The following is a 56,368-nucleotide window of genomic DNA, read 5'->3' as shown; positions in this document are numbered from 1 at the left end:
ACGCCAGGACGTCGGCGCGATCATGCAGGCGCTCAAGCTGTACCGGCTCGACAACGGCGAGTACCCCAGTGCCTCCCAGGGCATCCGCGCGCTGGTGGAGAAGCCGAGCTCGGGCAAGATCCCGGCCAACTGGCGCAACTACCTGGAGCGCCTTCCCAGCGATCCCTGGGGCAAGCCCTACCAGTACCTGAACCCCGGCACCAACGGCGAGATCGACGTGTTCTCGCTCGGCGCCGACGGTGAGCCGGGTGGAGAGAAGGCCAACGCCGACATCGGTTCCTGGCAACTCTAGGGCCCGGACATGGATGGCGTCCGGGAGCGGCCCGCGGGCCTGCGAAGGCAGGCTCGCGAAAGACAAGCGTGCGCCCGGCTGGCGCATGGGCAGCGCGGCATGGCCGTCGTTGCCGCGCTGCTCGTCGTCGCGGTGATCGCGGTGCTGGCGGGCGCGCTGCTCGAGCGGCAGACCGCGGCCATCCGCGCGGCCCAGTCGGCGCAGACGCGGGCGCAGGCGCAGTGGCTGCTGCGCGGCGAGGTCGGCCGCGCGCAGACCGTGCTGCGCGCCGCGGCGCAGCGCGCGCCCTACACCCGCCTCGACGGCACCTGGAGCCAGCCGGTCGACGGCCAGGTCCTCGGCCGGATCGAGGGCGAGCCGGCGCTGGCCTTCACCGAGATCGTCGACGAGCAGTCCAAGTTCAACCTGCGCAACCTCGTGAACGCCGGGCAGTTCGATCCGGTGGAGGGCGGCGTCTTCCTGCGGCTGTGCGCGATGGTCGGCGTGCCGCCGGACCAGGCCGGCCGCATCGCGCGCCGCGTGGCCGTGAGCCTGGTGGAGGCAGAGCGGCGGCCGGCCGGTGCCACGCAGGTGGTGGAGGGCGAAGCCGCCGAGGAGACCGCCCGGCAGCTCGGCCTCGAGAGCCTGCCCGCGCGCGAACAGGCGCCGCGGCTGCGCACCGTCGACGACCTGCTCGCGGTGCCCGGCGTCGATGCCGGCAGCGTGGCGCGTCTGCGGCCCTATCTCACGGTGCTGCCGCAGCGCACCTGGATCAATGCCAACACGGCGCGTGCCGAGGTGCTGGCCGCGTGGGTGCCGGGCCTGTCGCTCGATCGCGCGCGCGCCGTGCTGCAGGCGCGCGACAACGGCCAGTGGTTCATCAACCGCGGTGATTTCGTGAACCGGCTGCAGATGCCCGGGCTCGACGAGAGCGCGGTCCTCATCGGCATCACCAGCCGCTGGTTCCGCCTCTCGAGCGCGCTGCAGACCTCGCGCACCACGCTGCTGATGCAGGCCCTGCTGTACGACGACAAGGAAGTGCTGCCCCAGGTGATGTGGCTGCGGGAGGGGGCTTGATGGAACGCGTGGACCTGCTGCGCCTGATGCTGCCGCCCGCGCGCGCCGTCGAGGCCGCGCCCGTGCGCTGCGCATGGCGCACGGCGCAGGGCTGGCAGGGCGCGACGCTGGAGAACCTGGCGGCGCTCGCCGCGCTGTCCACCCCTTCCCGGCCGCGGCGCGTCGAGGTCTGCCCGCATCCGGGCGACGTGTCGATGACCACGCTCGAGCTGCCGCCGCTGCCCGCCGCGCGCCTGCGCGTCGCGGTGCTCGGCGCGATCGAGCTGCTGGCGCTGGCCGCGCCGGCCGACCTGGCGGTGGGCATCGGTGCGCGCGATGGCACGGGCCGCGTCCCGGTGGCCTGGATGAGCGCCGAGGCGCTGTCGGCCTGCCTGCGGGCGCTGCGCCAGCACGGCCTCGCGGTGCAGGCGGTGCTGGCGCCGCCGGCCTTCCTGCCGGCACCCGACCAGGGGCTCGCCGCGCTGCGCGTCGATGGCTGGGCGATCGTGCGCTCCGGTGCCGGCAGCGGCCTCGTGCATCCGCTGGCCGCGGCGCAGGCCGACCCGGTGCAGCTCGAAGCCCGGCTGCGGCCGTTGCTGCCTGGCGCGCTGCCGCTGCACTGGCTGGCCGAATCCGAGGCGTCGTCGTTCGCCGGCAGCGCATGGGCGTGGACGCTGCCGATGGCCGCGAGCGGCGGCGAGGGCGCGGACCGCCGCTGGCTGCGCCCGGCCATCGGCTGGAGCGTGGCGACCGCCGCCGCGTGCCTGCTCGGCCTGCAGCTCCAGGCCGCGCGCGTCGCCGCCGAAGGCCAGGCCCTGACGCGCCAGATGGCGACGCAGGTCAAGGCCGCGTTTCCCGAGCTGCCGGTGGTGCTCAACCCGCTGCAGCAGGCGCGGCAGTTGCGCGATGCGCGGCGCGCGGGCACGACCATGGGCAGCATCGAATCGGCGGACTTCACCGCGCTCGTGCGCGCCTCCACGGCAGTGCTCGCGCAGGCCGAGGGGCAGGTACAGGGCCTGGACTTCCGCGACGGCCAGTTGCGCGTGCGCTGGCGCGCGGGCGTGGTGCTCGGTGCCGACGAATTGAAGGCGCTGCAGGCGAGCGCGCAGCAGCGCGGCCTGCAGCTCCTGCCCGAAGAGGGCGGCCTGCGCGTGGCGCTCGCCGAGACCAAGCAGGGCGGCGATGGCGGCGTGGCGCCGGCCGCCGCTTCGAAGACCGCCGCGCAGAACGGAGCCGCACCATGAAGCGCGGGGCCGCCGCATCCTGGCAGCGCTGGACGTCGCCGCTGCACGCGCGCCTGCAGCCGCTGCGGGCCCAGCTGCAGGGCCGCTGGCGGGCCCTGTCGCGGCGCGAGCGCGGGCAGGTCCTCGCGATGCTCTGCGTGGTGACGGTGGCCGCCGTCTGGCTGCTGGGCATCAAGCCGGCGCTGGACACGCTGCGCTACTGGGACGGCGAGCTGCCGCGCCTGCGCTCGCAGGCCGCGGCGCTCAAGGACGTGCTGGCCGACGTGGGCGGCCCCGCCGTGGTGGCGGGCGATCCCGCACGCGACCCGGCCGGCCGCGTGCGCGCCAGCCTCGATGCGGCGGGCCTGGCCGGCGCCTACCGCTTGAGCGAGGCGGGCGCCGAGCTGCAGATCGAGATCGAACGCGCCGCGGATGCGTCGCGCGTCGCGGCCTGGCTGCTCGCCGCGCCCGGCGCGCTGGGCATGACGGTGAACAAGGCCATGTTGCAACGGTCCGAGGACGCCGGCCCCGATGGCCGGAACGACGTCCGGGCCACGGTCGCGCTGACGGCGCGGCCTCAATCAGGGAATCGAAGATGATGCGAGCGGTGGCGGGAAGAACGGGAAGATGCTGGGCACTGGCGTGCCTGGCCCTGGCGGGGTGCGCTTCGACCGCCTCCACCGAGGCGCCGCTGTTCCGCGAGGGGAACTACGTCCCGAGCTCGGGCGCCGGGGCCGAGGGCGCGGCGCAGGCGCAGCCCGTGGCGTCGCCGGCCACTTCGGCCGCGCCGCCCGCGCGCGTGGTGCGCCCGACCGGGCAGGACCGGCGTGCCGCCGCGGCCACGCCGGCACGCACGGCTGCCACCGCGACGACGCTGGCGGGCGCCACCGGCAGCGACGACCGCTCGGTGCTGAACTTCGTCGATGCCGACATCCAGTCGGTGGTCTCCGCGCTGTCGCGCTTCCTGGGTCGCAACTTCGTGATGGACCCGCGCGTCAAGGGCCAGATCACGCTGGTCTCCGACGGCGAGGTGCCCTCGAAGACCGCCTACGACATGCTGGGCTCGGCCCTGCGCATGCGCGGCTTCACGATCGTCGACGTCGGCAACGTCAGCCGCGTGGTGCCGGTGGCCGACGCCAAGCTGCAGGGCGGCGCGGTCAATGCGCGCACGCCGGGCGGCGGCATCGCCACGCGCACCTTCAGGCTGGCCTACGAGAACGCCGAGGCGCTGGTGCCGGTGCTCAAGCCGATGATCGCGGCCGAGAGCAACATCGCGGCCTACGCGGCCAACAACACGCTGGTCATCACCGACTACATCGACAACCTCGAGCGCATCGCGCGCATCGTCGAGAGCATCGACACGCCGACCTCGCTCGACACCGACGTGGTCAAGGTGCACAACGGCGTGGCGGTGGACATCGCGGCGCTCGCCAACGAGCTGCTGCAGGGCGCGGGCAACGAGACCCGGCGCGACATCGTGGTGCTGGCCGATCCGCGTTCCAACAGCGTGATCGTGCGTTCGAGCAGCCCGGCGCGCACGGCGCTGGCGCGCGACCTCATCGTCAAGCTCGACAACTCGCAGGACGACCCCGGCAACCTGCACGTGGTGTACCTGCGCAATGCGCAGGCGACCTACCTGTCGGGCGTGTTGCGCGGGCTGCTGACCGGCGACTCGGGCAGCACGGCGCTCGGCAGCGGCGATGCCGCGCGCGCCACGCTCGGCGCCGGCGGCATGTCGGGCGGTGCCGGGGCGCCGGGCGGCGCGGGCCGCACGACGACGGGCACTTCTTCCACCTCCTCGTCTTCTTCGTCGTCCTCCTCGTCCGCGCAGGGCGGCGGCACGCGCGGCAGCACCGGCGGCAGCCGCTTCGGCGGCGGCGGCGCGCAGCAGGGCGGCTCGGGCAGCGGCAGCACGGGCACGGCCTTCTCGGCCAACGGCGTGACGGTGCAGGCCGATGCCACCACCAACACGCTGATCATCGCGGCGCCCGAGCCCATGTATCGCAGCGTGCGGCGCGTGATCGACCTGCTCGACCAGCGGCGCGCGCAGGTGCTGGTCGAAAGCCTGATCGTGGAGGTCACCGAGCAGGACGCGGCGCAGCTGGGCATCCAGTGGATGCGCAACAACGGCCGCTTCATCGGCGGCACCAACCTCGGCGGCGGCGCGGGCCTGAACACCAGCGCCACCAACACCATCGACCTGCTGCCCAAGGGCCTGAACCTCGGCGTGCTCGACGGCACGGTGAAACTGCCCGGCGTGGGCGAGATCGCCAACCTCAACCTGCTGGCGCGCGCGCTTCAGACCAAGGGCGGCGTCAACATCCTCTCGACGCCGAACATCATGACGCTCGACAACGAGGCGGCCTCGATCATCGTGGGCAAGACCGTGCCCTTCGTCAGCGGCCAGTACATCACGCCGGGCGGCGGCGGCTCGGACAACCCGTTCCAGACCGTGACGCGCGAGGACATCGGGCTGCAGCTCAAGATCCGGCCGCAGATCTCCGAGGGCGGCACGGTCAAGCTCGACATCTACCAGGAGGTCTCGAGCATCGACGACCAGAACTCCGGCATCGCGGGCATCGTGACCAACAAGCGCGCGCTCGACACCAGCGTGCTGCTCGACGACGGCCAGATCATGGTGCTGGGCGGCCTGCTCGAGGACAGCGTCACCAGCACCACCGAGACGGTGCCGGGCCTGGGCACGATCCCGGTGCTCGGCAACCTGTTCCGCTACGACAAGCGGCAGCGCGCGAAGACGAACCTGATGATCTTCCTGCGGCCCTACGTGATCCGCGATGCCAATGCCGGCCGCGGCCTGACCCAGGACCGCTACAACTTCATGCGCACGCAGCAAAGCCGCGTGCAGCCGGGCCGGCACCTCGTGCTGCCCGACATGCCGGCACCGATCCTGCCGCCGCCCGACCTGCCGGTTGCCGGCGCGGCCCCCAAGCTGGACCTGCGGCCCGAGCAGTGGAGCAGCACGCGCGAGCAGGGCCCGCCGCCCACCCGGAGCGAGCGCGAGGTGCACCAGCCGCTCGCGCCGAACGCGCCGCGCGAGCCCGAGATGCGCTCGCAACTGCCCGCCAACGTCGGCGTGACCGGCGATCCGGCCGTGCTGTACGCCACGCCCGAGAACAACCGCAGCGTGCTGCAGGTGGCGGACCTCGCGCAGGAGCCCGACGCGGTGCGCATCGCCAAGCGCGTGCGCATCAGCGGCCTGCCCGCGTACATCGTGGCCGGCCCGGGCGGCATCGGCTATGCGGTGCGCGTGGACCTGCCGCGCGATGCGCGCGCGGTCGACACCGCGGCGGGCGTGCTGCGCGAGCTGGGCTACCGGCCCGAGATCGTGGTGGCGCCATGAATGCCGCGGCGCAGCCGACCTTGCCGCACGGCTGGGCGCGTGCGCAGCGCCTCGTGGTGCAGGGCGACAGCGAGGCCATGGCGCTGGTCCTGAGCCCGAGCACGCCGGGCTGGGCGCTGGCCGAGGCGCAGCGCCAGACCGGCCTGCAGGCCTGGCACGAGGTGTCCGAGGCGGAGATGGACGTGTTGCTGTCGACGCGCTATGCCGAGGCCGGCAGCGCCGCCGCCGTGGTCGGCGCGGCCGAGTCCGAGGTCGACCTGGAGCGGCTGATGCAGGACATCCCGGCCGTGACCGACCTGCTCGATGCGCAGGACGACGCGCCCGTCATCCGCATGATCAACGCACTGCTCGCGCAGGCCGCGCGCGACGGCGCCAGCGACGTGCACTTCGAGGCCTTCGAGACCCACTCGGTGGTGCGCTACCGCGTCGACGGCGCGCTGCGCGACGTGGTCTCGCCGCGCAAGGAACTGCATGCCGCGCTGATCTCGCGCATCAAGATCATGTCGCAGCTCGACATCGCAGAGAAGCGCGTGCCGCAGGACGGCCGCATCACCCTGCGCGTGGGCGGGCGGCCGATCGACGTGCGCGTGTCGACCGTGCCGACCGTGCATGGCGAACGCGCCGTGCTGCGCCTGCTCGAGAAGGACGCGGGCCGGCTGCAGCTCGAGCGGCTGGGCCTGGCGGGCGACACGCTGGAAGCGCTGACGCGGCTGATCCGCCAGCCGCACGGCATCGTGCTCGTGACCGGGCCGACCGGCAGCGGCAAGACCACCACGCTCTACGCCGCGCTGGGCCAGCTCGACAAGAGCGTGAGCAACATCCTCTCGGTGGAGGACCCGGTCGAGTACGACCTGCCGGGCGTCAACCAGATCCCGGTGCACGCCAAGATCGGCATGAGCTTCGGCGCCGCGCTGCGGGCCGCGCTGCGCCAGGACCCCGACAACATCATGATCGGCGAGATCCGCGACCTGGAGACCGCGCAGATCGCGGTGCAGTCCTCGCTCACGGGCCACGGCGTGCTCGCCTCGCTGCACACCAACGATTCGATCTCGGCGGTCACGCGGCTGACCGACATGGGCATCGAGCCCTTCCTGCTGTCCTCGTCGCTGCTGGGCGTGCTCGCGCAGCGGCTGGTGCGCTGCCTGTGCGTGCGCTGCAAGCGCGCCGAGACGCAGGCCGACGGCAGCACCCGCTGGGTGCCGGTGGGCTGCGGCCATTGCAACCACACCGGCTTCAAGGGCCGCACCGGCATCCACGAGCTGTTCGTCATCGACGACGAGATCCGCCGCATCATCCACGACGGCGGCAACGAGCACGCCATGCGCGAGGTGGCGCGCCGCCGCGGCATGCGCACCATGCGCGAGGACGGCCAGCGCTGGGTCGCCGCGGGCATCAGCACGCCCGAGGAGATTCTGCGCGTGACGCGCGACGACAGCTAGCGCCGCACCCCATGCCACGCTTTCATTTCGAGGCCGCCAACGCGGGCGGACAGATCCAGGCCGGCACGATGGAGGCCGAGTCGCAGCGTGCCGTGCGGCTGCAGTTGCGCGAACGCGGGCTGACCGCGCTGGGCGTGCACGAGGTGGCGGGCGGCGGCGGCTCGTGGTTCGGGCCGCGATTGAGCGCCACCGACCTGCTGTGGGCCACGCGCGAACTCGCGAGCCTGCTGGGCGCGCGCCTGCCCCTGGAGTCGGCCCTGATGGCCACCATCGAGCAGGCCGAGCAGAAGGTGGTGGCCGAGGCGCTGAGCGCGGTGTGCAACCACGTGCGCGGCGGCATGCGGCTGGCCGATGCGCTGGGCGAGCGGCCGCGCGACTTTCCCGCGATCTACCGCGCGCTGATCGGCGCCGGCGAGGACTCGGGCGAGCTGGCGCGCGTGATGGAGCGGCTGGCCGACTACCTCGAGGGCCGCGACAACCTGCGCAGCAAGATGCTCACCGCCTTCATCTATCCCGGCGTGGTGGCCTTCGTCTCGGTGTGCATTGTGATCTTCCTGCTCGGCTACGTGGTGCCGCAGGTGGTCAGCGCGTTCTCGCAGGCGCGGCAGGAGCTGCCGCTGCTGACACGCGTGATGCTGGGCGCGAGCGGCTACGTGCGCGAATGGGGATGGCTCACGGCGCTGGTGCTGGGCGCCGCTTTCGCGCTGTGGCGCTGGTCGCTGCGCGACGACGCGGCGCGGCTTCGCTGGCACGGTTTTCTGCTGCGCGTGCCGATGGTGGGCAAGTACGTGCTGGGCGTGAACACCGCGCGCTTCGCCTCGACCCTGGCGATCCTGATGGACGCGGGCGTGCCCCTGCTGCGCTCGCTCGATGCCGCGCGCGAGACCATGGGCAACGACCGGCTCAAGCAGTGCGCGGCCGACACCGCCGCGCGCGTGCGCGAGGGCGCGCCGCTGGCCTCGGCGCTGCGTGTGCAGAAGGTGTTTCCCTCCAACCTGATCCACCTGGTGGCGAGCGGCGAGAAGACCGGTGCGCTCGCGCCCATGCTCGAGCGCGCGGCCGCCAATCTCTCGCGCGACCTCGAGCGCCGCGCCACGCGGCTGACGGCGCTGCTCGAGCCGCTGATGATCCTCGGCATGGGCGCGGTGGTGATGCTGATCGTGCTCGCGGTGATGCTGCCGATCATGGAGATCAACCAGATGGTGAAGTAGGGCGCGGCAGGCGCTCAGTCCAGCGCGATGACGCGGCGGTAGCGCAGCGCCGGCCCCGTGTCGGCGCGGACGCCCAGCGTGACCTCGAGCCCGGACGCCGCCGTGCGCGCCGCACCGCTGGCCGGCAGCGGGCGCCAGCCCTGCTCGGGCTCCCACGCGCGCATCTCGAAGAAGGCGATGCCCTCGAGCACCGCGACGCGGTCGGCCGCCTGCGGCGCGGGCAGCGGATAGCCATCGGCCGCCACGCCGGCCGCGCGGTAGAGCGTGCCCGCCTGCAGCCACCACTGCACGCGCTGCCAGCGCCCCGGCGCGGCGGGCGCGGCGCGCACCAGCTCGAGCAGGAACGGCCCCTGGCCCGAGCGCCGAGCTTCCATGCCGGGGGGCAGCAAAGGCAGCGGCAAGGGCGGCGGCGCGCCGCCGGCGGCCGCGGGCGCATCGTCGGGAGGCGGCGCGGCGTCGGCCGGCGAGGGCAGCTCGGTGGTGGTGCGCCACGTGAGATCGCGCTCGATCTGCTGCAGCGCGCGCGCAAGCCGCGCGGCATCTTCCGCGCGCTCGCGCAACTGGGTGTCGGCGCGGCTCATGCTGTCGAGGCCGCGCCATGCGATCAGGCTCAGCACCGCCATGATCGCGATCGCGATCATGGCTTCGATCAGTGTGAAGCCCGCGGTACGCGGCGTCGCCCGGGACCGGCGCGCGGCTCTCATCGGCGGCTCTCGGGCAGCTGCGACTGCAGGCTGGCCAGGCTGCGGTCGCTGTCGCGGCCCAGGTAGACGTCGACCGCGACGGCGCGCATGCCGTCTCGCGACGGCGCGATCTGCACCCGGCAGACGAAGGCCAGCTCGCCCTGCGGGCAATCGACCTGGCGCAGGCCGGGCGGCGGCAGCGATCCGATGCGCAGTTCGGCCAGGCTGTTCTGCGCCGACAGCAGCGCGAGCGACTGCCGCTCGAGATGGCCCTGGTTGCCGACGGTCTGGCTGGTGATGCGCACGAAGGCCGCGAGCGCGATGCTGATGATCGCCAGCGCGACCAGCACCTCGATCAGCGTGAAGCCGCGGCCGGGCCGCCCTGCGCGAAGCCGAGGCGAAGGCCGGTGCGAAGCTCGGTGCGCGCCCATGCCTCACTGCACCCGGAAGCCGCCGGTGGCGTCGCGCACGATGGCGACGCGGTAGCGGCCGCTGCGCAGCTCGAGCGACCAGGGCGTGCCGATCCACTCGGAGGTCAGCAGCACCGGCGCCGCCGGCGAGACCTCGACGATGCCGGCGCGCCACCGGCGCGGACGCAGCGCGTCGTCGCGCACGAAGCGGTCGAGCTCGCCGCCGGTCGTGACGCCGGGCACCACGCTGCCCGGCGCGCTGGCCCAGGTGCCACGCACGAACTGGTAGCCGTCGCCGCGCGCTTCCCAGGCGATCACGCGGCCGTCCACGTGCACCTCGTGCTGTGCGGTCGCGAGCCGCACTGCCAGTTCGCGCGCATCGAGGCGCAGGGGTTCGGCGGGATCGGGCGCGGCGCTCAGCGAGATCGCGGCCATCGCGATGCCGATGATGACCAGCACCACCATCACCTCGATCAGCGAGAAGCCCAGATGGCGGCGAAGCGGTTTCATACGAGGCGAAAACGCCATGGCTTGGGGCATGAAGGGACGCGCGGAGCGCGCGGTTCGCGGCGATGGTAGGCATCGAATGTGGCGTTGACATGAATTGCCAACATGCATCTGTTAAGACCGGTGGTTCCGCTGCGACCGCGCAGCGCCCGCACACGGAGGAATTGCACCGATGACCCGAACATGGCCAACGTGGAATGGGCCGGCCTGGGCCGCGTCGCCGCGCACCGCGCATGCGCTGGGCGCGGCGCTCTTCGTCGCCTGCGTGTGCCTCTGGGCCTATGCGCTGCATGTGCCCGACGCGCCGCCGCCGCAGGCCCCGGCTACCGCGGCGACGGCGGCGGGCGATCCCGCGGCCGAAGCGGTGGCCGGCTGGCTGCGTCCGGGGCCGCTGCGCCTGAACGTCACGGTGGTCGGGCTGATGCGCCGGCACGATCGCGCGGTGGCGGTGCTGACCGTCAACGGCGCGCCGCCCAAGGCCTTCATGACCGGCGAGCGGCTGCTGCCCGACGTGCGGCTGGTGGCGATAGACGCCGACGCGGTGACCATCGAACGCGCGGGCGCCACCACGCGCATCGTGGCGCCCGTGCTCCCCGACCCCGGCCCGCCGGGGATCGTCCGGGTCCGCTGAGGGGCCGCGCCTTTTTCCTGCGGGTTTGCCGATCGGCGCTCGTCTAGAGGAATCGGTGGGTGTCTCCCGGCCGGGAGGCGCCGATCGCCGCGCGCGGATCGTCCGCGTGCGATGTGGCGGTGTGGACGAGGAGTCTGGATGAAGAAAAAGAACCCAAGGGAAAAGTTCTCTTCTGGCCTTGCCAGGAGCGTATCGATGCAGACCCTGGACAAGGAGCTGTCCAGGCACGTGGAGGTCGCTCGAACCGAGCCGGTGCCGGTGGAGCGGTACGGCGTACCCTGGGTGTGGATCGTGTCGCACCCGCTGTGGGTGGAGGTCGACCGCCTGCAGTCCTTCGTGCCCGACGACCATGCGCTGGTCGCACTGCGCGAGGCCATCGACAGCACGCTGGCCTACGAGGGCACCGTCCTGAACGAACTCACGCGCGAATGCACGAGCGGCGTGGACGCGCGCATGATCATGCGCGCCTGGCTGCTGCAGATCGTCTATTCGCTGGCCGACCCCAAGCGCGTGCGCGAGGGCCTGGGCTACAACATGCTGTGGCGCTGGTTCGTGGGCTTCCTGCTGCGCTCGGAGCCGCTGCCCGAGGCGCGGGCCTTCATCCACGACATCCGCATGGTCAGCGCGCATCCGCAGGCGATCGACATCGTGCACCGCTGCCTCACGCACGGCGCGCTGGCGGACGTGGACACCGAGGAGTTCAGCATCAACTACGGGCTGCTGCACACGCTGCGCGCCCACCACCATCTCGAGGCGCGGCGCATGGAGGTGCCCGATCCCGTGCTGCGGACCCGGCGCGAGCACGGCGGCCAGGCGGTGGCGGGGTAGCGGCGCCCGCGCGCCCCGCAGTCCACCGCGTGCCGCCGCTGTCACATCGGTGCAACCTCGCGCGCCGATGCTGTGCGTTTTGCATAGGGTTCTCGTGCCGTGCTGACGCCAACCTCTGTTTCCCTGTCCGGTGCCCAGCATGCAGAACGCGGATCGCAGGGCGCCTGCGGTCGGGCATGGCGGGAGGGTGGACCGTGGGACGCGCCGTTGCGTGCGACCTGACGGACCGGTTGGCGGCTTGCGCTTGCGTACTGTGGATGGCGATGGCACCCGCCCTGGCGTCGACGACCGCTGATCCCGTGGCCGCCGCCGTGCCGGCGCCCGTGCAACCGCAGCCACTGGCATTCGACATTCCCGCGCAGCCGCTGGCCTCCGCGCTGGAGCGTTACGCGGTGATCGCGGACCAGACCGTGCTGTTCAGCGATGCGCTGGTCGCGGGCCGCGTGTCGGCCCCGGTCCAGGGCCTGCACCTGCCGCGCGTGGCCCTGGCGGCGCTGCTCGAGGGCACCGGCCTGACGGCCGAGAATCCCGGCGGCAAGCTCCGCGACGCCTTCGTGCTGCGGCCGGTGCCGGTGGAGATCGGCGCCGTGCCGGCCATCGTGCCGGGGCTGGACCGGCGCTACGACGGCCTGGTCCAGACCCGGGTCTGGGAAGCGCTGTGCGCCGATGCGCGCACCGCGCCCGGCAACTACCGGGCCTCGCTGCGCCTCAACGTCGACGCCGAGGGCCGGCTCGAGGCGCCGCGCCTGATCGGCGCGACCGGCAATGCCGCGCGCGACCGGGCCATCGTCGCCGCGCTGAGCGGCCTGCGCATGGACCATCCGCCGCCGCCCGAGCTGCGCCAGCCGCTGCTGCTGGTCATCCTGCCGCGCGAGCGCGTGGCGGGGCGCGCCTGCGAAGCCGGAGCCGCGTCATGACCGGCAACGTGCTGCCGATCCTGCGCAGCGTGCTGGTGCAGCGCTACACGCAGATCAAGCAGAGCCTCTCGATCCAGCTCGGCAGCCCCGACCTGGCGGGCGACACCCTGCACGAGATCTGGCTGCGCCTGCAGCGCGACAGCCACCTCTCCGGCCCGGTGCTCAATCCGCAGGCCTACCTGGTGCGCATGGGCGTCAACCTCGCCATCGACATCCGGCGCAGCCAGAGCCGCATGCTGTCGGCTGAGGACGTGCAGGAGCTGATGGCCGTCATGCCCGACCCCGCGCCGGGCCCGGCCCAGGTGGCCGAGGCGCGCTCCGAACTCGAGGCGCTGAAGGCCGCGCTCGACGAGATGCCGGCGCGCCGGCGCGAGATCCTGCTGCTGGTGCGCTGGGAGCACTGGCCGCAGCGCGACGTGGCCAAGCGCCTCGGGATCTCGCTGCGCACCGTCGAAAGCGAGCTCAAGGCGGCCCAGGAGTATTGCGCGGCGCGGCTGCTGCGGCAGCCGTAGCAGGCCGGCATGACGGCCGTGCGATTTTTTTCAGCGGTTTTGCGGTCCGCCAATCGTCTGGTACTGAAGGACGGCCGCGGCAATGGCGCGCGGCCCTTCGCCCGGCCCGAGGTGGCCGCTTGAAAATCGATGCAATGACCACACCCGACGATCGCGGCAAGCTGCCTGATGTGCTCAAGGATGCGCAGGCCTGGGTGCGCAAGCTGGGTTCGGGCCGCGTCAGCGAATGGGAGGCGCAGGCGTTCCGGCACTGGCGCGATGCTGATCCCGCGCACCTCGCGGCCTTCCAGCAGGCCGCGCGCCAGTGGCAGCTGCTCGAGCGGGCCGCGAGCAGCGTGCTGAGCACCAACGCGGAGGCCGCGCGCCACCATCGCAGGACGCTCAACCGCACGCCGCTCGGCCGGCGCGCCTTCCTGGGCACGGCGCTCGGCGGAGCGGCGGTCGCGGGCATCGTCGCCTATTCGCCGCTGGGCATGTGGCCCGCCGCCGAACAGTGGGGCGCCGACTACCACACGGCCGTGGGCGAGCAGCGCGAGCTGTCGCTCGAGGAGCGCGTGAGGGTGACGATGAACACCCGCACCAGCCTGCGCCGGGTCAGCGACCAGGGCGAGAGCGTGGGCCTCGAGCTGCTCGACGGCGAGGCGGCGATCGAGGTCTCGGACGCGGCCAGGAGCTTCCGCGTGGAGGCCGGCGCGGGCCGCGCCGTCGCCACCGGCGCGGCGGGCTTCGAGGTCCGGTACCTCGACGGGCGCACCTGCGTCACCTGCCTGCACGGCCAGGTCGGCGTGGAGCATCCCGCGGGCCGGCGCCTGCTGCAGGCGCGGCAGCTGGCGCTGTACGACGGCCGCATGATCAGCGAGATCGCCAACGTCGATCCCGAGGGCGTCTCGGCCTGGCGCCGCGGCGAGATGGTGTTCCGGCAGACGCCGCTGCCCGTGGTGCTCGACGAGATCAACCGCTACCGCCCGGGGCGCGTGCTGCTGGTGGGCGAAACCCTGCGCGCGAAGACCGTCACCGCGCGCATCAAGGTGGCGGACATCGAGACCGCGCTGCTGCAGATCCAGCACAGCTTCGACCTGGTCGCGCGGACCTTTCCCGCGGGCGTGCTGGTGCTGAGCTGAGGGGCGGCGCATCACGCGCCGCGGGACACGCCGCGCTCAAGCGAAGGGCGAGCTGGCCACCTCGTCCATGAGCCACTGCGTGAACGACTGCAGCGCCGCGCTCGGCGCGCGGTCCGCGGGACGCACGAGGTAGTAGGCGCTTCCCGGATCGACGGTGTGCGCGAACGGCGCCACCAGCAGTCCGGCATCGAGGTCCTCGCGCACCAGCGCCGTGAAGAACAGCGCGAAGCCATGGCCGTCGAGCGCGGTGCGGCGCAGTGCGTGGGAGTCGTCGATGCGGGTGGTGTCGAGCGGGCCCGTGTCCACGCCCGTGTCCACGCCCGCTGTTGCGAACCAGGCGCTCCAGTGCGCGGCATCGAACTCGTGGAACAGGCGGCGGCCGCGCAGGTCGCGCGGCCTGGGCTTGCGCGGCAGCGTGGCCAGGCAGGCCGGGCTGCACACGGGCGTGAGCATGCCCGGCACGACCAGCCGGGCCTCGACGCCGGGCCAGCGCCCGTCGCCCCAGCCGATGCCGGCATCGACCGGATCGCGCAGGAAATCGGCGGGCTGGTAGGCATGGTGCAACTGCAGGTGCAGCCGCGGATGCCGCGCCCAGAGCCGCCCGAGGCGCGGCGTGAGCCAGCGCGCCGAGAAGTACGGGGCGACGCTCAAGGTCAGCGTGTCGGGCCGCGCGGCGCGGCGCAGCCGGTCGATCGCCGCCTCGAGGCCCTGGAAGCCCTGGGCGCAATCGGCGCAGAGCTGGCGTCCCTCGGCCGTGAGCTCGATGCGACGGTGCGAGCGCAGCACCAGCGGCATGCCGAGCTCGGTCTCGAGATGGCGCACATGGTGGCTCAGGGCCGACTGGGTGACGTGCAGTTCCTCGGCCGCGCGCTTGAAACTGCCGTGGCGGGCCACCGACTCGAAGGCGCGCAGCTTCGTGAGCAGGAACAGGGGCAGCGGCATCTCGGCGATGCTAGGAGTGAGTTTGCTTCACGTCAACGCAGAACGAATCAATTGAGCGAAGAGAGGCGGCTTCGCAGAATTCCCCTTCACATCAATGAAGGAGATTCACATGAGCAACCACCCTGCCGCGTTCGAGATCGCGAAGGGACCGCGCCGCGTCATGACGCTGAGCGAAGCCGAGGTGGCGCGCCTGCTCGATCCGCGCGCACTGCTCGACGGCCTGGAGGATGGCTTTCGCGCACTCGCGCGCGGCGAGGTGCAGTCGCCGGCGCGGCCCGAGCTCACGGTGCCGGGCCAGGGCTTCTCGCTCGCGATGCCGGCATGGCGCCCGGGCATGCAGCTCGCGATCAAGGTGGTCAACGTCTTCGACGGCAACCTCGCGCTCGGGCTGCCGAGCCACCTCGCGATGATCCTGCTGTTCGAGCCCGAGACGGGCATGGCCTCGTGCGTGATGGACGGCACCTTCATCACCGGCATCCGCACGGCCGCTTCGGCGGTGCTGTCGGCGCGGCTGCTGGCGCGCCCGGACGCTCGCGTCGCGACCATTGTGGGCGCGGGCGTGCAGGCGCGCGAGCATCTGCGGCTGCTGCCGCTGGTCCGCGACCTCGAGCGCATCCATGTCTGCGCGCTGCATCCCGAGGAGGCGCGGCGGCTCGCGGCGCGGCATCCGCTCGCGCAGGCCGGCGAGGACATCGAGGCGGCCGTGCGCGGCTCGGACATCGTCTGCCTCGCGAGCCACAGCGCCCAGCCCGTGATCCGGCCCGAGTGGCTCAAGCCCGGCGCCCACGTGACCTCGGTCGGCTACCACCCGCCGGCGGGCGAGCTGCCGGTGGCGCTCGCGCGCGAGGCGCGCCTGTTCGTGGAGACGCTCGATGCCTTCGAGCCCGTGCCCGTGGGTTGCGCCGAGCTCGCGGGCTGCGACCGCCGGCGCGCGACCACGCTCGGCGAGGTCGTGCTCGGCAGCGCACCGGGCCGGCGCGATGCGCGCGAGATCACGGTCTACAAGGCCATGGGCATCGCGATGGAGGACATGGTGGCGGCCAACCTGGCCCATGCGGCCGCGCTGCGCGAAGGCGGCGGTGCGGCGATGGCGTGGTGAGGAAGCTCATCCGACAGCGAGGCTCTGTAAAGTCGCGGGCAGTCTTCGCAACGCCATGAGCCCTTCTTCCTTGAACTCCATCGATTTCGACCTCACCCGCTTCGACGCCGCCATCGTCGACCTCGACGGCACCACCATCGACACGCTCGGCGATTTCGCCGTGGCCCTGAACCGCATGCTCGAGGACCTCGGCCTCGCCGCGCTGCCGCGCGAGCGCATCGAACTGATGATCGGCAAGGGCTCGGAGCATCTGATCCTGTCGGCACTGCAGTACGTGGCCGCGGCGGACGGTGCCGACGCATCCGCCGCCCTGACGCGCGCGCAGGCGCAGTTCGACCGCGGCTGGGAGCGCTACCAGCACCACTACCTCGCGATCAACGGCCAGCATGCGGCGGTGTATCCGGGCGTGGTCGAGGGGCTGCAGGCGCTGCGCGACCGGGGGCTGAAGCTGGCCTGCCTCACGAACAAGCCGACGGCCTTCGCGCAGCCGCTGCTGGCCCAGAAGGGGCTCGATGGCTTCTTCGACCTCGTGTTCGGCGGCGATGCCTTCGAGCGCAAGAAGCCCGATCCGCTGCCGTTGCTCAAGACCTGCGAGGCGCTGGGCACGCAGCCCGCGCGCACGCTGATGATCGGCGACTCGAGCAACGATGCGCGCGCCGCGCGCGCGGCCGGCTGCCCGGTGGTGCTGGTCAGCTACGGCTACAACCACGGCGAGCCGGTGCGCGCGGTCGATGCCGACGGCTTCGTCGATTCGCTGGCCGAACTGGCGGCGCCGCGCGCCTGAGGCGCTGGCGGCCGCTCAGGACGGCTTGCCGAGCAGCGCGTCCTTGAGCTTCCAGTCGGCCGGGCTCGGGCCGAGCCAGATGCGCAGCAGCGCATTGAAGAAGGCGGGTTCCTTCACGGGATCGGGCTGCGGCACGCCGCGCACCGTGATCAGCGTGCCGGTGCCGGGCAGCCAGTCGATGGTGAAGGTGTCGCCGGCCTTGAGCTGCTTCTGGTCGGCGAACATCTGGCCCATGCGCAAGAGGCCCGGGATCAGCTGGCCCATCTCGCTCTTGGGCGAGTTGTCCTCCACGCCCTTGATGAAGAGCTTGCCGAGCTCGTTGGCATCGATGTCGCGCAGCATGGTGATCGCCACGCGCTTCGGGCCGGGCACGGCCAGCGCCTCCTCGGGGGTCGAGGCCTTGCGGCCCATGTAGAGGCCGGCCGTGTAGACCTTGAGGATGGCCTTGTAGCGCACGCCGGCGCCATTGAGCTGCAGCGGCGTGCCGCGCAGCTCGAGGCTGTCCTCGAGCTTGACGCCCGCGACCTCGACCGGGGCGGCGCGCACCGGCGCGGCGATGGCCAGCGCCGCCGCGAGACCGGCCAGCAGGAACAGGCGCGCGAGCGCCGGTGACACGAGCGGAAGTGCGGTCGAGCGTGCGGACAAGGCGGCCTCCTCTGGAATTTGCGAACGGTCGTGCGAATGTATCTTTTCGTTTTATCGCCCCGGCTCCGGACGAACCCTGAAGCGCGGGTTTGCGCGCGGCCCCGTTCTCGTGGGCTAAACTCCGGCCCTCATGTTCGTTCATTACATCCATCAAACAGGTGAAGGCAGCCGGGGAGCCTGGCCCTGGCGTACGCCATCGACGCTGCCTGTTTGATTGCACGGCGCACGCCGTGCGCCCGAGGTTCCGGATCGCCCCGACGCCGAACCAACCCCCTCTGTTTGTGAATGAGACCGCTCCCGGCCGATGAAAGCGCGCCGGGCCGGCTTTCCGGAGAACGACACGTGATCACCGAACTCGAATTCAAGAGCCTCAGCGCCCAGGGCTACAACCGCATCCCGCTGATGGCCGAGGCCTTCGCCGACCTCGAAACCCCCCTGTCCCTGTACCTCAAGCTGGCCCATTCGCAAGGCGGCGGCAAGCACAGCTTCCTGCTCGAATCGGTCGTGGGCGGCGAGCGCTTCGGCCGCTACAGCTTCATCGGCCTGCCGGCGCGCACCCTGCTGCGCGCCAGCGGCTTCGGTGCCGAGGCCGTCACCGAGGTCGTGACCGACGGCCAGGTGGTCGAGACCGCCGCGGGCAATCCGCTCGACTTCGTGGCGCAGTACCAGAAGCGCTTCAAGGTCGCGCTGCGGCCCGGGCTGCCGCGCTTCTGCGGCGGGCTGGCCGGCTACTTCGGCTACGACACCGTGCGCCACATCGAGCGCAAGCTCGAGAAGAGCTGCCCGCCCGACACGCTGGGCTGTCCCGACATCCTGTTGCTGCAGTGCGAGGAACTGGCGGTCATCGACAACCTCTCGGGCAAGCTCTACCTGATCGTCTACGCCGATCCGAAGCAGCCCGAGGCCTATGCCAACGCCAAGCGCCGGCTGCGCGAACTGAAGGAAAAGCTCAAGTACTCGGTGAGCGCGCCGATCGTGAAGCCCACGCAGCCGCATCCGGCCGAGCGCAGCTTCGCCAAGGCCGACTACCTCGCGGCGGTGGAGCGCGCCAAGGAGATGATCGCCGCCGGCGACTTCATGCAGGTGCAGGTGGGCCAGCGCATCAGCAAGCGCTACACCGAGTCGCCGCTGTCGCTGTACCGCGCGCTGCGCTCGCTCAATCCCTCGCCCTACATGTACTACTACCACCTGGGCGACTTCCACGTGGTGGGCGCTTCGCCCGAGATCCTGGTGCGCCAGGAGCACACGGGCGAGGGCGAGCAGAAGATCACCATCCGCCCGCTGGCCGGCACGCGCCCGCGCGGTGCCTCGCTCGAGCTCGACAAGGCGGCCGAGGTCGAGCTGATCAACGACCCGAAGGAACGCGCCGAGCACGTGATGCTGATCGACCTCGCGCGCAACGACATCGGCCGCATCGCCAAGACCGGCACGGTGAAGGTGACGGAAGCCTTCGCGGTGGAGCGCTACAGCCACGTGATGCACATCGTGAGCAACGTCGAGGGCACGCTGAAGGACGGCATGACCGCCATCGACGTGCTCAAGGCCACCTTCCCGGCCGGCACGCTGACCGGCGCGCCCAAGGTGCATGCGATGGAACTGATCGACCAGCTCGAGCCCACCAAGCGCGGCCTGTACGGCGGCGCCTGCGGCTACATCAGCTACGCGGGCGACATGGACGTCGCGATCGCGATCCGCACCGGCATCGTGAAGGACCAGGTGCTGCACGTGCAGGCCGCGGCCGGCGTGGTGGCCGATTCGGTGCCCGAGCTCGAGTGGAAGGAAACCGAAGCCAAGGCGCGCGCGCTGCTGCGTGCCGCCGAACTGGTCGAGGAAGGCCTGGAATGAGCAACGCACCCGATATCCAGAACGATTTCTCGCACGAGATCATCGGCGCCGCCGTCGAGGTGCAGCGCGTGCTCGGCACGGGGCTCGACGAACGCGCCTATGCCGCGGCGCTGGCCATCGAACTCGCCGAGCGCGAGATCGGCTTCGCGCGCGACGTGCCGCTGTCGGCCAGCTACAAGGGCCGCTCGCTCGGCGAGGTCTATCGCGCAGGCTTCGTGATCGAGCAGTCGGTCATCGTCGAACTCAAGGCGGTCGATGCGCTGACCGACCTGCATCGCGCGCAGGTGCTGGCCGCGCTGCGCCTGTCGGGCCTCAAGCTGGGCCTCCTGATCAACTTCAACGTGTTCCCCGTCGTCAAGGGCGTGCACCGGATTGTGAGCAAGCCATGAAACTGCTGATGATCGACAACTACGATTCGTTCACCTACAACATCGTCCAGTACTTCGGCGAGCTGGGTGCCGACGTGCAGGTGCATCGCAACGACGAGATCACGGTCGCGCAGATCGGCGAGCTGATCGCCTCGGGCGTGACGCGGCTGGTGGTGTCGCCCGGGCCGTGCTCGCCGGCGGAGGCGGGCGTGTCGGTGGCGGCCATCGAGGCCTTCGCGGGCAAGCTGCCCATTCTCGGCGTGTGCCTCGGCCACCAGGCCATCGGCGCGGCCTTCGGCGGCAGGATCGTGCGCGCGCAGCAGCTCATGCACGGCAAGACCAGCGAGATCACGACCACGCAGGAGGGCGTGTTCGCGGGGCTGCCGAAGACCTTCGTCGTCAACCGCTACCACTCGCTGTCGATCGAGCGCGCGAGCTGCCCCGAGGCGCTGGCCGTCACGGCCTGGACCGACGACGGCGAGATCATGGGCGTGCGGCACACCGGGTATGCGCACGACGTGCGCATCGAAGGCGTGCAGTTCCACCCCGAATCGATACTCACCGAGCACGGCCACGCCATGCTCAAGAACTTCCTGGATTGAAGCCATGACCGACCGCACCGCCATCGTCGACCTGCGCAGCGACACCGTCACGCAACCCACGCCGGCGATGCGCGAGGCCATGATGGCGGCGCCGCTGGGCGACGACGTCTTCGGCACCGACCCGAGCGTGAATGCGCTGCAGGAAAAGATCGCCGCGTTGCTGGGCTTCGAGGCGGCGCTGTTCGTGCCGACCGGCACGCAGAGCAACCTCAGCGCGATCCTCGCGCACTGCGGCCGCGGCGACGAGTACATCGTCGGCCAGATGGCGCACTGCTACCGCTGGGAAGGCGGCGGAGCGGCGGTGTTCGGCAGCGTGCAGCCGCAGCCGCTGGACCATGCGGCCGACGGCACGCTGCCGCTCGCGCAGATCGAGGCGGCGATCAAGCCCGACGACGCGCACTTCGCGCGCACCCGGCTGCTGGCGCTCGAGAACACGCTGGGCGGCAAGCTGCTGCCCTTCGACTACGTGCAGGCGGCGACTGAACTCGCCGCACGCCACGGGCTGCAGCGGCACCTGGACGGCGCGCGCCTTTTCAACGCGGCGACCGCGCAGGCGGCGAAGAACGGAAGCACCGACGTGCGCGCCGAGGCGCGCCGCATCGCGCAGTGCTTCGACAGCGTGTCGGTGTGCTTCAGCAAGGGCCTGGGCGCGCCGATCGGCTCGGCGCTGGTCGGTTCGCGCGACTTCATCGCGCGCGCCCACCGCATCCGCAAGATGGCGGGCGGCGGCATGCGCCAGGCCGGGCTGCTCGCGGCCGCGGCCGCGCATGCGCTCGAGCACCATGTCGACCGGCTGGCCGACGACCATGCGCTGGCGTTGCGCCTCGCGCAGGGGCTCACGGGCATCGAAGGGCTGAAGCTCGAGATGCCGCACACCAACATCGTCTTCGTCGACCTGGAGGGCGAGGCCAAGGCGCGCTCGGCGGGGCTGATCGAAAGCCTCGAACGCCAGGGCATCCTGGCCACGGGCCTGTACCGCTTGCGCTTCGTGACGCACCTCGATGTCGATGCCGCCGGTGTCGACCGCGCGGTGGCCGCGATCCGGGCCTACTTCGCCGCCTGATCCGTCGTTCGAGGAGAGGAGAACGCCATGCCCGATCTTCCCCATCTGCTGGCCTTCATCGCCGCCGGCTGGCTGCTGAACCTGACGCCGGGGCCCGACGTGCTCTACGTGGTCACTAACTCGCTGCGCTCGGGCGTGCGCGCCGGCGTCGTCGCCGGGCTCGGCATCACCGCCGGCTGCTTCGTCCACATCTTCGCGGCGGCCATCGGCGTCGGCACGCTGATGGCGACCTCGGCCGCGGCCTTCACGGTGCTCAAGTACATCGGCGCGGCCTACCTGCTGTACCTGGGCGTGCGCATGCTGCTGTCGCGCGCCGCGCCGCCGACCGACCTGGCGCAGGCCGCGGCGGCCACCGGGGCACGCAGCCTCAAGGCGATCTTCCTCGGCGGCTTCTGGACCAACGTGCTCAACCCCAAGGTGGCACTGTTCTTCCTGGCCTTCGTGCCGCAGTTCATCGCGCCCGGGGCGGACCACAAGGCGCTGTATTTCGTGCTGCTCGGCGTGCTGTTCAACCTCAACGCGATCCCCGTCAACGTGGGCTGGGCGCTGGCGGCGGGCTGGATGGCGCGCCGCGGCGCCGTGCAGAAGGGCATGCACTGGCTCGACCGCGCCGCCGGCGTTCTTTTCATCGGCTTCGGCCTCAAGCTCGCGTTCACCGACGCCCCCGCGGCGCGCATCGGCCGCTGATTCATCCCGAGGAGACTTTCCATGATCACCCCCCAGGAAGCGCTGCAGCGCACCATCGAGCACCGCGAAGTCTTCCACGACGAGATGCTGCACATCGTGCGGCTCATCATGAGCGGCGAGTGTTCGCCCGTGATGATGGCCGCGCTGATCACCGGGCTGCGCGTGAAGAAGGAAACCATCGGCGAGATCACCGCCGCCGCGCAGGTGATGCGCGAGGTGTCGACCAAGGTGGCGGTGGCCGACACCACGAACCTGGTCGACATCGTGGGCACCGGCGGCGACGGTTCGCACACCTTCAACATCTCGACCTGCTCGATGTTCGTCGCGGCCGCGGCCGGCGCCAAGGTCAGCAAGCACGGCGGGCGCAGCGTGTCGAGCAAGTCGGGCAGCGCCGACGTGCTGGAGTCGCTGGGCGTCAACATCAACCTCAAGCCCGAGCAGATTGCGCGCTCGATCGAGCAGTCGGGCATCGGCTTCATGTTCGCGCCGAACCACCATCCGGCCATGAAGAACGTGGCGCCGGTGCGCAAGGAGCTCGGCATCAAGACCATCTTCAACATCCTGGGCCCGCTGACCAACCCGGCCGGCGCGCCCAACATCCTGATGGGCGTGTTCCATCCCGACCTGGTGGGCATCCAGGTGCGCGCGCTGCAGCGCCTGGGCACCGAGCATGCGATGGTGGTCTACGGCCGCGACGGCATGGACGAGATCTCGCTGGGCGCGGCCACGCTGGTGGGCGAGCTCAAGAACGGCGAGATCAGCGAGTACGAGCTGCATCCCGAGGACTTCGGCTTCCAGATGTCGAGCAACCGCGCGCTGCGCGTGGAGACGCCCGAGCAGTCGAAGGCGATGCTGCTCGGCGTGCTCGACAATCAGGCCGGCCCGGCGCTCGACATCGTGCTGCTCAACGCCGGTGCGGCGCTGTACGCGGCCAACGTGGTCGATTCGGTGGCCGCGGGCGTGACACGCTCGCGCGAGGCCATCGCCTCGGGCGCCGCCAAGGCCAAGCTCGCCGAGCTGGTGCGGGTCACCACCTCGGTCTGAGCCAGGAATCCAGGAGCAAGAGAGAAGCCATGTCCGACATCCTCGACAAGATCGTTGCCGTCAAGCACCAGGAAGTGGCCGCCGCGAAGCAGCGCAGCCCGCTGGAGGCGGTTCGCTTCGACGCCGAAAGCCGCGTGCTGACGCGCGATTTCGAAGGCGCGCTGCGCGCCAAGATCGCGGCCGGCCAGGCCGCCGTGATCGCCGAAGTCAAGAAGGCCAGCCCGAGCAAGGGCGTGCTGCGCGCCGATTTCATTCCGGCCGACATCGCGCAGAGCTATGCCGAAGGCGACGGGAAGATCAGCGCGGCCTGCCTCTCGGTGCTGACCGACAAGCAGTTCTTCCAGGGCGGCATCGACTACCTGAAGCAGGCGCGTGCCTCGTGCGAGCTGCCGGTGCTGCGCAAGGACTTCATCGTCGATGCCTACCAGGTGTACGAATCGCGCGCGATCGGCGCCGACGCGATCCTGCTGATCGCCGCCTGCCTCGACGACGCGCAGATGAAGGATTTCGAAGCCATCGCGCACGGGCTGGGCATGGCGGTGCTGGTCGAGGTGCATGACGCGGCCGAGCTCGAGCGCGCGCTGCGCCTCAAGACCCCGCTGGTGGGCGTCAACAACCGCAACCTGCGCAATTTCGAGGTCTCGATCCAGGCCACCATCGGCCTGCTGCCGAGCCTGCCGAAGGAGCGCCTCGCGGTGACCGAATCGGGCATCGCCACGCGCGAGGACGTTGCCACGCTGCGCGCCGCGGGCGTGCATGCCTTCCTGGTCGGCGAGGCCTTCATGCGCGCCGAGGAACCTGGCGAAGCCCTCGCGGCGTTGTTCCAATGAGCCGGGCGGATCAGTTGGTCAGCAGCGATCCGGCCGACTGGCCGGTAGCGCCGGGCTGGCAGCCGCTGGTCGATGGCTTCTTCGGTGGTGCCGTGGGGCAGAAGCTGCAGGCCTTCCTGCGCGAACGGCTCGACGCGGGCACGGTGATCTTTCCGCCGCAGCCGCTGCGCGCGCTGGAGCTCACGCCGCCCGAGGACGTGCGCGTCGTGATCCTGGGCCAGGACCCGTACCACGGGCGTGGTCAGGCCGAGGGGCTGGCCTTCTCCGTGGCGCCCGGCGTGGCGCTGCCGCCCTCGCTGCGCAACATCTTCAAGGAGCTCCAGCGCGACCTCGGCACGCCGCCGCCGCCGTTCCCGAACCCGGGCGGCAGCCTGGTGAAGTGGGCGACGCATGGCGTGCTGCTGCTCAACACCTGCCTCACGGTCGAGGAGGCCCAGCCGGCCAGCCATTCGGGGCGCGGCTGGGAGGTGCTGACGGACGCCGTGATCCGGCATGTTTCTGATGGCGCGAAGCCTGTTGTTTTCATGCTATGGGGCTCGCACGCCCAGAGTAAGCGTGCGTTGATCGACGTTGGCCGCCATAAGGTGCTGATGTCGAATCATCCCTCGCCACTTTCGGCGTTGCGCCCGCCCGTGCCGTTCATCGGATGCGGACATTTCGGCGAAGCACGTGCCTGGCGTGAGGAGCACCAGAAGGGGGCCTGAAAATTCGCGGATAATCGCCCGCAGTTCATTCCTCGAACGGTTTCCCTCGCTCCTTTTGGTGCTCGGGTTTCTGCATAGTCACAAAACCGTGCTATATTTCGAGGTTCGCCGGAGAGGTGGCCGAGTGGTTAATGGCAGCAGACTGTAAATCTGCCCTCTAACGAGTACGCTGGTTCGAATCCAGCCCTCTCCACCAGCGATGAATTTGGTTTCTAAGAGCGATTGGATCTAGCGCTTTGGGTGCCTTGAAGTGCCCCCGATGCGGGAGTAGTTCAATGGTAGAACCCCAGCCTTCCAAGCTGATGACGCGGGTTCGATTCCCGTCTCCCGCTCCAGAGACCGAGTTTGATGCAGGTTAGGCAAAAGCCCTTTTGGCTCAGTGGTAGAGCACTCCCTTGGTAAGGGAGAGGTCGCGGGTCCGATTCCCGCAAAGGGCACCAGTTTTTCCCAGGGGTTGCAAGAGCAGCGTTGCGACCTTATCTGCGTACGTTGATATCGTTTTTTTTCGGAGTCGAAAAATGGCAAAAGGTAAATTCACCCGCACGAAGCCGCACGTGAACGTGGGCACGATCGGTCACGTTGACCATGGCAAGACGACGCTGACGGCTGCGATCGCGACGGTGCTGTCGTCGAAGTTCGGCGGCGAAGCGAAGGCCTACGACCAGATCGACGCTGCGCCCGAAGAAAAGGCCCGCGGCATCACGATCAACACCGCGCACGTCGAGTACGAAACGGCCAACCGCCACTACGCACACGTCGACTGCCCCGGCCACGCCGACTACGTGAAGAACATGATCACCGGCGCCGCCCAGATGGACGGCGCGATCCTGGTGTGCTCGGCCGCCGACGGCCCGATGCCCCAGACGCGTGAGCACATCCTGCTGGCTCGCCAGGTGGGCGTGGGCTACATCATCGTGTTCCTGAACAAGTGCGACATGGTCGACGACAAGGAACTGCTCGAGCTGGTCGAAATGGAAGTTCGCGAACTCCTCGACAAGTACGAATTCCCGGGCGACGACACCCCGATCATCCACGGCTCGGCGAAGCTGGCCCTGGAAGGCGACAAGGGCGAGCTCGGCGAAGGCGCGATCATGAAGCTGGCCGAAGCCCTGGACACGTACATCCCGACGCCCGAGCGCGCCGTGGACGGCACGTTCCTGATGCCCGTGGAAGACGTGTTCTCGATCTCGGGTCGCGGCACGGTGGTGACCGGCGCTGTCGAGCGCGGCGTGATCAAGGTCGGTGAAGAAATCGAAATCGTGGGCATCCGCCCGACGGTCAAGACCACCTGCACCGGCGTGGAAATGTTCCGCAAGCTGCTGGACCAAGGTCAAGCCGGCGACAACGTGGGCGTGCTGCTGCGCGGCACGAAGCGCGAAGAAGTCGAGCGCGGCCAAGTGCTGTGCAAGCCCGGTTCGATCAAGCCGCACACGCACTTCACCGCCGAGGTGTACGTTCTGTCGAAGGACGAAGGCGGCCGTCACACGCCGTTCTTCAACAACTACCGTCCGCAGTTCTACTTCCGCACGACGGACGTGACCGGCGCGATCGAGCTGCCGAAGGACAAGGAAATGGTCATGCCTGGCGACAACGTCAGCATCACCGTGAAGCTGATCAACCCGATCGCGATGGAAGAAGGCCTGCGCTTCGCCATCCGCGAAGGCGGCCGTACCGTGGGTTCGGGCGTCGTGGCCAAGATCCTCGACATCTAAGTCGGGCAAGAGTACCGGAGGGGTATAGCTCAATTGGCAGAGCGTCGGTCTCCAAAACCGAAGGTTGTAGGTTCGATTCCTACTGCCCCTGCCACCTAGGGTGGCCTCCGAAAACGACCCGCCGGACTCCGGCGGGAAGGCAAAAAAGCCCGTCGAGACCCGACGGGCTTCGCCGTCTCAAAACGGCGGCATGAATTGAGGCCGAAAGGCCGCAGGAAATCAGCCGAACATGGCCACTTCTCAAATCGAAACCGTGAGCACCGGTGCCGACAAGGCCAAGCTGGCCGTGGCAGCACTGCTGGCAGTGGGCGCCATCGTGGCGTTCTATCTGCTGTCGCGCCAGGGCTCGCTGGTTCAGTGGGCCGCGTTGCTCGTGGGCTTGGCCGCCGCCGTGGCGACCTTCGGCAGTTCCGAGAACGGCCGCCAGCTCTGGGCTTTCGGCCGCGATTCGTGGCGCGAGGTCAAGAAGGTCGTCTGGCCGACCCGCAAGGAAGCGATGCAGATGACGGCTTATGTGTTCGCCTTCGTAGCGATCATGTCCGTCTTCCTCTGGCTCACCGACAAAACGCTCGAATGGGTGTTTTTTGACCTCATTCTGGGCTGGAAAAAGTAAGAACCAATGACCGACGACGCTGTTGAAACCACGCCGCCGGAGGAAAACGCCTCCGTCCTTGCGCCTGCTGCCAATCCCGATCTGCGTTGGTATGTGGTGCATGCCTATTCGGGCATGGAGAAGGCCGTCGAGCGGAACATCACCGAGCGCATCAACCGCGCCGGCATGCAGGACAAGTTCGGCCGCATCCTGGTTCCGACCGAGGAAGTGGTCGAGATCAAGAACGGCCAGAAGCGCACCACCGAGCGCCGCTTCTTCCCGGGCTACGTGCTGGTCGAAATGATCATGGACGACGAGAGCTGGCACTTGGTGAAGCACACCAACAAGGTGACGGGCTTCGTGGGCGGCGCCAAGAACCGTCCGGCTCCGATCTCGCAGAAAGAGGTCGAGGACATCGTCAGCCAGATGCAGCAGGGCACCGAGAAGCCGCGCCACAAGGTCGAGTTCACCGTGGGCGAACTCGTGCGCGTCAAGGAAGGCCCGTTCACCGACTTCAACGGCTCGGTCGAGGAAGTCAACTACGAGAAGAGCAAGGTGCGCGTCTCGGTCATGATCTTCGGCCGCGCCACCCCGGTGGAACTCGAATTCAGCCAGGTCGAGAAGACCTGACGCCCGCCCGGTCTTCGGATCGGGCCCCATTCCGGCAGCGCGCTATCCGACTCGGTGCGCGGCCTTGATCGAAGAGTCGTTCACCCCGGGGAGCCCAGGCCACAGGCCTTGGCGATATCACCCGCAAGGAGTAAAGCATGGCGAAAAAAATCGTCGGCTTCATCAAGCTGCAAGTGCCAGCTGGTAAGGCCAACCCGTCCCCGCCGATCGGTCCCGCACTCGGTCAGCGCGGTCTGAACATCATGGAATTCTGCAAGGCGTTCAACGCCCAGACGCAGAGCTACGAGCCGGGTCTGGCGCTGCCGGTGGTCATCACCGCCTTCGCCGACAAGAGCTTCACCTTCATCATCAAGTCGCCGCCCGCTGGCGTCCTGATCAAGAAGGCCATCAAGCTCGAGAAGGGCTCCGCGCGCCCGCACACCGACAAGGTCGGCAAGATCACGCGCGCCCAGCTCGAAGAGATCGCAAAGACCAAGATGAAGGACCTGACCGCTGCCGACATGGACGCAGCAGTTCGCACCATCGCTGGTACGGCCCGTTCCATGGGCGTGAATGTGGAGGGCGTGTAAATGGCCAAGATCACCAAGAAGCAGAAGTCGCTCGAAGGCAAGGTCGACAGCACCAAGCTGTACCCGCTGACTGACGCGATCACCATCGTCAAGGAAGCCGCCACCGCCAAGTTCGACGAATCGATCGACGTGGCCGTGCAGCTCGGCATCGATGCGAAGAAGTCGGACCAGGTCGTGCGTGGCGCCGTCGTGCTGCCCAACGGCACCGGCAAGACCAAGCGCGTGGCCGTGTTCGCCCAAGGCGCCAAGGCTGAAGAAGCCAAGGCCGCCGGCGCCGACATCGTCGGCATGGACGACCTGGCTGCCATGGTCAAGGCGGGCGACATGCCCTTCGACATCGTGATCGCCGCACCCGACGCCATGCGCGTGGTCGGTACGCTCGGCCAGATCCTCGGCCCGCGCGGCCTGATGCCGAACCCGAAGGTCGGCACCGTGACGCCCGACGTCGCGACCGCCGTGAAGAACGCCAAGGCTGGCCAGGTTCAGTTCCGCGTCGACAAGGCCGGCATCGTGCACGGCACGATCGGCCGTCGTTCGTTCGACACCGACAAGCTGCAAGGCAACCTCGCCGCGCTGATCGATGCCCTGGTCAAGGCCAAGCCGGCCTCGAGCAAGGGTATCTACCTGCGCAAGGTCGCCGTGTCGTCGACGATGGGCGTGGGTGTCCGCGTGGACACGCAGACCATCGCCGCTGCCTGATCGGGCGGAAGCGAAGGCAAATGTAGATTGGCCCGGCTCCGGCTCCGCAAGGATTCGGAACCGGGCGAATGTGGTGGGTCGCGGCGGCTTCGGTTGCCGCGGGCCATCCAAGACCGCTGGTGTGCAGGTCGCCTGCACTTAATCACCCGGCCCCCGCCGGGCAGCCAGCGCAGATGGCGATCCCGCTGCAAGGAATTCGAGTTTTCTGACGAATGGGTTCCGAAACAGTTGGTCGCTGCATGAGGCGCGGTCCGAGGTTCATGAAACAACCGAAGACCGCATTGAAAAGGAGTAGACCTTGAGTCTGAATCGCAGTGAGAAAGAAGCGGTCATCAATGAAGTGACCAGCCTCGCCGCAAAAGCTCAAACGCTCGTGATGGCGGAATACCGTGGCATCACGGTGGCCGACATGACCAAACTGCGCGCCGAAGCTCGCAGCAAGGGTGTGAGCCTGAGTGTTCTGAAGAACACCCTGGCCCGCCGTGCTGTGGCTGGCAGCTCGTTTGAGATCGTCGGCGACCAGATGACCGGTCCGCTGATCTATGGCTTCTCCGAAGACGCTGTGGCCGCCGCGAAGGTGGTGGCCGATTTCGCGAAAACCAACGACAAGCTGGTGATTCGCGGTGGCGCATTCGGTGGCAAGGCCCTGGACGTCGACGGCGTGAAGCAACTGGCCAACATCCCTTCCAAGGAAGTGCTGCTGGCGCAACTGCTGGGCTTGATGCAATCGCCGATCTCTCGTACCGCCCGCGTGCTCGCGGCGCTGGCCGAGAAGCGCGGTGGTGGCGAAGCTGCACCCGCCGATGCACCGGCAGAAGCGCAGGCGGCTTGATAGCCAAGCCTTGCGTTTGAAAAATTCAACCCAATTGTTAGGAAACCAAAATGGCATTCGATAAAGACGCATTTCTGACCGCGCTGGACAGCATGACGGTCCTCGAGCTCAACGACCTGGTCAAGGCCATCGAAGAGAAGTTCGGCGTGAGCGCCGCTGCAATGTCGGCTCCGGCCCAAGGTGGTGGCGCAGCCGCTGCCGTGGTCGAAGAAAAGACCGAATTCAACGTCGTGCTGGCCGATGTCGGCGCGAACAAGGTGTCGGTCATCAAGGCCGTGCGCGAAATCACCGGCCTGGGCCTCAAGGAAGCCAAGGATCTGGTGGAAGCCGCTCCCAAGGCCGTCAAGGAAGGCCTGTCGAAGGCTGACGCCGACGCTGCCAAGAAGAAGCTGGAAGAAGCCGGCGCCAAGGTGGAACTGAAGTAATTCAGACCCCCTCGAGGGCTGGAGGTGCCTGAAAAAGGCCCTCCAGCCTTTGCCGCTTTCAGAGCGCACTCAAAAGTCGGCTTGATGCCGGCTTTCCCGGAGACCCGAAGGTCGACGGAAAAGCCAAATCAAGACGTTTTTTGAGTGTCTTCTGACCCCGACTGCAGAAGACCCCTTGGTTCGGGCGATGTGCAACGCATCGCTGTCCGCCAACGGCTGGTAGTGGCCAGCCGCCAAGCAGTGGTGCCGTTCGTCCCGGCATTGCTGACAAGTCGCTGAAGATCTCAAGCACCGGAGCTCTCATGGCCCAATCGTCCGCGTACAGTTACACCGAACGCAAGCGCATCCGAAAAAGTTTCGGCAGCCGCGACAGCGTCGTCGAAATTCCCTACCTGCTGCAGATGCAGAAGGACGCCTACACGGCGTTCCTGCAAGCGGGCATCGCTCCGCAAAAACGCACCGTCGAAGGCCTGCAGGCCGCGTTCGACGCCGCCTTCCCGATCGTCTCGCACAACGGTTTCGTCGAGATGAAGTTCCTCGAGTACAACCTGGCGAAGCCGGCGTTCGATGTGCGCGAGTGCCAGACCCGTGGTCTGACCTTCGCCTCGGCGGTGCGCGCCAAGGTCCAGCTCATCATCTATGACCGCGAATCGTCGACCTCGCAGTCGAAGGTGGTCAAGGAAGTGAAGGAGCAAGAGGTCTACATGGGCGAAGTGCCGCTCATGACCGAGAAGGGCTCGTTCATCATCAACGGCACGGAACGCGTGATCGTTTCGCAGCTGCACCGTTCGCCGGGCGTGTTCTTCGAACACGACAAGGGCAAGACGCACAGCTCGGGCAAGCTGCTGTTCTCGGCCCGCGTGATTCCCTACCGCGGTTCGTGGCTCGACTTCGAGTTCGACCCGAAGGACATGCTGTACTTCCGCGTCGACCGTCGCCGCAAGATGCCGGTCACGATCCTGCTGAAGGCCATCGGCCTGAACCCGGAATCGATCCTCGCGAACTTCTTCGTCAACGACAACTTCCGCCTGATGGACAGCGGCGCGCAGATGGAGTTCGTCTCCGAGCGCCTGCGCGGCGAAGTCGCGCGCTTCGACATCACCGACAAGTCGGGCAAGGTCGTGGTCGCCAAGGACAAGCGGGTCACCGCGCGCCACACGCGCGAACTCGAGCAGGGCGGCACCACGCACATCAGCGTGCCGGAAGACTTCCTGATCGGCCGCGTGATCGCACGCAACATCGTCGATGCCGATTCGGGCGAGATCCTGTCCAAGGCCAACGACGAGCTGACCGAAGCGCTGCTGAAGAAGCTGCGCGGCGCCGGCGTGCAGGACATCCAGGTCATCTACACCAACGAACTCGACCAGGGTGCGTACATCTCGCAGACCCTGCGCATCGACGAAACGGTGGACGAGTTCGCCGCGCGCGTGGCGATCTACCGCATGATGCGCCCCGGCGAGCCGCCGACGGAAGACGCGGTGCAGGCCCTGTTCCAGCGCCTGTTCTACAACCCGGACACGTACGACCTGTCGCGCGTCGGCCGCATGAAGTTCAACGCCAAGGTCGGCCGCGACGAATCGACCGGCCCGATGGTGCTGACCAACGAGGACATCCTGGCCGTCGTCAAGATCCTCGTCGACCTGCGCAACGGCAACGGCGAAGTCGACGACATCGACCACCTCGGCAACCGCCGCGTGCGTTGCGTCGGCGAACTGGCCGAGAACCAGTACCGCACCGGCCTGGCCCGTATCGAGAAGGCCGTGAAGGAACGTCTGGGTCAGGCGGAGCAAGAGCCGCTGATGCCGCACGACCTGATCAACAGCAAGCCGATCTCGGCCGCGCTGAAGGAATTCTTCGGCGCCTCGCAGCTGTCGCAGTTCATGGACCAGACGAACCCGCTGTCCGAAATCACCCACAAGCGCCGCGTGTCAGCCCTTGGCCCGGGCGGTCTGACGCGCGAACGTGCCGGCTTCGAAGTGCGCGACGTGCACGTGACCCACTACGGCCGCGTGTGCCCGATCGAAACGCCCGAAGGCCCGAACATCGGCCTGATCAACTCGCTGGCCCTGTACGCCCGCCTGAACGAATACGGCTTCATCGAGACGCCGTACCGCCGCGTGGTCGACAGCAAGGTCACGAACGAGATCGACTACCTGTCGGCCATCGAGGAAGGCAAGTACGTCATCGCCCAGGCCAACGCGGCCCTGGACAAGGACGGCGTGCTGACCGGCGACCTGGTCTCGGCGCGTGAAGCCGGCGAATCGATCCTGGTCGGTGCCGAGCGCATCCAGTACATGGACGTGTCGCCCGCACAGATCGTGTCGGTGGCCGCCTCGCTGGTGCCGTTCCTCGAGCACGACGACGCGAACCGCGCGCTGATGGGCGCCAACATGCAGCGTCAGGCCGTGCCCGTGCTGCGCCCCGAGAAGCCGATGGTCGGCACCGGCATCGAGCGCGTCTCCGCGGTCGACTCCGGCACCGTGGTCACGGCCACCCGTGGCGGTATCGTCGACTACGTCGACGCGACCCGTGTCGTGGTGCGCGTGAACGACGACGAGGCCGCGGCCGGCGAAGTCGGCGTGGACATCTACAACCTGATCAAGTATCAGCGTTCGAACCAGAACACCAACATCCACCAGCGTCCGATCGTCAAGCGCGGCGACAAGATCGCCAAGGGCGACGTGGTGGCCGACGGTGCATCGACCGACCTCGGCGAACTGGCCCTGGGCCAGAACATGCTGATCGCGTTCATGCCCTGGAACGGCTACAACTTCGAAGACTCGATCCTGATCTCCGAACGCATCGTGGCCGACGACCGCTACACCTCGATCCACATCGAGGAACTGGTGGTGATGGCCCGCGACACCAAGCTCGGTGCCGAGGAAATCACGCGCGACATCCCGAACCTGGCCGAACAGCAGCTCAACCGCCTCGACGAGTCCGGCATCATCTACGTGGGTGCCGAAGTCATGCCCGGCGACACGCTGGTGGGCAAGGTCACGCCGAAGGGCGAGACCACGCTGACGCCGGAAGAGAAGCTGCTGCGCGCCATCTTCGGCGAGAAGGCTTCGGACGTGAAGGACACCTCGCTGCGCGTGGACCAGGGCTCGCAAGGCACCGTGATCGACGTGCAGGTGTTCACCCGCGAAGGCATCCAGCGCGACAAGCGCGCCCAGCAGATCATCGACGACGAGCTCAAGCGCTTCCGTCTCGACCTGAACGACCAGCTTCGCATCGTCGAGGCCGACGCGTTCGACCGGATCGAGAAGCTGCTGATCGGCAAGGCCGCCAACGGCGGCCCGAACAAGCTCGCCAAGGGCACCAAGCTCGACAAGGCCTACCTGTCGTCGGTCGAGAAGTTCCACTGGTTCGACATCCGTCCGGCCGACGAGGAAGTGGCCTCGCAGCTGGAATCGATCAAGAACTCGCTCGAGCAGACGCGCCACAGCTTCGACCTCGCGTTCGAAGAAAAGCGCAAGAAGCTCACGCAGGGCGACGAGCTGCCCGCGGGCGTGCTCAAGATGGTCAAGGTCTACCTGGCCGTCAAGCGCCGCCTGCAACCCGGCGACAAGATGGCCGGCCGCCACGGCAACAAGGGCGTGGTGTCGAAGATCGTTCCGATCGAAGACATGCCGCACATGGCCGACGGCACGCCGTGCGACATCTGCCTGAACCCGCTGGGCGTGCCCTCGCGGATGAACGTGGGGCAGGTGCTCGAGGTGCATCTGGGCTGGGCCGGCAAGGGCATCGGCCAGCGCATCGGCGACCTGCTGCAGCAGGAGGCCAAGGCGGCCGAGCTGCGCAAGTTCATGGAGCAGCTGTACAACGGCTCGGGCCGCGAAGAGAACATCGCCTCGCTGAGCGACGGCGAAGTGCTCGAGATGGCATCGAACCTGCAAAACGGCGCGACCTTCGCGACGCCCGTGTTCGACGGCGCCTCGGAAGAGGAAATCCGCGGCATGCTGAAGCTGGCCTACCCGGACGACATCGCGAAGGCCAAGGGCCTGACCGAGACGCGCACGCAGGCCTACCTGTTCGACGGCCGCACCGGCGACCAGTTCGAGCGTCCCGTCACCGTCGGCTACATGCACTTCCTGAAGCTGCATCACCTGGTGGACGACAAGATGCACGCCCGCTCGACCGGCCCGTACTCGCTGGTCACGCAGCAGCCGCTGGGCGGCAAGGCGCAATTCGGCGGCCAGCGTTTCGGGGAAATGGAAGTGTGGGCGCTCGAAGCGTACGGCGCTGCCTACGTCCTGCAGGAAATGCTGACCGTGAAGTCCGACGACGTGCAGGGCCGTACCAAGGTCTACGAAAGCATCGTCAAGGGCGAGCATTCGATCGAAGCCGGCATGCCGGAATCGTTCAACGTGCTGGTCAAGGAAATCCGTTCGCTGGGTCTCGACATCGAGCTCGAGCGTTCGTAAACGAAGGGGATAGAGTCTTATGAAATCGCTACTCGACCTGTTCAAGCAGTTCACCCCGGATGAGCATTTCGATGCCATCAAGATCGGCATGGCTTCGCCCGAAAAGATCCGCTCGTGGTCTTTCGGCGAGGTGAAGAAGCCCGAGACGATCAACTACCGCACGTTCAAGCCCGAACGCGACGGCCTGTTCTGCGCCAAGATCTTCGGCCCGATCAAGGACTACGAGTGCCTGTGCGGCAAGTACAAGCGCCTCAAGCACCGCGGCGTGATCTGCGAGAAGTGCGGCGTCGAAGTCACGCAGACCAAGGTCCGCCGCGAGCGCATGGGTCACATCGACCTGGCCGCTCCCTGCGCGCACATCTGGTTCCTGAAGTCGCTGCCGTCGCGCCTGGGCCTCGTGCTCGACATGACGCTGCGCGACATCGAACGCGTGCTGTACTTCGAAGCCTACGTGGTGACCGACCCCGGCATGACCCCGCTGAAGAAGTTCAGCATCATGTCCGAGGACGACTACGACACGAAGCGCAAGGAATACGGTGACGAGTTCATCGCCAAGATGGGCGCCGAAGGCATCAAGGACCTGCTGGAAGGCATCGAGCTCGACAGCGAGATCGAGAAGCTGCGCGGCGACCTGACCGGCTCCGAAGTCAAGGTCAAGAAGAACTCCAAGCGCCTGAAGGTGCTCGAGGCCTTCCGCAAGTCGGGCATCAAGCCCAACTGGATGGTGCTCGACGTGCTGCCCGTGCTGCCGCCGGACCTGCGTCCGCTGGTGCCGCTGGACGGCGGCCGCTTCGCGACCTCCGACCTGAACGACCTGTACCGCCGCGTCATCAACCGCAACTCGCGTCTGCGCCGCCTGCTGGAGCTCAAGGCCCCGGAAATCATCGCGCGCAACGAGAAGCGGATGCTGCAGGAAGCCGTCGACTCGCTGCTGGACAACGGCCGCCGCGGCAAGGCCATGACGGGCGCCAACAAGCGCGCGCTCAAGTCGCTGGCCGACATGATCAAGGGCAAGAGCGGTCGCTTCCGCCAGAACCTGCTGGGCAAGCGCGTCGACTACTCGGGCCGTTCGGTCATCGTGGTGGGCCCGACGCTCAAGCTGCACCAGTGCGGCCTGCCGAAGCTGATGGCGCTCGAGCTGTTCAAGCCCTTCATCTTCTCGCGCCTCGAAGCCATGGGCATCGCGACCACGATCAAGGCTGCCAAGAAGGAAGTCGAATCGGGCACGCCGGTGGTCTGGGACATCCTGGAAGAGGTGATCAAGGAACACCCGGTGATGCTGAACCGTGCGCCTACGCTGCACCGTCTGGGCATCCAGGCCTTCGAGCCGATCTTGATCGAAGGCAAGGCGATCCAGCTGCATCCGCTGGTGTGCGCGGCCTTCAACGCCGACTTCGACGGCGACCAGATGGCCGTCCACGTGCCGCTGTCGGTGGAAGCGCAGATGGAAGCCCGCACGCTGATGCTGGCCTCCAACAACGTGCTGTTCCCGGCTTCGGGCGAACCGTCGATCGTTCCCTCGCAGGACGTGGTGCTGGGTCTGTACTACACGACCCGCGACCGCATCAACGGCAAGGGCGAAGGCCTGATCTTCTCGGACATCGGTGAAGTGCAGCGCGCGCTCGACGCCAACGTGGTCGAGCTGACCGCCAAGGTCGCCGTGCGCATCACGGAGTACACCAAGAACAAGGAAAGCGGCGAATTCGAGCCGTCGACCTCGCTCGTGGATACCACCGTGGGCCGTGCCCTGCTGTCCGAGATCCTGCCGAAGGGCCTGCCGTTCTCGAACATCAACAAGGCGCTGAAGAAGAAGGAAATCTCCAAGCTCATCAACGTGAGCTTCCGCAAGTGCGGCCTGAAGGAGACCGTGGTCTTCGCCGACAAGCTGCTGCAGAACGGTTTCCGTCTCGCGACCAAGGCCGGCATCTCGATCGCCATCGACGACATGCTGGTGCCGGCCGAGAAGCACGGCATCATCGACCGCTCGGCCAAGGAAGTGAAGGAGATCGAACAGCAGTACGTCTCCGGTCTCGTGACCTCCGGCGAGCGCTACAACAAGGTGGTGGACATCTGGGGCAAGGCCGGCGACGAAGTGTCGAAGGTCATGATGGCCAAGCTGTCGAAGCAGAAGGTCATCGACCGCCACGGCAAGGAAGTCGAGCAGGAGTCCTTCAACTCGATCTACATGATGGCCGACTCGGGTGCCCGCGGTTCCGCGGCCCAGATTCGCCAGGTGGCCGGCATGCGTGGCCTGATGGCCAAGCCGGACGGCTCGATCATCGAGACGCCCATCACCGCGAACTTCCGCGAAGGCCTGAACGTGCTGGAGTACTTCATCTCCACCCACGGTGCCCGTAAGGGTCTGGCCGACACGGCGCTGAAGACGGCGAACTCGGGTTACCTGACCCGCCGTCTGGTCGACGTGACGCAGGATCTGGTGGTGATCGAGCAGGACTGCGGTACGCACGACGGCGCGCTGATGCGCGCGATCGTGGAGGGCGGTGAAGTCATCGAATCGCTGCGCGACCGTATCCTCGGCCGCAGCGTGGCCGAAGACGTGCTGCACCCCGAGACGCGTGCCGTGCTGGTCAAGGCCGGCGACATGCTCGACGAAGACACGATCGACGCCATCGAAGCCGACGGCGTGGACGAAGTCAAGGTCCGCACCGCGCTGACCTGTGCCACGCGCTTCGGCATCTGCGCCAAGTGCTACGGCCGCGACCTCGGCCGCGGCGGCCTGGTGAACAACGGCGAAGCGGTCGGCGTGATCGCGGCGCAGTCGATCGGCGAACCGGGCACGCAGCTCACGATGCGTACCTTCCACATCGGTGGTGCGGCTTCGCGCGCGGCTGTCGCTTCGAGCGTCGAGGCCAAGTCCAACGGCGTGATCGGCTTCAACGCCACGATGCGCTACGTGACCAACAGCAAGAACGAGCTGGTGGTGATCGCACGTTCGGGCGAGATCGTCATCCATGACGAGCACGGCCGCGAGCGCGAACGCCACAAGGTGCCGTACGGCGCGACGCTGACGGTCAAGGCCGACCAGCAGATCAAGGCCGGCCACGTGCTCGCCAACTGGGACCCGCTGACGCGCCCGATCATCACGGAATTCGCCGGCAAGACCCAGTTCGAGAACGTCGAGGAAGGCCTCACGGTCGCCAAGCAGGTGGACGAAGTGACCGGTCTGTCGACCCTGGTCGTGATCGACCCGAAGCGCCGCGGCGCTGCCAAGGTCGTGCGTCCGCAGGTCAAGCTGATCGACGCCTCGGGCGCCGAGGTGAAGATCCCCGGCACCGACCACTCGGTGACGATCGGCTTCCCGATCGGCGCGCTGATCCAGGTGCGTGACGGCCAGGACGTGGGCCCCGGCGAAGTGCTGGCGCGTATTCCGGTCGAAGGCCAGAAGACCCGCGACATCACCGGCGGTCTGCCGCGCGTGGCCGAGCTGTTCGAAGCCCGTTCGCCGAAGGACAAGGGCATGCTGGCCGAGATGACCGGCACCGTGTCGTTCGGCAAGGAAACGAAGGGCAAGATCCGCCTGCAGATCACCGACCCGGAAGGCAAGGTCTGGGAAGAACTCGTGCCGAAGGAAAAGAACATCCTGGTGCACGAAGGCCAGGTGGTGAACAAGGGCGAAAGCGTGGTCGACGGTCCGGCGGACCCGCAGGACATCCTGCGCCTGCTGGGTTCGGAAGAACTCGCGCGCTACATCGTGGACGAGGTGCAGGACGTGTACCGCCTGCAGGGCGTGAAGATCAACGACAAGCACATCGAGGTGATCGTTCGCCAGATGCTGCGCCGCGTCGTGGTCGACAACGTCGGCGACACCAGCTACATCTCGGGCGAACAGGTCGAACGCAGCGAAATGCTCAACACCAACGACGCCCTGCGCGCCGAAGGCAAGATCCCCGCGACGTTCACCAACCTGCTGCTCGGTATCACGAAGGCGTCGCTGTCGACCGATTCGTTCATCTCCGCCGCTTCGTTCCAGGAAACGACGCGCGTGCTGACCGAAGCCGCGATCATGGGCAAGCGCGACGAGCTGCGCGGCCTGAAGGAGAACGTCATCGTCGGCCGCCTGATCCCCGCGGGCACCGGCATGGCGTACCACCTGGCACGCAAGGCCAAGGACGAGATGGACGAGGCCGAGCGCCGCGCCATCGCCGAGTCCGAAGCCGCCGAGCTCGCCGGTTCGTCCAGCGATGCCACCAGCACGGTCGACGCCAGCGAAGGCGCCGCGACCGAATAACTGGTTAGCATCGCCCGGCCGTGACCGGTCGTGAACGCCTCCCGGCTTGACGGTCGGGAGGCGTTTTTCATGGGGGGCCGCGGTTTTCCGCGCGTCCTCCCGTCTTCCTTCTGAGCTTTTCCTGGAGTGCCATCGATGAGCGTGTTGCCCGATTCGCTGGCCGGCTGGATCGTCGTGGCCGTGCTGCTGTTCTGGTTTGTCGGCGCTTACAACCGGCTGGTGCGCCTGCGCGCGGCGGTGCTGCAGGCCTATGCCACGCTGGACGCCGCGCTGGCGCGCCAGCTCGACTTCGTGCAGACCAGCCTGAGCGCGCCGTCGGCCGCCGAGGAGTCGACCGATCCCGCGGCGGGCGCCTCTTCGCTGCAGGCCGCGACCACGCAGATGGCCACCCTGCTCGGCGCGACCCGGCAGCGCCCGCTCGAGGCCGGCAGCATGTCGGCGCTCGCGACCGCGCTGCAGGTGCTGCTGACCGCCTGGCAGCGCCGGCATCCGGATGCGGTGACCTCCTTCCATCCCGACGGCACGCTGTCGCGTCCCGCGGGCCAGGCTTCGACGGCGAACGCGCTGGTGCCCGTGACGGTCACCGGCGCGATCGCGGCCGAGCCGATGGCCTGGCCCGAACCCTCGGCCGCCGCCGAGATCGCGCGCACCCAGTTCAACCTCGCGGTCGCCAGCTACAACGCGGCGCTGGCCCAGTTCCCGGCGCTGCTGGTGGCATGGGCCGTGCGTCTGAGGCCCGCGGCGCCGCTGCACTGAACTTCGGCCGCCGATTTCGTTCATGACATTGCCTGGATGGCGGACATCCGGGCCCTTTAACATCGCCCGCATTGCCTGCTCTTCCTTCTGACCCCTCGCACGGCGGCGCTTCGCCGCTGCAACCCCCGCTCTGGCGCCAACTGCAATTGACCGCAGGGGCGCTGGCGTCGATCCGCGCCGGCACCTCGGGCTCGGTCGCCTTCGAGGCCGTCGAACCCGCGCTGCGCCCCGGCGTCCAGGCCCTGGGTTTCCAGGTGCTGCGCTGGCTGGGCCGCGCCGAAGCCCTGCGCCGCCACCTCGCCAAGCGCACGCCGCCGCCGCTGCCCGATGCGCTGCTGTGCACCGCGCTCGCGCTGGCCTGGGACGCGGGGCAGTCGCCCTACGAGCCCTTCACGCTGGTCGACCAGACCGTGGAGGCCGCCAAGCGCAACCCGGCCACGCGCGCGCAGGCCAGCTTCATCAATGCCTGCCTGCGGCGCTTCCTGCGCGAGCGCGACGAACTCGTGGCCGCCACCGATGCCGAACCGGTGGCGCACTGGAACCATCCGCGCTGGTGGATCGAGAAGCTCAAGCGCGACCATCCGCGCGACTGGCAGCGCGTGCTGCAGGCCGACAACGCCCAGGCGCCGATGACCTTGCGCGTGAATGTCCGCAAGACGGCCGCCGGCCCTTACCGCAACGAACTTGCGGCACTCGACATGCCGGCCACGCCGGTCGCGGCCAGCGGGCTGCAGCTCGCGCGCGCGCGGCCGGTGCAGCAGTTGCCCGGTTTCGCCGACGGCGCCTGCTCGGTGCAGGACGCCGCGGCCCAGCTCGCGGCGCCGCTGCTGCTCGACGGACTCGCGGCGCCGTCCGGCCGGCGGCTGCGCGTGCTCGACGCCTGCGCCGCGCCCGGCGGCAAGACCGCCCACCTGCTCGAACTCGCGGGCCCCGATGCGCTCGAACTGACCGCGCTCGAGGTCGACGCCGTGCGCAGCCGCCGCATCGACGAGACCCTGGCCCGTCTGGACCTGCAGGCCAAGGTGGTGGTGGCCGACGCGGGACGGCCCGCCGACTGGTGGGACGGCCAGCCTTTCGACGCCATCCTGCTCGATGCCCCGTGCACCGCCTCGGGCATCGTGCGCCGCCATCCGGACGTGCGCTGGCTGCGCCGCGAGAGCGATACCGCCCAGCTCGCCCTGCAGCAGGCCGCGCTGCTGGCGGCGCTCTGGCCCCTGGTCCGGCCCGGCGGACGGCTGCTTTACTGCACCTGTTCGGTGTTTCGGGAAGAGGGTTCGCAACAGATCGATGCGTTTCTTGCACACAACACCGACGCCCGATTGCGGCCATCGCCGGGGCATTTGCTGCCTCAAAGCGGGGCGAATGCCCGTGCCGTCCAGGACAATCCCCTGGGTGACCACGACGGCTTTTTCTACGCCCTGCTTGAAAAGCACCCGGGTTGAACCGCGCAAGCCCCGGTGGCTGGTGCTGCTGGCGCTGGTGGTCGTGCTGCTCGTCACGGTGCTGGCGCCGCCCGTGCTGGCCCAGACGCGCAATGCCGCCGCCGTCACCCAGATGCGGCTCGAGCAGTCCGACGATGCCGTCTACCTCAATGCCGCCGTGCAGTTCGAGCTGCCCGCGCTGGTCGAGGACGTGCTCGACAAGGGCATCGCGATCTACTTCGTGGCCGAGGCCGAGATGTTCCAGGAGCGCTGGTACTGGACCGACCGCAAGGTCGCGCAGGCCACGCGCCACATGCGGCTGGCCTACCAGCCGCTGACCCGCCGCTGGCGGCTCAACATCTCGCCGCTGCCGCTGTCGGGCTCGGCCAGCTTCAGCCTGTCGCTGAACCAGAACTTCGACAGCCTCGCCGATGCGCTCGAGGCCGTGCGGCGCGTGGGCCGGCTGCGCATGGGCGATCCGGCCGAGATCGGCGACGACCCGCTGCACCAGGTCACCTTCCGCTTCCGGCTCGACACCTCACAGCTGCCGCGGCCGTTCCAGATTGGCGTGGCCGGCCAGGCCGACTGGAACATCTCCGCCGAGCGCAGCGCGCGCCTGGCGGTGGAGAAGCAGCGGTGAGTTCCAAGCCGCGCAGCGGTGCCGCGGCCACGCCCGCCGCGCGCCGCTCGCGTGCGATGCGCTGGGCCGTGGGCGTCGGCGCCGCGCTGGTCACCGCCATCGGCCTGGTGCTGATGTTCCTGCTGGCCCAGGCCACCAACAACCGCGAGCTCTACGAGCGCTACTACGTGCGCCTGTTCGGCATCAACGTCGTGGTGGCGGTGGTGCTGGTGCTGGTGATCGGCTGGGTCGCGTTCCGGCTGCTGCGCCGGTTGCGGCAGGGCAAGTTCGGCAGCCGCCTCCTGATCAAGCTCGCCGCCATCTTCGCGCTGGTGGGCGTGGTGCCGGGCGCGCTGGTCTACGTCGTGTCCTACCAGTTCGTCGAGCGCTCGATCGAGAGCTGGTTCGACGTCAAGGTCGAGGGCGCGCTGAACTCGGGCCTGAACCTCGGGCGTGCCACGCTCGATGCGCTGTCCGACGACCTCGCGGCCAAGACGCGCGCGGCCGGCGGCCAGCTCGCGCAGGTCTCCGATGCCAGCGCGGGCCTCGCGCTCGAACGCATCCGCGACCAGCTCGAGGCCACCGACGTGGTGCTGTGGACCAATGCGGGTCAGCTCATCGCCACCGCGGGCGCGTCGCGCTTCCAGCTCAATCCCGAGCGGCCCACGCCGCAGCAGCTGCGCCAGGTGCGCGCCGACCGCGCGATCGCCCACATCGAGGGACTCGACGAGCCGCCGCCGGGCATCCTGCTGCCGCCGGCCACCGTGCGCGCGCTCGCGATGGTGCAGCGCCCGGGCTTCGACCTCGATGCCGCGCCGCGCTTCCTGCAGGTCACGCGGCCGCTGCCGCCCAACGTGGTGGCCAACGCGCTCGCGGTCGACAAGGCCAACCGCGAATACCAGGAGCGCGCGCTCGGGCGCGTGGGCCTGCGCCGCATGTACATCGGCACGCTCACGCTGAGCCTGTTCCTCGCGGTGTTCGGTGCCGTGCTGCTCGCGGTGCTGTTCGGCAACCAGCTCGCGCGGCCGCTGCTGGTGCTGGCCGATGGCGTGCGCCAGGTGGCCGCCGGCGACCTGCGGCCCACGGCCGTGTCGCAGGGCAAGGACGAACTCGGCGGCCTCACGCGCTCGTTCGCCGTCATGACGCAGCAACTGGCCGAGGCGCGCACCGCGGTCGAGAAGACCATGGGCCAGCTCGATGCCGCGCGCGCCAACCTGCAGACCATCCTCGACAACCTGACCTCGGGCGTGATCGTGCTCGATGCCGGCGGCACCGTGCTGTCGACCAACCCCGGCGCCACGCGCGTGCTGCGCGCGCCGCTCGCGGCCTACGAAGGCCAGCTGCTCACCGAGGTGCCGGGCCTGGCCGACTTCGGCGCCGCCGTGCAGCAGCAGTTCGAGGACTTCCTCGTCGAGCGCATGCAGCATGGCCTCGACCACTGGCAGCATGCCTTCGAGCTGCACGCCACCGGCACCGACCTGCCGCAGCAGGAAGGCGCCATCAACATCGTGGCGCGCGGTGCCGAGCTGCCGGGCGCCGCGCGGCTGCTGGTGTTCGACGACATCTCCGAGATCGTCTCGGCGCAGCGCGCGCAGGCCTGGGGCGAGGTCGCGCGGCGGCTCGCGCACGAGATCAAGAATCCGCTCACGCCGATCCAGCTCTCGGCCGAGCGGCTCGAGATGAAGCTCTCGGGCAAGGTCGCCGCGCCCGAGCAGGCGGTGCTGGTCAAGTCGGTGAAGACCATCGTCGACCAGGTCGATGCGATGAAGCGGCTGGTCAACGAATTCCGCGACTACGCGCGCCTGCCGGCCGCCGACCTCAAGCCCGTCGACCTCAATGCGCTGCTGGTGGACGTGCTCCATCTCTACAACGTCGAGACCATGCCGATCGCGCTGCGCTTCGAACCCGACGAGCGCTGCCGACCGATCCGCGGCGACGCGCAGCAGCTGCGCCAGGTCATCCACAACCTGCTGCAGAACGCGCAGGATGCCGCCGAGGCCGCGGCCGGTGCCACCGGACGGCGCGGCGAGGTCGTCATCCGCACGCGGCTCGGCGATTCGGGACAGCGCGTGCGGCTCACCGTGCAGGACAGCGGACCGGGCTTCGCCGAGAACATTCTCAAGCGCGCGTTCGAGCCCTACGTCACGACGAAAACAAAAGGTACAGGTTTGGGGCTCGCGGTCGTCAAGAAGATCGCCGACGAGCACGGCGCGCGCATCGAGCTGTCCAACCGCGTCGTCGACGGGGCTATAGCCGGGGCGCAAGTCTCGCTATCATTCGCGCTGGCAGGCGAGCCGCAGGCAGCGGCCGCTCACACCGAAGATTCGAAGTAAGTCTTCCGCCGCGCGGCGCGACCGAAAGAGGCCGTCGCACCAACACACCAGCGCATACAACAAGCAGCACTCATGGCAAACATTCTCGTGGTCGATGACGAGCTGGGCATCAGGGACCTGCTCTTCGAAATTCTCAATGACGAAGGCCACAACGTCGAACTCGCGGAGAACGCGGCCGAGGCACGTGCCGCGCGTCAGCGTGCGCGTCCCGATCTCGTGCTGCTCGACATCTGGATGCCCGACACCGATGGCGTGACCTTGCTCAAGGAGTGGTCCACCGCGGGCCTGCTCACGATGCCCGTCATCATGATGAGCGGCCACGCCACCATTGACACCGCCGTCGATGCCACGCGCATCGGTGCCTTCGCGTTTCTCGAAAAGCCCATCACCCTGCAGAAGCTGCTGAAGGCCGTCGAGCAGGGACTCGCGCGCGAGAGCGCACGCCGCGCCGCGGCCGGTGTCGTGCCCACGCCCACCGGCCATGGCCAGCCGAGCGCCATCACCACCACCGGCGACAGCCTGCTGATGGCGTCGCTCGCGTCGGTGCCCGTGCCCGACCAGGGCCCGCAGTCCACGCAGAGCTTCGATCTCGATCGTCCGCTGCGCGATGCGCGCGACGGTTTCGAGAAGGCCTACTTCGAGTTCCACCTCGCGATGGAGAACGGTTCGATGACCCGCGTGGCCGAAAAGACCGGCCTCGAGCGCACCCATCTGTATCGAAAGCTCAAACAACTTGGTGTGGATCTTTCGCGAGGCCGCAGAAGCGCTGTATAATCGCAGGCTCCACACCGCAGCACGGTGGTTGAACAGGCCTCAAAGCCGGTTCTCCCGGTGATTCGGTGAGGTGCCATACCAGGCCCGGTAGCTCAGTTGGTAGAGCAGCGGATTGAAAATCCGCGTGTCGGTGGTTCGATTCCGCCCCAGGCCACCAAATTGCAAGGCGCTGCAACTTTTCGAGTTGCAGCGCCTTTTGCTTTGGGCGTTGGTTCGAGCGCGCCAGCGGGAGCGGGCCGCTCAGCGATAGGCGACCAGCAGCAGCAGAATCAGCGTGATCCCCGCGGCGAGCATGCCGGCCTTGAGCAGCCTGCCGCCCAGCCCCTGGTGCGGAAGAAACTGCCGATCCGCGAGCGAGCGCAGGTCGAGGGCATCGGGGTCGAAGCGCGCCAGGCCAACGCGGCGCCGGGCCTCGGTCTCGAGCAGATGGGCCGTGCCCCTGGCGTGCAGCTCGCCCTCGAGCGCGCGTTTGCGCCAGACGCGTGCCAGCTCCTCGAGCTCGCGGTCGGACAGTCCCTCTACGTTTCGCATGCCTGGATTTTGCCTACGGAATTCGGTTGGCGTTGTCGCGCGCGCATTTGCGTCAAAAAGGCCGATGGAACGCGGGCCGAAAAAAAGCCCGCACGAGGCGGGCCGAATGGTCCGTACTCGCATGGGACCAGGGAGGAAGCCCACCCGAGGGAGGAGGAGAGGTGGGCGGATGGATTCTGGCGATCGATCTGGGAGACATCTTGTCGATGCGGGGCCGGTCGAACTTTCATGGGCGTGACCGATACTGCCGCGCCGCCCCATGAACCCGCAGCAGCAATCCGACCCAGGCCCTTCCGTCGATGAAGGCCACGACACCGCCCGCGCACGCGGCTCGGTGCTCGAGGTCTTTCTCGCCTTCCTCCAGCTAGGCCTCAGCTCCTTCGGCGGCCCGGTGGCCCACCTGGGCTACTTCCGCGCGGCCTTCGTCGAACGCCGCGGCTGGCTCGACGACAGGAGTTACTCGGACCTGGTGGCGCTGTGCCAGTTCCTGCCCGGCCCCGCGAGCAGCCAGGTGGGCATCGCGCTCGGGCTGGGGCGCGCTGGCTGGGGTGGGGCGATCGCGGCGTGGATCGGGTTCACGCTGCCATCGGCCGTGGCGCTCGTGCTGTTCGCGGCCGGCGTCACGCAGTGGTCCGCGCTCTCGCAGTCGGGCGCCGTGCATGGGCTGAAGGTGGTCGCGGTGGCCGTGGTCGCGCAGGCGGTCTGGGGCATGGGCAGGACCTTGTGTCCCGGTCGCTTGCGCGCGGGCGTCGCGATCGTCGCGGCGCTGCTGGTGCTCGCGGTGCCCTCGGCATGGGGGCAGATCGCAGCCATCGTCGCGGGTGGCGTGGTGGGCCGATGGGCGCTGCAGCTGGTTCCTCTGCCCGCGGCCCGGCATCGCGACTACGGCGTGGGCAAGACGACCGGCGCCGTGCTGCTCGGGTTGTTCGTCGTGCTGCTCGTGGCGCTGCCCTTCGTGGCCGCCGCATGGCACTCGCCAGGGCTTGCCGTCGTTGCCGACTTCTACCGGGCCGGTGCTCTCGTGTTCGGCGGCGGGCACGTCGTGCTCCCTCTGCTGCAGGCCGGGGTGGTGCCGAGCGGACTGGTGTCGAACGACGTCTTCCTCGCGGGCTACGGCGCCGCGCAGGCGGTGCCGGGGCCCTTGTTCACCTTCGCCGCGTTCCTGGGCGCTGTCATGCCCGCCCCCTTCGGCGGCTGGCTCGGCGGACTGGCCTTGTTGCTCGCGATCTTCCTGCCCGCGTTCCTGCTGGTGGCGGGTGCGCTGCCGTTCTGGGAGACGCTGCGCCAGCGCGAAGGTGTGCAGCGCGCGATGGCCGGCGTCAACGCGGCCGTGGTCGGCGTGCTGGTGGCCGCGCTCTACGACCCGGTGTGGACCAGCGCCATCCACACGCGCGCCGATTTCGGATTGGCGCTCGCGGCCTTCGGGCTGCTGGTCTGGGCGCGCATGTCGCCGGTGCTGGTGGTCGTGCTGGCGGCTGTCGCCGGCGGGTTGATGGCGCTCTGAATCAGGCGCCGACCAGCGTGAGCGTCGCTTCGTCGCGCACCCCGCCGTAGTAGCGCGCGAGCACCTCGCCGAAGATCGGCTCGTCGCGCGCGGCGACCTCGAACAGCGTCATGCACGAACACAGCTTCAGATCGTCGGGAGAGCCGAAGATCTGGTGCGCGCTCTTGCCCTGCACGTCGAGCACGAGCTGCGTGCACTGCCGCAACCGTTGCGAGAGCACCGGATGCGCCCAATAGGCCGCCGCCTCAGCTATGCCCTCGAGCCCGAAGAAGCGCGCCGTCGAGCTGCGTCCCAGCGCCGCGAGCTGCGGGAACACGAACCAGATCCAGTGGCTGCGCTTGCGCCCCGCGGCGAGCTCGGCGCAGACCTCGGCGTACACCGGGTCCTGCGCGCTCACGAAGCGTTCGAGGTCCCAGGGGGGCGATGTCATCTCGAGGTCCTTGGTGGATGCGGCGTGTGCATGCCCGCATCAGACGCAAGCCCGGCGCGCGCGTCAAGCCCGCGCGCCGGATGTCCCGTTCAGGACTTGATGAACGCGAGCAGGTCCGCGTTGAAACGGTCCTTGTGCGTGTCGGTCAGGCCGTGCGGCGCGCCGGGATAGACGATCAGCTTGTTGTTCTTCACGAGCTTGGCCGAGGCCAGGCCGGCGGCGCCGATCGGCACGATCTGGTCGTCGTCGCCGTGCACGATCAGCGTGGGCACGTCGAACTTCTTCAGGTCCTCGGTGAAGTCGGTTTCCGAGAAGGCCTTGATCGAGTCGTAGGTGTTCTTGTGGCCCCCTTGCATGCCCTGCGCCCACCACGAGTCGATCAGGCCCTGCGAGGGCTTGGCACCGGGCCGGTTGAAGCCGAAGAAGGGACCCGAGGGCACGTCCTTGTAGAACTGCGAACGGTTCGCGAGCTGCGCCGCGCGCAGGCCGTCGAACACCTCGATCGGCAGGCCACCGGGGTTGGCGGCCGTCTTGAGCATCAGCGGCGGCACGGCCGAGATCAGCGCGGCCTTGGCCACGCGCTTCGTGCCATGGCGGCCGATGTAGCGCGCCACTTCGCCGCCACCGGTCGAGAAGCCGACCAGCACCACGTTCTTCAGGTCCAGCGTCTCGATGACGGTGGCGAGGTCGTCGGCGTAGGTGTCCATGTCGTTGCCGTTCCACGGCTGGCTCGAGCGGCCATGGCCGCGGCGGTCGTGCGCCACGGTGCGGAAGCCCTGCGAGGCGAGGAACAGCATCTGCGATTCCCAGCTGTCGGAATTCAGCGGCCAGCCATGGCTGAAGACCACGGGCTGCCCGCTGCCCCAGTCCTTGAAGTAGAGCTGCGTGCCGTCCTGGGTGACGATGGTGTTGCCCGAGCTGCGCTGGCCCTTGGCCGCGCGCGCGGGCGCGGCCTCGGCGTTGCGCGCGAGGCCCGCGCCGACGAGGGCACCGGTCGCGAGCGTGGCGGCGCTGCCGGTCAGCAGGCTGCGGCGCGTGGTGGAAGAAGAGGTGGTCTGGTTCGAGGACATGGTGATTTCCTTTGGCTGGAGGGGTGGGAACGGGTGGACGGGAGAACTAGCGTATGAATGAATATCGCATGCGATATAAGTGCCTTGAAAAAAGGCAGCCGGCAACGACTGCCTCGCGAGGGAGTGGAGTGGTCATGCGTTCCTGTCGAGGCTGGCGCGCAGCGTCTGCAGTTGTTCGCGCAGGCCGTCGATCTCGTCGCCCGACAGCTCCATCGCCTGCGCGACGCAGGCCGGGATGGCCTTGGCCTTGGTGCGCAGCGCGCGCCCCTCGGCCGTGAGCGACACGATGACCTGGCGCTCGTCGAGTGCCGAGCGTGCGCGCACGATGAGCCCGCGGGCCTCGAGCCGCTTGAGCAGGGGCGTGAGCGTGGTGGTCTCGAGCGAGAGGCGGGTGCAGATCTCGGACACGTTGAGGCCGTCGCGCTCCCACAGCACCAGCATCACGAGGTACTGCAGGTAGGTGAGATCGAGATCGCGCAGCAGGCCGCGGTAGACCTTGTTGAGGCTCAACATGGTCGAGTAGACGGAGAAGCACAGCTGCTCGTCCAGCGTGAGTCGGTCGGCACTGGGGGCGACAGGCTGGGCGGAGGAAGCTTTCTTGGCTGGCATGGACCGAATATTAGATCGCATGCGATTCAATTGCAAGCGCTTTATTCGGCGAGGTGCGATGCGGTCCACGAACAGGCACGCCCGCCTGCGACGGCGCCGCGCGCCTTTCTCCTACGGCATCGCGCCGCTCGGCCGCTATCTTGAAGCTTCGCGGCGCAGGCCTTCGGCCTCCTTCGAGCCAGGCGGATCCTCGATCCGCCCGCCGGCGCCATTCCCCGATCCCAGCCTTTGCATCCATCATGAAGACTTCTCGCACCCTCTGGCCCCTGGGCCTCGCCGCCGCGCTCGCGCTCGGCGCCTGTTCCACCGGCACGCCCAAGGTCTCGGCCGTCGACAACCAGGCCGAGCCCACCGTGCTGCTCGTGCCGCTGCGCGTCGAGGACCCGGCGCATGGCTCCGGCTGCTGGGCCCAGTTCTATTCGAAGCGCGACTTCCAGGGCGACGTCGTGACCCTGGTCGGCCCCGCCACCCTGCAGAGCCTCGACAAGGGCACGGCGCGGCAACTGCAGCGCGACATCGACAGCGTGACCGTGGGCCCGCGCGCCACGCTCGAGGTCTACCAGCACGCCATGTTCCGCGACCGCACCGTGAGCTTCCCGGCCAACAGCCGAGAAGGCGGACTCGTCAGCCGGCTCGGCTTCGGCGGGCGCATCGAGGCGATGAAGCTCAACTGCAAGTAGTCGCCACGCGGCCTCAAAAAAAAAAGAGCCCGGCATGCCGGGCTCTTTCTCGTTCATGACGCCGCGATCAACGCGCCGCGCGCTCCGCGTTGCGCAGGTCGCGGATCTGGTCATGGTTGCGCTGCGCCCCGCGTGCCTGCGTCGCGACGATCTCGCGCACGCCGGCCGGCAGCATCTGCTTGAGCGCCTTGCGGTAGCGCGCCACGGCCGTGTCCTCGCCGCGCTCGCATTCCTCGAGGATCGACAGCTTGCTGTTGGCGCCGACCGCGCCCTTCACATGCACCCAGCCGCGGTGCATGGCGCCGCTGGCCGTGCCGCCCGCGGCCGGCTGGCCGCCATAGGACTCCACGACGCGCACCAACTGCGCCGCCGCATCGGCGCATTCGACGGCGCGCGCCGCGAACACGCGCTTGAGTTGCGCGTCATCGACCTCCTCGGCGCAGACACGGAAGCCGTATTCGCCGTCGCGGCTGGTTTCGAGCAGGTCGTTGATCACGTCGACCACGTCGTCGTTGGCCAGCGGGATCCCATCCACTGCGGGAATCGCGCTGTCCTCGTCGCTGTAGTAGAGACGGTCGGCCCGCTCCCACGCGGCCTGCGACGCGGGCCGGGCGCGCGTCCAGTCGAGCGTGGAAGCACCGCGGCGCGCTTCCCATTCGCGCGCGAGCGAGGGCTCGACGGACGCGAACTCGTCGTGGCCCGCGGCACGTCCGCTCCAGCCCAGTTCGTAGGCCGGTGCGTAGTCGTCGAAGCTGCGGCCGGCCTCGTAGTAAGGCTCGCGTTCGTAGGCCGAGGCCCAGTGCTCGCGTTCCACGCTCGGGTTCACGCGTTCGGCAACGGCCTTGCCGCCCATGCCGCCGAGCACGGCGCCCGCGATCAGGCCGGCCGCCGCGCCCGCGGGGCCGCCGACCGCGCCGACCGCCGCGCCCGCGAGCGCGCCGCCGGTGGCGCCGACGCCCGTGCCCACCGGGTGCGAGCCTGGCTCGCCGGTGATCGGGTCGCGGTGCAGGTTGTTGTTCGTGTCGAGCAGATGCTTTTCCTTGGCCATGTCTGACTCCTTTCGGTGAGTGAGGTGTGTGGATGAAGTAGGGAAAGAAACTTCATCCTGGGACCGTACCGGCCGCGCATCGTCGGTGCGCCGCCTGCATCGCTGTAGGCGGTGGCGCGCGCCGCTCAGACGCGTCCGGTCGCGCGCGACGTGGCCGCCGGCTGCGCCGCCGGCAAACCCATCGACCTGCTCTCGCAGAAGCTCAGGAACTCGTTGATCTCTTCGGACTTGTCGAACACCGCGTCGGCGCCGAGCTGCAGGCACTGCGCGCGGTTCGCGCGCGTGGCCGCGTTGGTCAGCGCGATCACCGTGCGGCCGTTCTTCATCGGCGCGAGCCACGACAGCACGCCCAGGCCGGTGCCCTGCTGCAGGAACAGGTCCACCACCGCGAGCCGCCAGGCATCGTCGTGCGCCTGCAGCCACGAGATCGCCTCGGTCTCGCTGTGGGCCGAGCCCACCACCTCGGCACCGAGGAAGCCGCCGAGCACCACGCGCAGGCTGTCCTGCACCAGCGGCTCGTCCTCCACCATGAAGATGGAGAGCGGGCCGCGCGGCGGGCGCGCGCGGCGGGTCGTGGCGGATGCGGTGGGCATGGCAAAGGGACGTGGAGCGGTGTGCTGGCACTGTGGGGCCACGCCGCCGCCCCACGAGGCGCCCTTCGTCGCGACAGCGCGTAGGACCGCGCCGCCGCGCGCGGCTCAGTCGCCCGGCGCGCCGCGCCACAGCGCGGCCCATGGCAGGCGTGCGAACAGCAGCGCGAGATCGACCTCGCGGCCCGATTCGAACGGCGCATCGGTCAGCAGTTCGGTGAAGCCGGCCCGCGCATCGGCCGTGCCTTCATCGGACAGCCATACCCGCGTGCCGCGCCAGGCCTCGCCCACCGGCAGCACCGGCGCAGCCTCGTCGGCCATGCCGCCGCACAGCCCCGCGAAGAAGCGCGCGGCCACCACCACCAGCGTGCGTCCCTCGTGGCGCCGCTCGAACGCGACCACGTGTCGCGCGAGCGGTCCTTCGACGCGCAGCCCGCGATAGTCGGCATCGCGGAAGAACGCATCCTGCGCGCGGCGCAGCGCCAGCAGCCGCCACGCGAACCAGAGCTTGGCGCGGCCGTCGTGCGGCGCGCGCGCGAACGCCTCCACGCTCTCGGCGGAGCGCGCGCCCGCCGCGCGCTGCTCGAAGTCCTCGAGCAGGTCTTCGCGGCACGCATAGTCCACGGCCCGCCGGTTGTCGGGGTCCACCAGCGTCAGCGGCATCAACTCGGTGCCCTGGTAGACGTCGGGCACGCCGGGCGAGGCGAACTTCAGCAGCGTCAGCGAGAGGCCGTTCCAGGCCCCGAACAGCGCGATGCGCGACGCGAAGGCCCGCAGGTCCGCCCACCATGCGGCCGGTTGCGCCGCATCGAGCGTCAGTTCCACGAAGCGCCGCAGCGCATCTTCGTAGCCCGCGTCGGGCCGGGTCCACGCGGTGCGCAGCTTGGCCTCGCGCGCGGCCTTGTGCATGTACTGCACGATGCGCTCGCTGTAGTCGGCCAGCGCCTCGGCTTCGAGTTCTTCGACGGGCAGCGTGCCGACCAGCGTCTGGCACAGCAGGTAGAGGTCGGCGCCCGAGGGCGCGTCGGCCGGCGCGCCCTCGGCGGCCATGCGCTCGCGCAGCGGCTGCTGCAGCCGGCGCCAGCGCATCAGCGCGGCGCGCCATTCGCGCGGGATCTCCGACAGCACGTCGATGCGCGTGCGCACGTCCTCCGAGCGCTTGTTGTCGTGCGTCGAGGTCGCGAGCATGGTGTGCGGCCAGCGCGCGGCGCGGTCGGCGCTCGCCGCGTGGAAGTCCTCCACGTCGACGCCGAACACGTCGGGATCGCCGCCCACCTCGTTGAGCGCGGCGAGCGGAAAGTAGCGGTAGAAGGCCGTGTCCTCCACGCCCTTGGCCGCCACCGGCGCGCTGAACTGCTGGAAGCGCACCGCGAAGCGCCGCACCCGGTCGCGCAGCGCGGGGCCGGCCGTGGGCACGGCCTCGCCGCTCAGGGTCTGGCGCAGGAACGCGTAGACCGAGGTGTCGCCGTCGCCGAAGTGCCGCTCGGCCGCGGCCACCGCCACGTCGATGAAGCGACGGTCCTGCGCCGAGGGCACGTCGACGATGTAGCTGCGGTAGACCGGCAGGCAGGCCACCACCGCCGCGAGCGCGCGGCGCAGCGTGTTGAGCGTGTGGTCGCGCGTGTCGCGGTCGGCGCGCGCGATGCGCAGCAGCGCGTTCGACAGCACCGAGAGCTCCGAGGCCAGCGCATGGCGCATCACGGCCGCCTTGCCGTCGCGCACATGGGCCTCGAAATGCGCGGGCGATCCGGTGAAGCGATGCCACAGCACCGCGAAGCGCCCGGCGGCGGCGGTGTCGATCAGCACGCCGTTGGCCACGTTCGCGAAGCGGTAGCCGGTAGTGCCGTGCACGTGCCAGTCCTCGGGCACCTCCTCGCCGCGCGCCACGATCTTCTCGGCCACCACGTACAGCGGCCGCGCCGGGCGGCCCTGTGCATCGTCGCCGGCCAGCGGCAGGCCGGCGCGGCGCGCATAGCCTTCCTGCAGTTGGCGGAAGTAGCGCGCCGGATCGTGCAGGCCGTCGGGGTGGTCGATGCGCAGCCCGTCGACGATGCCCTGCGCCGCGAGGTCCAGCGCCAGCGATTGCGTGGCCTCGAACACCTCGTCGCGCTCCATGCGCAGCGCCGCGAGGTCGTTGATGTCGAAGAAGCGCCGGTAGTTGATCTCGTCGGCCGCCACGCGCCAGTAGGTCAGGCGCCAGTGCTGGGCCTCGATCAGCGCATGCAGCGCATCGCGCGCGCCGCCGTCGTTGAAGGCTGCCGTGGCCTGCGCCAGCGCCTGCGCCACCTCGGCATGCGCATCGGCGAGCTCGCCCAGTCGCGCCTTCAGCAGCGCATGCTCGCGCGAGCGCGCCTCGCGCACGGCCGAATCGGCCGCGGGCGCGTCGTCGGCGCTGGCGTCGTGCACTGGCCATTGCGCCCAGGCCTCGGCCAGCGCCAGCAGCCGCGCGCGCGGTCCTTCCGCGAGCCGTTCGGCGGCGCGCGCCAGCACCGTGGCATGGCTGCGCGGCGCGATCGGGAAACGATGCTCGTAGTAGCGCAGCGCGAAACCGGCCTCGCCGCGCGCCGTGCCCTCGCCGCGCTCGAAGTGCAGCACCAGCGCGCCGTTCGAGAGCGCCTCGCCATAGGGCACGCCGAGCACCGGCAGCAGCACCTTGCCGCGCAGCTCGGGGTTCAGCGGCTCCCAGTCGATGTCGAAGTGCTGCGCGTAGACCGAGGCCGGTCCGTGCTCGAGCACGTCCATCCACCAGCCGTTGTCGGCGCCGAACACGCCCATGTGGTTGGGCACCATGTCGAGCAGCAGCCCCAGGCCCTGCGCATGCAAGGTGCGCGTGAAGCGTTCGAAGCCCTCGGCGCCGCCGAGCTCGGGATTGATCTGGTCGTGCGCGACCACGTCGTAGCCGTGCATGCTGCCGGCGCGCGCGCGCTGGATCGGCGAGCAGTAGACATGGCTGATGCCCAGCCGCGCGAGGTAGGGCACGATCGCCGCCGCGGCATCGAAGCCGAAGTCGCGGTGCAGCTGCAGCCGGTAGGTGGCGCGCGGAATGCGCGCCGCGGGCACGTGCTGCCCGGTGTCCTGCGCGGGGCTCGCGCGTGGCCGTTCGGCGGCCAGCCGCGCCGCCACCGCGCGCACCGTCTCGCGCGTGGCCAGGGTCTCGAGCTCGGCCTCGAGCTTGCGCCGCCAGTTGGGTTGCAGCTCGTCGGTGGTGCCCGGCAGGTTCGCCTGGTCGAGCGTGCCGAGCAGGTCCTCGGGCTGCACCATCGCGAGCGTGCAGGGCGTGGCGCCGATGTAGGCATGCACGGCGGCCGTCAGCGCGGCATCGGGCTGCGTGGCCGTGGCGGCCGCGGCCATCTGCTCGGCCGACAGCAGGCCCTGCCGGTGCAGCGCGCGCAGCAGGCCCACGCGCTGCGCCGCGCGGTCGGCCTGCTGTTTTTCGAACAGCTCCGGCGAGGGGAACAGCCCGAGCTGCGCGCGCAGCCGCAGGTCGTGGCCCGACCACCAGCCGGCCAGGGTCGCGAGGTCGTGCGTGCCGAAGGTCGCGAGCGCCGCGCCCGGGTAATCGGCGGGCGGCAGGAATTCGCTGCCGCGCGTCTCGAAGACGAGCACGCGATACGACAGCACGTCGGCCCGGGCCAGCGCCTCGCGCACGCGCGGCGCCACCGTGCCCAGGTCCTCGCCGATCACCATGCAGCGGTGGCGGTGGCTCTCGAGCGTGAGGATCGCGAGCATCTCCTCGAGCGGGTACTGCACATAGGCGCCATCGCGCGGCGAGCTGCCCTCGGGAATCCAGAACAGCCGCATCAGTCCCATCACATGGTCGATGCGCAGCGCGCCGCCATGGCGCATGTTGGCGCGCAGCGTGTCGGCGAACAGCCGGTAGCCGCTCGTGCGCAGCCGGTCGGCGCGCAGCGGCGGCAGGCCCCAGCCCTGGCCCTGGGGGTTGAACTCGTCGGGCGGCGCGCCCACGCTCGCGCCGAGCGCGAACACCGACTGGCCACCCCAGGCATCCGAGCCCGCGCGGTCGACCGAGATCGCGAGGTCGAGGTACAAGCCGACGCGCATGCCGAGTGCGCGGCAGCGCGCCCCGGCCTCCGCGAGCTGCATCGAGGCCAGCCATTGCAGGTACTGGTGGAAGTGCAGCTCGCTCGCATGCGTGCGCTCGAACTGCGCCACCGCCTCCGAGGCCGGATCGCGGTAGGCCTCGGGCCAGCCGGTCCAGCCATGCACCGAGGCGTCGGCGGCATGGAAATGCGCCTGCAGTGCTTCGAACAGCGCATGGCGGTGCAGCGCCTCGCCGCGGTCGGCCACGAAGGAGCGGAAGATGCGCGCGCGGTCGCTGCCGGGCTCGGTGTCCGGGCCCAGGTGCGCGCGTTCGAAGTGCGCGAACAGGCAGCGCAGCACCTCGTGCTTGGCCTGCGCCACGCCCGCGCGGTCGACCAGCGGCGCGGCGCGCAGCGCCTTCAGCCGGGTCTGGAACGCGGGCTCGGCGACCATGCGCCGCGCCTCCTCGCATTCGGCGAAGTCGGGCACGGCCTCCACCGCGATGTAGAGCGCGTCGATCTGTTGCCGCGTCGACGGGCTGTAGGGGCTCGCATGCAGCGGGTTGTGGGCGAACAGCGCATGCAGCGGGTTGAGGCCGATCGCATCCACGCCCAGCGGCGCCATGCGCGCGGCCAGTTCCGAGAGATCGCCGAAGTCGCCGATGCCCCAGTTGCGCCGCGAGCGCAGCGCGGGCAGCTGCACCGCGAGGCCCCAGGCGCGGCCGCCGCCCTCGGGCGCGAGCGAGGGCGGGCGGTAGCAGCGCCCCGGTGTCGCGATCAGCAGCGTCTCGCCCTCGGCGCCCTCGATCGACAGGCGGTGGTAGCCGGGTTGCAGTTCGACGTCAAAGCTCAGCGTGCCATCGGCCTCGATCCGCGCATCGCCCGTGCTGGGCTCGCCGTATTCGTCGCGCAGGTGCCAGAGGTGACGGCCATCGGCCGAGGGCGGCAGGACGGCAGGATCGAGCGTCAGCGACCACGGCGCCTGCTCGGCGCGCACCACGTGCACCGCGGGCAGCACGGCACCGGCCTCGGGCGGCACCGCGGC

Annotated in this window: 50 protein-coding genes and 5 tRNA genes (2 of these 55 cut by a window edge); 43 read left to right on the top strand and 12 right to left on the bottom strand. The window is 69.3% G+C overall.

Translation table 11 applies throughout. The annotated features are described in order from the left end of the window. The 7 genes from gspG to gspF form a co-directional block, all read left to right on the top strand. A protein-coding gene (gene gspG, locus AC07PU_RS36570) for a type II secretion system major pseudopilin GspG (RefSeq protein ID WP_296732536.1) crosses the window boundary here: on the top strand, window positions 1-292 show its 3' portion. Its footprint begins 161 nt before the window's first position; 292 of the gene's 453 nt are visible here — the last part of the coding sequence; its start codon lies off the left edge, out of view; the stop codon is at window positions 290-292. A 99-nt stretch (window positions 293-391) separates the two neighbouring features. Beyond that, a complete protein-coding gene (gene gspK / locus AC07PU_RS36565; RefSeq protein WP_398492903.1) occupies window positions 392-1,348 on the top strand; it encodes a type II secretion system minor pseudopilin GspK in 957 nt (318 codons plus the stop codon). Next, window positions 1,348-2,571: a type II secretion system protein GspL gene (gspL, locus tag AC07PU_RS36560; protein WP_495322941.1), complete on the top strand. Its 1,224-nt coding sequence runs from the start codon at window positions 1,348-1,350 to the stop codon at window positions 2,569-2,571. Before gspK ends, gspL begins: the two co-directional genes overlap by 1 nt. After that, on the top strand, window positions 2,568-3,149 hold the full coding sequence (locus AC07PU_RS36555; RefSeq protein ID WP_495322940.1) for a type II secretion system protein M: 582 nt from the start codon (window positions 2,568-2,570) through the stop codon (window positions 3,147-3,149). Before gspL ends, AC07PU_RS36555 begins: the two co-directional genes overlap by 4 nt. Continuing rightward, a complete protein-coding gene (gene gspD / locus AC07PU_RS36550; protein WP_495322939.1) occupies window positions 3,146-5,911 on the top strand; it encodes a type II secretion system secretin GspD in 2,766 nt (921 codons plus the stop codon). Before AC07PU_RS36555 ends, gspD begins: the two co-directional genes overlap by 4 nt. Beyond that, complete coding sequence (gspE, locus tag AC07PU_RS36545; protein ID WP_495322938.1) at window positions 5,908-7,350, top strand: type II secretion system ATPase GspE; 1,443 nt, start codon at window positions 5,908-5,910, stop codon at window positions 7,348-7,350. Before gspD ends, gspE begins: the two co-directional genes overlap by 4 nt. A gap of 11 nt (window positions 7,351-7,361) precedes the next feature. Beyond that, on the top strand, window positions 7,362-8,561 hold the full coding sequence (gene gspF, locus AC07PU_RS36540; RefSeq protein ID WP_208508309.1) for a type II secretion system inner membrane protein GspF: 1,200 nt from the start codon (window positions 7,362-7,364) through the stop codon (window positions 8,559-8,561). A gap of 14 nt (window positions 8,562-8,575) precedes the next feature. Here the strand turns inward: gspF and AC07PU_RS36535 are convergent, their stop codons facing one another. The 3 genes from AC07PU_RS36535 to AC07PU_RS36525 are packed head-to-tail and all read right to left on the bottom strand — an operon-like array spanning window position 8,576 to window position 10,164. Then, the gene (locus tag AC07PU_RS36535; RefSeq protein WP_296787434.1) at window positions 8,576-9,265 is read right to left on the bottom strand and encodes a type II secretion system protein GspJ; all 690 of its coding nucleotides are present in this window, start codon (window positions 9,263-9,265) and stop codon (window positions 8,576-8,578) included. Beyond that, window positions 9,262-9,675 (bottom strand): type II secretion system minor pseudopilin GspI, encoded by a 414-nt coding sequence (gene gspI, locus AC07PU_RS36530; protein ID WP_495322937.1) that lies wholly within the window; start codon window positions 9,673-9,675, stop codon window positions 9,262-9,264. Before gspI ends, AC07PU_RS36535 begins: the two co-directional genes overlap by 4 nt. Window positions 9,676-9,678: 3 nt before the next feature. Next, window positions 9,679-10,164 (bottom strand): prepilin-type N-terminal cleavage/methylation domain-containing protein, encoded by a 486-nt coding sequence (locus AC07PU_RS36525; protein WP_208512694.1) that lies wholly within the window; start codon window positions 10,162-10,164, stop codon window positions 9,679-9,681. A 169-nt stretch (window positions 10,165-10,333) separates the two neighbouring features. On the opposite strand from AC07PU_RS36525, the gene AC07PU_RS36520 reads away from it, so the two are divergent. The 5 genes from AC07PU_RS36520 (at window position 10,334) to AC07PU_RS36500 (ending at window position 14,170) form a co-directional block, all read left to right on the top strand. Then, window positions 10,334-10,792 (top strand): hypothetical protein, encoded by a 459-nt coding sequence (locus AC07PU_RS36520; RefSeq protein ID WP_495322936.1) that lies wholly within the window; start codon window positions 10,334-10,336, stop codon window positions 10,790-10,792. A 195-nt stretch (window positions 10,793-10,987) separates the two neighbouring features. Then, window positions 10,988-11,620: a transposase gene (locus tag AC07PU_RS36515; protein WP_490880350.1), complete on the top strand. Its 633-nt coding sequence runs from the start codon at window positions 10,988-10,990 to the stop codon at window positions 11,618-11,620. Window positions 11,621-11,919: 299 nt separating this feature from the next. Next, the gene (locus AC07PU_RS36510) at window positions 11,920-12,537 is read left to right on the top strand and encodes a TonB C-terminal domain-containing protein (protein ID WP_495322935.1); all 618 of its coding nucleotides are present in this window, start codon (window positions 11,920-11,922) and stop codon (window positions 12,535-12,537) included. Then, entirely contained in the window at window positions 12,534-13,049 is a 516-nt protein-coding gene (locus tag AC07PU_RS36505; RefSeq protein WP_296787427.1) for an RNA polymerase sigma factor, read from the top strand. Before AC07PU_RS36510 ends, AC07PU_RS36505 begins: the two co-directional genes overlap by 4 nt. 134 nt (window positions 13,050-13,183) lie before the next feature. Next, the gene (locus AC07PU_RS36500; protein ID WP_398492916.1) at window positions 13,184-14,170 is read left to right on the top strand and encodes a FecR family protein; all 987 of its coding nucleotides are present in this window, start codon (window positions 13,184-13,186) and stop codon (window positions 14,168-14,170) included. A 36-nt stretch (window positions 14,171-14,206) separates the two neighbouring features. Here AC07PU_RS36500 and AC07PU_RS36495 read toward each other — a convergent pair whose 3' ends face one another. Next, window positions 14,207-15,112 (bottom strand): LysR substrate-binding domain-containing protein, encoded by a 906-nt coding sequence (locus tag AC07PU_RS36495; RefSeq protein ID WP_495322934.1) that lies wholly within the window; start codon window positions 15,110-15,112, stop codon window positions 14,207-14,209. Window positions 15,113-15,221: 109 nt separating this feature from the next. Between AC07PU_RS36495 and AC07PU_RS36490 the strand changes: the two genes are divergently transcribed. Together AC07PU_RS36490 and gph are read left to right on the top strand one after the other, a co-directional pair. Continuing rightward, window positions 15,222-16,211: an ornithine cyclodeaminase family protein gene (locus AC07PU_RS36490; protein ID WP_495322933.1), complete on the top strand. Its 990-nt coding sequence runs from the start codon at window positions 15,222-15,224 to the stop codon at window positions 16,209-16,211. A gap of 55 nt (window positions 16,212-16,266) precedes the next feature. Further along, entirely contained in the window at window positions 16,267-16,995 is a 729-nt protein-coding gene (gph, locus tag AC07PU_RS36485) for a phosphoglycolate phosphatase (protein ID WP_495322932.1), read from the top strand. Window positions 16,996-17,010: 15 nt separating this feature from the next. Here gph and AC07PU_RS36480 read toward each other — a convergent pair whose 3' ends face one another. Further along, a complete protein-coding gene (locus AC07PU_RS36480) occupies window positions 17,011-17,589 on the bottom strand; it encodes a chalcone isomerase family protein (protein WP_495322948.1) in 579 nt (192 codons plus the stop codon). Window positions 17,590-17,982: 393 nt separating this feature from the next. Here AC07PU_RS36480 and trpE point away from each other — a divergent pair, with 393 nt between their 5' ends. The 27 genes from trpE (at window position 17,983) to AC07PU_RS36345 (ending at window position 44,978) form a co-directional block, all read left to right on the top strand. Continuing rightward, window positions 17,983-19,485 carry an anthranilate synthase component I gene (trpE, locus tag AC07PU_RS36475; RefSeq protein ID WP_093350901.1) on the top strand — a complete coding sequence of 501 codons (1,503 nt, stop codon included), beginning with the start codon at window positions 17,983-17,985 and terminating at the stop codon, window positions 19,483-19,485. Beyond that, window positions 19,482-19,874 carry a GxxExxY protein gene (locus tag AC07PU_RS36470; protein WP_209542402.1) on the top strand — a complete coding sequence of 131 codons (393 nt, stop codon included), beginning with the start codon at window positions 19,482-19,484 and terminating at the stop codon, window positions 19,872-19,874. The genes trpE and AC07PU_RS36470 overlap by 4 nt, the downstream gene beginning before the upstream one ends. After that, window positions 19,871-20,455, top strand: coding sequence for an anthranilate synthase component II (locus AC07PU_RS36465; RefSeq protein ID WP_057597579.1), 585 nt, complete (start codon window positions 19,871-19,873; stop codon window positions 20,453-20,455). The genes AC07PU_RS36470 and AC07PU_RS36465 overlap by 4 nt, the downstream gene beginning before the upstream one ends. A gap of 4 nt (window positions 20,456-20,459) precedes the next feature. Beyond that, window positions 20,460-21,518 (top strand): low-specificity L-threonine aldolase, encoded by a 1,059-nt coding sequence (ltaE, locus tag AC07PU_RS36460; RefSeq protein ID WP_495322931.1) that lies wholly within the window; start codon window positions 20,460-20,462, stop codon window positions 21,516-21,518. 27 nt (window positions 21,519-21,545) lie between these two features. Beyond that, a complete protein-coding gene (locus AC07PU_RS36455; protein WP_495322930.1) occupies window positions 21,546-22,205 on the top strand; it encodes a LysE family translocator in 660 nt (219 codons plus the stop codon). 21 nt (window positions 22,206-22,226) lie between these two features. Next, window positions 22,227-23,249, top strand: a complete 1,023-nt coding sequence (gene trpD / locus AC07PU_RS36450; protein ID WP_203204166.1) for an anthranilate phosphoribosyltransferase — start codon at window positions 22,227-22,229, stop codon at window positions 23,247-23,249. A 29-nt stretch (window positions 23,250-23,278) separates the two neighbouring features. Further along, entirely contained in the window at window positions 23,279-24,079 is an 801-nt protein-coding gene (trpC, locus tag AC07PU_RS36445) for an indole-3-glycerol phosphate synthase TrpC (protein WP_495322929.1), read from the top strand. Then, entirely contained in the window at window positions 24,076-24,783 is a 708-nt protein-coding gene (locus AC07PU_RS36440; RefSeq protein ID WP_093350916.1) for a uracil-DNA glycosylase, read from the top strand. The genes trpC and AC07PU_RS36440 overlap by 4 nt, the downstream gene beginning before the upstream one ends. A 110-nt stretch (window positions 24,784-24,893) precedes the next feature. After that, window positions 24,894-24,979 (top strand) — tRNA-Tyr (locus tag AC07PU_RS36435). Between the two features lie 65 nt (window positions 24,980-25,044). Continuing rightward, a tRNA-Gly gene (locus tag AC07PU_RS36430) sits at window positions 25,045-25,118 on the top strand. A 30-nt stretch (window positions 25,119-25,148) separates the two neighbouring features. Next, window positions 25,149-25,223: transfer RNA gene (locus AC07PU_RS36425), tRNA-Thr, on the top strand. A 78-nt stretch (window positions 25,224-25,301) separates the two neighbouring features. Continuing rightward, a complete protein-coding gene (gene tuf, locus AC07PU_RS36420) occupies window positions 25,302-26,495 on the top strand; it encodes an elongation factor Tu (RefSeq protein ID WP_093356177.1) in 1,194 nt (397 codons plus the stop codon). Between the two features lie 18 nt (window positions 26,496-26,513). Further along, window positions 26,514-26,589: transfer RNA gene (locus AC07PU_RS36415), tRNA-Trp, on the top strand. Window positions 26,590-26,724: 135 nt separating this feature from the next. Continuing rightward, complete coding sequence (gene secE, locus AC07PU_RS36410) at window positions 26,725-27,108, top strand: preprotein translocase subunit SecE (RefSeq protein ID WP_093353725.1); 384 nt, start codon at window positions 26,725-26,727, stop codon at window positions 27,106-27,108. 6 nt (window positions 27,109-27,114) lie between these two features. Next, the gene (gene nusG, locus AC07PU_RS36405; protein WP_064262260.1) at window positions 27,115-27,717 is read left to right on the top strand and encodes a transcription termination/antitermination protein NusG; all 603 of its coding nucleotides are present in this window, start codon (window positions 27,115-27,117) and stop codon (window positions 27,715-27,717) included. A gap of 137 nt (window positions 27,718-27,854) precedes the next feature. Continuing rightward, window positions 27,855-28,286 (top strand): 50S ribosomal protein L11, encoded by a 432-nt coding sequence (gene rplK, locus AC07PU_RS36400; RefSeq protein WP_093206996.1) that lies wholly within the window; start codon window positions 27,855-27,857, stop codon window positions 28,284-28,286. Further along, the gene (gene rplA, locus AC07PU_RS36395; RefSeq protein WP_093353727.1) at window positions 28,287-28,985 is read left to right on the top strand and encodes a 50S ribosomal protein L1; all 699 of its coding nucleotides are present in this window, start codon (window positions 28,287-28,289) and stop codon (window positions 28,983-28,985) included. A 298-nt stretch (window positions 28,986-29,283) separates the two neighbouring features. Then, the gene (gene rplJ, locus AC07PU_RS36390) at window positions 29,284-29,817 is read left to right on the top strand and encodes a 50S ribosomal protein L10 (RefSeq protein ID WP_093353730.1); all 534 of its coding nucleotides are present in this window, start codon (window positions 29,284-29,286) and stop codon (window positions 29,815-29,817) included. 50 nt (window positions 29,818-29,867) lie between these two features. Then, a complete protein-coding gene (rplL, locus tag AC07PU_RS36385) occupies window positions 29,868-30,242 on the top strand; it encodes a 50S ribosomal protein L7/L12 (RefSeq protein WP_203204170.1) in 375 nt (124 codons plus the stop codon). Between the two features lie 302 nt (window positions 30,243-30,544). Further along, window positions 30,545-34,669, top strand: a complete 4,125-nt coding sequence (gene rpoB / locus AC07PU_RS36380) for a DNA-directed RNA polymerase subunit beta (protein ID WP_093353734.1) — start codon at window positions 30,545-30,547, stop codon at window positions 34,667-34,669. A gap of 19 nt (window positions 34,670-34,688) precedes the next feature. Next, entirely contained in the window at window positions 34,689-38,918 is a 4,230-nt protein-coding gene (gene rpoC, locus AC07PU_RS36375; protein WP_093353736.1) for a DNA-directed RNA polymerase subunit beta', read from the top strand. A gap of 135 nt (window positions 38,919-39,053) precedes the next feature. After that, complete coding sequence (locus AC07PU_RS36370; protein WP_495322927.1) at window positions 39,054-39,674, top strand: LemA family protein; 621 nt, start codon at window positions 39,054-39,056, stop codon at window positions 39,672-39,674. 116 nt (window positions 39,675-39,790) lie between these two features. Then, on the top strand, window positions 39,791-41,116 hold the full coding sequence (gene rsmB, locus AC07PU_RS36365) for a 16S rRNA (cytosine(967)-C(5))-methyltransferase RsmB (protein ID WP_495322947.1): 1,326 nt from the start codon (window positions 39,791-39,793) through the stop codon (window positions 41,114-41,116). Continuing rightward, window positions 41,097-41,735 (top strand): DUF4390 domain-containing protein, encoded by a 639-nt coding sequence (locus AC07PU_RS36360; RefSeq protein ID WP_093353741.1) that lies wholly within the window; start codon window positions 41,097-41,099, stop codon window positions 41,733-41,735. Before rsmB ends, AC07PU_RS36360 begins: the two co-directional genes overlap by 20 nt. Continuing rightward, entirely contained in the window at window positions 41,732-44,047 is a 2,316-nt protein-coding gene (locus AC07PU_RS36355) for a sensor histidine kinase (RefSeq protein WP_093353743.1), read from the top strand. The genes AC07PU_RS36360 and AC07PU_RS36355 overlap by 4 nt, the downstream gene beginning before the upstream one ends. Window positions 44,048-44,119: 72 nt before the next feature. Further along, complete coding sequence (locus AC07PU_RS36350; protein ID WP_057596622.1) at window positions 44,120-44,821, top strand: response regulator; 702 nt, start codon at window positions 44,120-44,122, stop codon at window positions 44,819-44,821. Window positions 44,822-44,902: 81 nt separating this feature from the next. Next, window positions 44,903-44,978: transfer RNA gene (locus AC07PU_RS36345), tRNA-Phe, on the top strand. 83 nt (window positions 44,979-45,061) lie between these two features. On the opposite strand, the gene AC07PU_RS36340 is transcribed toward AC07PU_RS36345, so the two are convergent. After that, window positions 45,062-45,352, bottom strand: coding sequence for a hypothetical protein (locus AC07PU_RS36340; protein WP_296801540.1), 291 nt, complete (start codon window positions 45,350-45,352; stop codon window positions 45,062-45,064). 259 nt (window positions 45,353-45,611) lie between these two features. Between AC07PU_RS36340 and chrA the strand changes: the two genes are divergently transcribed. Next, entirely contained in the window at window positions 45,612-46,856 is a 1,245-nt protein-coding gene (gene chrA, locus AC07PU_RS36335) for a chromate efflux transporter (protein WP_495322926.1), read from the top strand. A gap of 1 nt (window position 46,857) precedes the next feature. Here chrA and AC07PU_RS36330 read toward each other — a convergent pair whose 3' ends face one another. The 3 genes from AC07PU_RS36330 to AC07PU_RS36320 form a co-directional block, all read right to left on the bottom strand. Continuing rightward, window positions 46,858-47,286 (bottom strand): DUF1810 domain-containing protein, encoded by a 429-nt coding sequence (locus AC07PU_RS36330; RefSeq protein ID WP_495322925.1) that lies wholly within the window; start codon window positions 47,284-47,286, stop codon window positions 46,858-46,860. Between the two features lie 89 nt (window positions 47,287-47,375). After that, window positions 47,376-48,356, bottom strand: a complete 981-nt coding sequence (locus AC07PU_RS36325; RefSeq protein WP_495322924.1) for an alpha/beta fold hydrolase — start codon at window positions 48,354-48,356, stop codon at window positions 47,376-47,378. 132 nt (window positions 48,357-48,488) lie between these two features. Beyond that, window positions 48,489-48,965, bottom strand: coding sequence for a MarR family winged helix-turn-helix transcriptional regulator (locus tag AC07PU_RS36320; protein WP_398495767.1), 477 nt, complete (start codon window positions 48,963-48,965; stop codon window positions 48,489-48,491). Between the two features lie 239 nt (window positions 48,966-49,204). Here AC07PU_RS36320 and AC07PU_RS36315 point away from each other — a divergent pair, with 239 nt between their 5' ends. Then, window positions 49,205-49,645, top strand: a complete 441-nt coding sequence (locus AC07PU_RS36315; protein WP_398495765.1) for a beta/gamma crystallin domain-containing protein — start codon at window positions 49,205-49,207, stop codon at window positions 49,643-49,645. A 67-nt stretch (window positions 49,646-49,712) separates the two neighbouring features. On the opposite strand, the gene AC07PU_RS36310 is transcribed toward AC07PU_RS36315, so the two are convergent. From AC07PU_RS36310 to AC07PU_RS36300, 3 genes are all read right to left on the bottom strand, one after another. Continuing rightward, window positions 49,713-50,693 (bottom strand): ferritin-like domain-containing protein, encoded by a 981-nt coding sequence (locus AC07PU_RS36310; RefSeq protein WP_296788899.1) that lies wholly within the window; start codon window positions 50,691-50,693, stop codon window positions 49,713-49,715. A 125-nt stretch (window positions 50,694-50,818) separates the two neighbouring features. Next, window positions 50,819-51,286 (bottom strand): response regulator, encoded by a 468-nt coding sequence (locus AC07PU_RS36305; RefSeq protein WP_495322923.1) that lies wholly within the window; start codon window positions 51,284-51,286, stop codon window positions 50,819-50,821. 105 nt (window positions 51,287-51,391) lie between these two features. Continuing rightward, window positions 51,392-56,368: the 3' portion of a malto-oligosyltrehalose synthase gene (locus AC07PU_RS36300; RefSeq protein ID WP_495322922.1), read on the bottom strand. Its footprint extends 174 nt past the window's final position; the window shows 4,977 of its 5,151 coding nt (coding positions 175-5,151); the start codon falls outside the window, past its right edge — the gene reads right to left on this strand; it ends in the stop codon at window positions 51,392-51,394.

The organism is Variovorax sp. GW821-FHT10D07 (genome assembly GCF_059415325.1).
The sequence above is the reverse complement of the archived record's forward strand: the minus strand, read 5'-3'. Positions and strand labels throughout refer to the sequence as shown.

Coding starts and splice junctions, on each gene's coding strand:
- gspK (WP_398492903.1), top strand. CDS start 392: ATGGCCGTCGTTGCCGCGCTGCTCGTCGTCGCGGTGATCGCGGTGCTG.
- gspL (WP_495322941.1), top strand. CDS start 1,348: ATGGAACGCGTGGACCTGCTGCGCCTGATGCTGCCGCCCGCGCGCGCC.
- AC07PU_RS36555 (WP_495322940.1), top strand. CDS start 2,568: ATGAAGCGCGGGGCCGCCGCATCCTGGCAGCGCTGGACGTCGCCGCTG.
- gspD (WP_495322939.1), top strand. CDS start 3,146: ATGATGCGAGCGGTGGCGGGAAGAACGGGAAGATGCTGGGCACTGGCG.
- gspE (WP_495322938.1), top strand. CDS start 5,908: ATGAATGCCGCGGCGCAGCCGACCTTGCCGCACGGCTGGGCGCGTGCG.
- gspF (WP_208508309.1), top strand. CDS start 7,362: ATGCCACGCTTTCATTTCGAGGCCGCCAACGCGGGCGGACAGATCCAG.
- AC07PU_RS36535 (WP_296787434.1), bottom strand. CDS start 9,265: ATGAGAGCCGCGCGCCGGTCCCGGGCGACGCCGCGTACCGCGGGCTTC.
- gspI (WP_495322937.1), bottom strand. CDS start 9,675: ATGGGCGCGCACCGAGCTTCGCACCGGCCTTCGCCTCGGCTTCGCGCA.
- AC07PU_RS36525 (WP_208512694.1), bottom strand. CDS start 10,164: ATGAAACCGCTTCGCCGCCATCTGGGCTTCTCGCTGATCGAGGTGATG.
- AC07PU_RS36520 (WP_495322936.1), top strand. CDS start 10,334: ATGACCCGAACATGGCCAACGTGGAATGGGCCGGCCTGGGCCGCGTCG.
- AC07PU_RS36515 (WP_490880350.1), top strand. CDS start 10,988: ATGCAGACCCTGGACAAGGAGCTGTCCAGGCACGTGGAGGTCGCTCGA.
- AC07PU_RS36505 (WP_296787427.1), top strand. CDS start 12,534: ATGACCGGCAACGTGCTGCCGATCCTGCGCAGCGTGCTGGTGCAGCGC.
- AC07PU_RS36500 (WP_398492916.1), top strand. CDS start 13,184: ATGACCACACCCGACGATCGCGGCAAGCTGCCTGATGTGCTCAAGGAT.
- AC07PU_RS36495 (WP_495322934.1), bottom strand. CDS start 15,112: ATGCCGCTGCCCCTGTTCCTGCTCACGAAGCTGCGCGCCTTCGAGTCG.
- AC07PU_RS36490 (WP_495322933.1), top strand. CDS start 15,222: ATGAGCAACCACCCTGCCGCGTTCGAGATCGCGAAGGGACCGCGCCGC.
- gph (WP_495322932.1), top strand. CDS start 16,267: ATGAGCCCTTCTTCCTTGAACTCCATCGATTTCGACCTCACCCGCTTC.
- AC07PU_RS36470 (WP_209542402.1), top strand. CDS start 19,482: ATGAGCAACGCACCCGATATCCAGAACGATTTCTCGCACGAGATCATC.
- AC07PU_RS36465 (WP_057597579.1), top strand. CDS start 19,871: ATGAAACTGCTGATGATCGACAACTACGATTCGTTCACCTACAACATC.
- ltaE (WP_495322931.1), top strand. CDS start 20,460: ATGACCGACCGCACCGCCATCGTCGACCTGCGCAGCGACACCGTCACG.
- AC07PU_RS36455 (WP_495322930.1), top strand. CDS start 21,546: ATGCCCGATCTTCCCCATCTGCTGGCCTTCATCGCCGCCGGCTGGCTG.
- trpD (WP_203204166.1), top strand. CDS start 22,227: ATGATCACCCCCCAGGAAGCGCTGCAGCGCACCATCGAGCACCGCGAA.
- trpC (WP_495322929.1), top strand. CDS start 23,279: ATGTCCGACATCCTCGACAAGATCGTTGCCGTCAAGCACCAGGAAGTG.
- AC07PU_RS36440 (WP_093350916.1), top strand. CDS start 24,076: ATGAGCCGGGCGGATCAGTTGGTCAGCAGCGATCCGGCCGACTGGCCG.
- tuf (WP_093356177.1), top strand. CDS start 25,302: ATGGCAAAAGGTAAATTCACCCGCACGAAGCCGCACGTGAACGTGGGC.
- secE (WP_093353725.1), top strand. CDS start 26,725: ATGGCCACTTCTCAAATCGAAACCGTGAGCACCGGTGCCGACAAGGCC.
- nusG (WP_064262260.1), top strand. CDS start 27,115: ATGACCGACGACGCTGTTGAAACCACGCCGCCGGAGGAAAACGCCTCC.
- rplK (WP_093206996.1), top strand. CDS start 27,855: ATGGCGAAAAAAATCGTCGGCTTCATCAAGCTGCAAGTGCCAGCTGGT.
- rplA (WP_093353727.1), top strand. CDS start 28,287: ATGGCCAAGATCACCAAGAAGCAGAAGTCGCTCGAAGGCAAGGTCGAC.
- rplL (WP_203204170.1), top strand. CDS start 29,868: ATGGCATTCGATAAAGACGCATTTCTGACCGCGCTGGACAGCATGACG.
- rpoB (WP_093353734.1), top strand. CDS start 30,545: ATGGCCCAATCGTCCGCGTACAGTTACACCGAACGCAAGCGCATCCGA.
- rpoC (WP_093353736.1), top strand. CDS start 34,689: ATGAAATCGCTACTCGACCTGTTCAAGCAGTTCACCCCGGATGAGCAT.
- AC07PU_RS36370 (WP_495322927.1), top strand. CDS start 39,054: ATGAGCGTGTTGCCCGATTCGCTGGCCGGCTGGATCGTCGTGGCCGTG.
- AC07PU_RS36350 (WP_057596622.1), top strand. CDS start 44,120: ATGGCAAACATTCTCGTGGTCGATGACGAGCTGGGCATCAGGGACCTG.
- AC07PU_RS36340 (WP_296801540.1), bottom strand. CDS start 45,352: ATGCGAAACGTAGAGGGACTGTCCGACCGCGAGCTCGAGGAGCTGGCA.
- chrA (WP_495322926.1), top strand. CDS start 45,612: ATGAACCCGCAGCAGCAATCCGACCCAGGCCCTTCCGTCGATGAAGGC.
- AC07PU_RS36330 (WP_495322925.1), bottom strand. CDS start 47,286: ATGACATCGCCCCCCTGGGACCTCGAACGCTTCGTGAGCGCGCAGGAC.
- AC07PU_RS36325 (WP_495322924.1), bottom strand. CDS start 48,356: ATGTCCTCGAACCAGACCACCTCTTCTTCCACCACGCGCCGCAGCCTG.
- AC07PU_RS36320 (WP_398495767.1), bottom strand. CDS start 48,965: ATGCCAGCCAAGAAAGCTTCCTCCGCCCAGCCTGTCGCCCCCAGTGCC.
- AC07PU_RS36315 (WP_398495765.1), top strand. CDS start 49,205: ATGAAGACTTCTCGCACCCTCTGGCCCCTGGGCCTCGCCGCCGCGCTC.
- AC07PU_RS36310 (WP_296788899.1), bottom strand. CDS start 50,693: ATGGCCAAGGAAAAGCATCTGCTCGACACGAACAACAACCTGCACCGC.
- AC07PU_RS36305 (WP_495322923.1), bottom strand. CDS start 51,286: ATGCCCACCGCATCCGCCACGACCCGCCGCGCGCGCCCGCCGCGCGGC.